Origin of the sequence: Streptomyces sp. NPDC005202 (assembly GCF_040608235.1) — a bacterium.
In the GTDB taxonomy this organism is placed as follows: Bacteria; Actinomycetota; Actinomycetes; order Streptomycetales; family Streptomycetaceae; genus Streptomyces.
This window is the reverse complement of the sequence record NZ_JBEXHW010000003.1, coordinates 143,743-199,363: the sequence shown is the minus strand read 5'-3', so window position 1 is coordinate 199,363 and position 55,621 is coordinate 143,743. Positions and strand designations below refer to the sequence as shown.

Below are 55,621 nucleotides of genomic sequence, written 5' to 3'. Positions count from 1 at the left end.
GCCGTAGGCCTGCCGGGGGGCGAAAGCCTCCCTCTCCGTCATCAAATCGCCGGCCAGTCCCGCGAAGACGGCACCGACCTGGTCCGCCTCCTGCAGGTCCAGGCCGCGGATGAGGAGCACACCGTGCTCGGTGACCTGCGCACGCAACGCGTCGCGGTTCTCGGCCGCCCAATGCGGTGCATCACCGGGGGCTTCGACATGCAGGATCGGGGGTTTGCCCGGTTGCGGTTCCACCTCGGGCAGGGCTGCCAGGGATGAGGACGACATCTGGTTTCCTTTCGGTTGCCGTTCAGGAGGCTCGAGCGGAGGCCGGCGATTCGGCGGCACTCAGGACGGCTTGTGCCGCTTCGGCCGGGCGGGTGCGCAGGAAGTAGTGGCCGCCGTCGGTGAGCTCGTGCAGCTCCACGTGTTCGGCCAGGAGCTGCCAGTCGCGGTACCGGTCGGCGAACTCCGCCGTGCTCGGGTCGTCGGCGGCGACGACCACGGTGACCGGCGCGGCCAGTTTCACCGCCGGGGGGCTTTCCAGGGCGTCGGCGAAATAGCGGTGTGCGGACACGCAGTCGTTCCGGTAGGCGGCACCGATGTGCTCGGCATGCCGCCCATTCAGCTCGCCCAGCTCGGTGTAGCCGCTGTCCGTGCTCAGCATCGCGGCGATCTCCGCGTTGCTCTGCCCGGTCAGCTCGGTGATGGCCGCGCGCCGGCCGGTGGCGGTGCCGAGCAGCTGGGCGCCGAGAAACACCCGCGGGACGTCCACCCCCCGTTCCTGCAGCTTCCGCGCCGTCTCCACGGCCGGCGCGGCCCCCGAGGAGTGGCCCCAGAGCATGACCCTGTTCAGGCCACGCCCGGTGATCTCGGCGATGACCTGCTCCACCACCTGCGCCATCGGCGCGAACGGCTCCTCCTGGGCGGCCAGGTCGTGACCGGGCAGGTCGACGGCGTAGACCGAGGGCCCGCTGCCCGCCAGGGCGCCGGCCATCGGCTGGAAGTTGACCGCGTTGCCGCCTGCGTAGGGGAAGCACACCAGGGCGCACTCCGGCGTACCGTCCGATTCCGACAGTGGCTGAAGCAGCTCCGGGCGCGCCCTGGTTGTGCCGTCGAGGAGTGCGGCGAGGTCGGCGAGCACCGGGTGACGGGTGATGTCCTTGAGGGACACCGCGCGGTCCAGGGCGAGGGTGAGTTTCACGGCCGACAGTGAGGTGCCGCCGGAGTCGAAGAAGTGGTCCTGTCGGCCGACGCGGTGCTCGGGAACGCCCAGCACCTCGGCCCACGCGCCCGCGAGCTTCCGCTCGGTCGGGGTGCGCGGGGCGCTCTGGTGCTCTCCGGTGGCGTCGTCCTCTGCGGCCGGCGCGGTCTGTTCGGCCAGCGCGGTCAGGGCCTTCCTGTCGGTTTTTCCGTTGGCGGTCAGCGGCAGGCTCTGCTGCCAGTGGAAGGCGGAGGGCACCATGTAGGCGGGCAGCACGGTGCCCAGCGCCTCGCGCAGCACGTCCGCCTGCAGGCACCGGCCGGTGTAGAAGGCGATCAGGTGCTTGCTGTGGCCCGCCCGCTCGGCGATGACGACCGCGCCGTCCCGCACTCCGGGCACCCGCAGCAGGGTGTTCTCGATCTCACCGATCTCGATACGGAAGCCGCGGATCTTGACCTGGTTGTCCCGGCGGCCGAGGAACTCCAGCTTGCCGCCGGGATGCCAGCGCCCCCAGTCACCTCCCAGGTAGAGCCGCTCCCCCGGCCGGTACGGATCGTCCCGGTAGGCCTCACGGGTCCGTTCGGGATCGTTGACGTATCCCCGGCCCACGCACACCCCGGAGAACGCGATCAGTCCCGGGGCGCCCAGCGGCACCAGCGACAGGTGTTCATCGACGACGTAGACATGCACGTTGTTGACGGCACGCCCCAACAGCACCCGTTCCGGCACCCCGTCCATGACCTCGTGGTTGGTGTCGTCCGAGGTCTCGGTCAGCCCATAGGCGTTGACGAGCTTGATCCCCGGCTGGATCGTGAACCAGCGCTGGACCAGCTCCCGCTTCAACGCCTCACCGGTCACCGACACACACGCCAGGTCCGGCAGTTCGCGGGGGTGCCGCTCCAGATACGACACCACCACCTCCAGGTAGGACGGGACGACCTGCGCCACACCCACCCGGCCTCGGACAAGCGTGTCGACGAACCGCTCCACATCCACGATCACCTCCTGCCCGACCAGCAGTGTTCGCCCGCCCACCAGCAGCGCAGCCAGCAACTGCCACAGCGAGATGTCGAAGCACTGCGGGGCCGTCTGCGCCACCACCCGGCCCTGACCGATCCCCAAGTCGTCGATCTTGGCGTGGAGATGGTTGAGCATGCCCGCGTGCTCGCACATCGCCCCCTTCGGCTCGCCGGTGGAGCCGGAGGTGAAGTAGATGTAGGCCAGCTGATCAGCCGCGACCTTCACCCCGACGTCACCGTAGTCGTGCTGTTCCGCGTACGCCGCCTCGACCAGCAGCCTCTCGACTCCCGGAAGCTTGGCCAGGGCCTGGTCGAGCGTGTCGGTGCCGGCGGACTCGGTCAGCACAAGCCAGCATCCGGCACGCGACAAGGTCGCCGAGATACGTCCCGCCGGAAAATGAGGCTCAATCGGCAGATACACGCCCCCGGCCTTGAACACCGCCAACACCGCGGCCAGCCAGTCGAGATTGCGTTCGGTGACCACCCCGACCACCTCTTCCCTGCCCAGCCCCCGCGCCAGCAGGGCCCGCGCCAGCCGGTTGGCGCGCGCATTGAGCTCCCGGTACGTCCACTCGAGGTCGCCGTGCACCGCCGCCACCGCTTCCGGATGCGCGCGCACCCGCTGCTCGAACAGCTCATGCACCCGTGCCTCCGGCAGCCTGCGGCACGGCCCGGCGAGCCCCTCGAGCTGACAGCGCACCTCCTCGGCCGACAGCAGACTCTGCCGGGCATGCCCGGCAGCCACATCAGCCGCCACCAGCCCCAGCGCAGCCAGGTGGTAGCCGCCGATCCGGGCCGCGCACTCGGCATCCAGCGCCTCGGTGCGATACCGCAACCGCACCACCGGATCTGCACCCCGGTCGCACCAGCCCACCCCCAGCACCGCGTCCTCGACCAGCCCGCCTTCAGCCCCCGCAGGGTCGAACACGACCTCGTACGACGGCCCCGCCACCCCTGACTCCCGCCGCAGCTCATCCACGGGAAAGTCCCGGTGCGCCAGCAACTCGGCCTCGACGCGGTGAGCGCTCACCACCAGCTCGCGCCACGACTCAGGGGCAACGGTCAGTCGGCACGGCAACGGACCAGCCCTCGTCCCGGCCACATACCCCGTCACCACGTCCTGCTCACCCGACAGAGCGGCCAGTACCTTGGCATGCGCAGCCAACAGCACCGAACTCACCGGCACTCCCAACTCGCCCGCCAACTCGCGTACGGCACCCATCACGTCGCCCGGCACCACCGCCTCGTACTCGGCCACACCCGCGACCGGCTCCCGCACCCACCGTGGGACCGCAGTGGAACCACCAGCGGCCAGTACGCGGCCCCAGTACTCCCGGTCCGCCTCCACATGCGCTCCCATCGAATGACCTTCCTCAACCAGCCGTGGCCGCGGTGCTGTTGACCGAAGACGTTCCTGCTGCCGTCGCCGAGCCGACGCCGCCGGGCAGACCGGGGGCATCCGGCATCGCCGCGGCGGGGTTTCCTCCCCACCGCGCGTCCGCGGGGACTTCCTCGCCTTTCATGAGGAAGGAATCGGCTTCCAGCACGGCGCCGTCCCCCATCGTCACGCCGTAGTGGACGTGCGCGCCGACCCCGATGGTGCAGCCGGCACCGAGTGTTATGCGGTCGGACTTGAAGGTGCCGTCCTCCTGCGAGTGGCACTGGATCTTGCACCCGGCATTGAGCGTGCAGTCGTCCCCGATCGTGGTGAGCGTCCGCTCCGTCACATAGCAGCCGTCGTCGAAGACCCTGCTGCCGATGCGAACACCCAGCAACCGCCAGATCACGTTCTTGAAGGGGGTTCCGTTGAATACGTTGAGGTATTCGTCCGGCACCTTCCAGAGGCGCTCATGCCACCAGAAGTACGGGTCGTAGATGGAGCACAACCGGGGGCGCAGCGTGCGGAACGACGCGATGCAGCGCTCCACCAGGACGTAGTAGAGGGCGGTGAACCCGAGGGTGAGCGCCAGATACACGGCTATCACCACGTGCCCGAACACCCCGTACAGGCCGACGGAGGCGAGACCGAGCATCGTGAGCACAAAGGTGTGCAGCCATCGCACGAACAGGAACAGGGCCATTGTGCGGATGTTGTAGCGGTTCTTCGCGGCGAGATTGCGGTGCAGTTCGTCCCCGGTCCTGAGATGGTCGAAGCGGGAGTCGCGCTCCACCGACCGGGGAATCTCGAAGCACGGCGAGCCGAGCAGCCCGACCCCTTCACGGACCGCACCGTCGAGCGGAACCATCACCTTCGTCGCAAGCAGGCAGTTCTCCCCCGTCCTGCCCCCCGCGGGATAGGCGATGTTGTTGCCGAGGAAGTTGCGCGGCCCGATCGACGCTCGGGACACCCGGAAGGACGTGCTCGAGAAGTCCGCATTGATGATGGAGAGCCCGTCCGCCACCATCGTCCCGCTGCCGACAGAAGCCAGATACGGGGTCTCGTGCTGCACTTCCGTGCCGAAGTTCGACCCGGTCTGCTCGACCTGTGACAGATCATATCCGAGGCCGCGCAAATAGTGGACGATGTAGGAGCTGTCGCCAAAGAGCCAGGCGAAGAACTTGATGTTCGTCAGGCCGGCCGTCACCCGGTGGGCCGCGTAGTGGAAGCCGTAGAGCGGATAGACCTTGTCGGGCTCGAAGGCCAGACTGAGCAGGCGCGGAACGGTGAACAACACGGCCAGGCCCACGACGACGGAGCCGAGGAACAGCACGAGAGACAGGACCAGTGCGTCGATGAGGAAATCCGACGACGTGATGCGGGGCGCGTCCGGGCCCAGTCGCTTGCCGAGCGCCGGAACCTCGGTGAACAGCATGTACACCCCGCCGACGGCCAGCGGAATGTACAGGAAGAACAGCTGAAGCAGGGTGACGAGGCCGAACCAGGCCCGGCGCAGGGTGCCGCACCTCGCCGGCGCGACCCTCACGTAGTCGATCTCCGTGGGCTCTGCGGGGGACCCGTGCCGACGCTCGCCGTCCGGGATCACCTGGCCGCGGTACAGGGCGGATGCATGGCCGAGTTGAGCTCCGTCGCCCATCGACGTGTCGATGTCGAGCACGGTCTTCTCGCCGATGAACACGTCCCGGCCGAGTGTGATCCGGCCGGTCTGGATATGCCCGGCGTGCGCCCGGTAGCAGAGGAAGAACGAGTCCTTGCGGATCACCGCACCGGCGCCGATCGTGAGCAGATCGGTGCAGACCGGGACGGAGTGGGACAGGATCGTGACTCCCTTGCCGATGCGCGCGCCGAGCGCCCGCAGGTACAGCACGTACAGCGGACTGCCGACGAAGAAGATCATCGGGTTGGCGTGGAGCAGTACCTTGACGAGCCAGAAGCGCAGATAGGTCGGACTCCAGACGGGGAACTCGCGAGGTTTCCAGCGGCCGATGAGAATCCATTTGGCCATGACCGGGAACATGCACAGGACGACGAAGCCGATGCCGCCGATCAGGAGCGACCGCAGATAGACGACGACCAGACCTGAGCCGGCGTCGATCCACTCGTAACCTCGGGCGGCGACAAGTCCGGCGACTAAGGAGTACCCCAGGAAAATCAGCAACTGGAGTGTTCCGCAGAGAACATAGTTCAGTGTGCTCGCCGGCGTCACCGGAGCCGGCGACGTCACCTGGTGCGCTGACGTCGACGTCGGGAGCGATGAATCGGCAGGAGCGGGAGTTGCATCCGCGAGAGCTGCCGCCAGGCTTCGGAGGGTGGGGTTCCGATATATGTCCTTCATGGACGCGGACGGCAGATCGGATCGTTTCCTGATCCGTGCGCAGAATTGAGCCATGACCAAGGAGTTGGCTCCGAGGTCCTCGAAGAAGTGGCTGTCGACCGAAACGCGTTCGACGCACACGACATCAGCCAGTACTTCCGCAAGTTTGCTCTCGGTCTCCGTCGTCGTCGGGCCTGCGCTGCTACGCCTGGCGACGGCGGCTTCGCCCGGCCCGTGTATCTGAATCTCGGAGGACTGCTCCACCGTTCGACCTCCTGAAGGACATTGCGACAACCAACGGCCAAAGGTGGCCGGTCCGGTGTCCTCGCGCCCCGAAGAATGGCCCTACCGAGCCATCCGGAACCGCGAGGTCGTGCGTTCCTTCCTGATCACAAGTCCGTGCACTTCAGTTTCGGTCGGCCACCCTCAGATTGCCACTCCGAATCGATCACGATGACAACGACAGTAGCGCTCAAAGGGCCGGTGTTCCTCGATCCCTACGCCGCTGGGGTGAACCAGAGATCACCCATATGGCGGTTCACTCCGACGAGGCAAGACGAGGAAAGGCAAGGCGCTGGGGTCGTCGTCCGGTGTCGCAGTACTCCCGCGACGGTGACAGGCGTCGTGGCCGCGAGTCCGCGGACAGCAAGGCCGCCTTGCGCCGTGGATCTCCGTGTCGGCGGCAGGCATGCTGGGGCCGGTGTGCTCCGGCAGAGTGCTGCGGGGGGTGTGCCGGAGTGTCGCGCGCCTACCTCGGCTGAGGCGTCAGTGCTGTGGTGCTGCGCGGCTTACCGGCGGAGCTGACGAGTGCCATGTATCTGTCCCAGTTCCAGTTCGGCCCCGGGTCTTCGTGCACGGAGTCCGGGATCTCGATGTGACCGAGGATGTGCTCGCGGTCGACGGGGATCTCGTGCTTGGCGCAGATGGCGGCAGTGAGCCTGGCCGAGGCCCTGTACATCACATCGGAATAGGAGGACTGCTCCATCCAGCCCTCGTGCTCGATGCCGATGCTTCTGGTGTTGTACTCCCAGTTGCCCGCATGCCAGGCGATGTCTGCTTCGCGCACACACTGCACTACGAGTCCGTCGGCGGCGCGGACCAGGTAGTGGGCGGACACCGATCCCTCCGGGTCCTGGAAGGTGGAGACCATGTCGGAAAAGGTGTCGGTGGTGAGGTGGATGACCACGTACTCGACCGGATCGGTTTCGGGGCGAGCGGCGAACGTGTAGTTGGACGCGTCAGCCGGCAGCCACCTCGCGGACGGATAGTCGACGAGGGGACGGCCCGCGGCTCCTGCCCCGGCCCGGCCTCTGGCCACGTCGTGCGGGGGCTGTCCGCTTCTGGTCTCGACGCGGGTTGCGGCGGACAGCATCTTGGGCAACGCGAGAGCGGCGGCGGCTCCGCCCGCCGCACAGACCGCGCCCCGCAGCAGCCATCTGCGGGTGACGAGGCTGTGTTCCATGACCACTCCTTCAGGGACGGACAGGACGGCGGCCATGCGCTGCGCGCTGTGACGGCACGTCGGAAGCAGGCGCATGGTGAGCCCGGGATTGTGATCCTTCACTGAGGTCCTGACCGCAGCAAGCCGATCACGGCCGGGGGCCGGGCGGTCACCGCTGAAGTGACCGGGTGTCTCCCATGCCGATCACCGGGTGCTGGGCGGGATCGAGCATCCGCAGCAGTTCCGGGCTGCACGCACACTGGTGCACATGGCCTCCGCAGCATCCGCTCCCCCGACGTCCGCGAAGCTCCCTCGGATCGTCGCCGCGAGCCTCATCGGCACCACCATCGAGTGGTACGACAACTCATCCGAGCGGGGCTATGACCTGCGGGGTCCCTCCGCATCTGTCAGCTGAGCCAGCGCCGAACCAGCACCGGAGCACCCAACGACGCCAGGAAGCGGGGCCTCAGCCCCGTTCGGCCGAACGATGGCATGGCATGCAGGACAGTGACTCGCCGTAGTCCTGACTGTGTGGGTCCGGTCTCTCAGTTGGAGAGCCCGGTGCGTCCGATCGCCTCGGCGCCGGCAACACCTACTGCAATACGGCTATGAGAACTGAAGGCCATGCCGGCACAGGTCTCCCCGATGCTCACAGAGCGTCGCAACTCCGTGATCACGAGGGCTCATGTCTGTTCTGCCATCAGAGGCGCTCCGTGTCGGCGTCGAGCCGTTCCCAGGCGTCGTGGGTTGATCGATCCACGAGCAGCCTGCCAGCGACTTGGCCTGCTGTGTCTTCGGGACCGCGACGACGTAGCCGAGCCCGGCTTCCTCGATCATGCGGCGGAAGTGCCAGTCCTGGCCGTAGAGAGCGTCCGCGGTCACCCAGGAGATGGGCAGCGGCGAGGCCAGTGCCCGAGTGACCAGGGCCCGGGCCGGCTCGGTCTTGGTGGCAAACGCCCGGTCGTCGGGCACTTCCGCCGCCCGGCACCGCTCCCGGTCAGTCGTCCAGGACTCCGGCAGGTACAGCTCCCGGTCCACCAAGGTCCGCCCCCGCGGGGACGAGCCGGCCGCGAACACCGCGACCTGGCAAGTTCTCGGTACGTCCCGCGGAGCCGGAGTACTGCCGCTGCACGCCGGGATGGTGCCCTTCTTGAAGAACCCTGTCCCCTCGATGATCAAGACACCGTCGGGCTCGCCGAGCCGCTCGGCGACACATCAGGCCGCACATCATCTTGCACGATCAGATCAACAGCGATCACACGCCGACGGTCGCGAGTGCTGTGGGAGCCCCCGGGCCCGGGGGCTCCCACAGCACTCGCCCGGGCTCGGGCTCCTCAGAGCTTCCCGCCGATCTCACACGCCCGGCACGGTGGCCGACCGCAGGTGCACTGCATGATGGCGTTGAGGACATCGCGGTCGTGATAGAGGCACTCATCCCTGCAAGTGTGGCGCGGGATGAATCCGGCCGGGATCTCACCGGGCCACGGCTCGTGACCATCCCGGCAGCGGACGAACCGCTCAGGGTCGGTGGAGTGCAGTTCGTGCATGCTCGACCGCGCCTCGTCTTCCAGCTCCCGCACTCGCTCCACCAGGCTCTTGAGCTCGGCGGCGATGCTGGAGTACCGGTCGGCGCCGGTCCTTACGTGTGCGGCCCGCAGTGCCATCGCTGCGTTGCCCAAAAACCTGCCGGCATCCTGAAGGTCGGTCACGTGATGCATTTGAATGCCGTTCACGCCCCGTACCCACACGGCGTCCATGCTGCTCACTGATCCACCTTCCCGGCGTTCACCTTGGTTTTCTTGCGAGACGGTATGCGCGGCGCCGGTGCCTCCGCATAACGAAAAATTATCTATTTATGGACACTAAAGGTCTCAGTCGCGCCCGTCCAGCATCTTCGGAGTGAGCCGAACCACATCAGGCATGGACTCGCAGTGGGCATGACATACAGGAAGATCAATTGAAACTCACGTAGTGATCTTCTGCTGGATCTTCAATGAATCTTCTGCCGATTTCATGTCCACCGGGTGTTATTCGTTATCCGGCGACCGTGTAGGAGCGCGCTCCCGCCCCGGCGAGCCCGCCGCCGTCGACGATCAGGTACTCCGGGCGGATGGGGCGCCCGTCGAGCCAGCACTCCAGGATTTCCCGGGTACCGGCCGCGTAGCGGGCCTGCGCCGAGAGGGTCGAACCGGACACGTGCGGCGTCATCGCCTCGTACGGCATGGTGCGCCACGGATGGTCGGGCGGCGGCGGCTGCGGATACCAGACGTCACCCGCGTAACCGGCCAGTTGGCCGCTGTTGAGGGCCCGCACCACGGCGTCCCGGTCGACGATGAGGGCGCGTGCGGTGTTGACGATGTACGAACCGCGCTTCATGGCCCCGATCAGCTCGTCGTCGAAGAGGTTCTGCGTCTGCGGATGCAGCGGAGTGTGGATCGACAGCACGTCGACCGAGGAGGCCAGCGAACGCGCGTCGGGATGCCAGGTCAGCTCCAGTTCCTCCTCGACCTCCTTGGGCAGCCGGTGCACGTCGTAGTAGTGCAGGTGGACGTCGAACGGCTTGAGGCGGCGCAGTACCGCCTGGCCGATACGGCCGGAGCCGAGGACGCCGACGTCCATGCCTTCGAGGTCATAGGCGCGCGAGACGCTGTCCGCGATGTTCCAGCCCATCTTGGTGGTCACCCACTCGTGGGCGGGCAGGAAGTTGTGCACCAGGGTGAGGATCTGCATGACGGCGTGCTCGGACACGCTGATGCTGTTGCTGTAGGTCACCTCCGCCACCGTCATGCCATGGGCGATGGCGCTCGGCAGGTCGACGTGGTCCGACCCGATCCCCGCGGTGATCGCGAGTCTGAGCTGGGGAGCCGCGGCGATCCGCTCGTGGGTCAGATAAGCGGGCCAGAAGGGCTGCGAGATCACCACGTCGGCGTCGGGCAGCTCACGGTCCAGGGTGGAGTTCGGCCCTTCCTTGTCGCTGGTGACGACAAAGGTGTCGCCCCGGCCCTCCAGGAACCGGCGCAGTCCCAGTTCTCCCGAGACGCAGCCGAGAAGCTCCCCCGGGGTGAAATCTATGGCTTGCGGGGTCGGCGCGGTCTGACCGCCCGGATAGCCGGTGATGGTCGGAATCTCGTCCCGGGCGTACTCCGGAGGATAACCGCCCACGGGGTCGGGATAAAGCACCGCAAGGATCTTTGCCATGGCCATCCTCCGTCGGTGAGACCCTGCTCCGGCAACCGATCGGGCACCGATGATCTCAAATCTTAAATTTTAGTCGAGCATGCGTCGGCGCTGCAATCCCCAGGGTTAATGGGCAGGTGGGCCAGTGGATAGGGATGCGGATATTTCGACGAGGCCCGCGGCAGCAGTTCGGGCACTCGGTGTGTACGGAGGCTTCTGATGCGGGCAGACGAATCAGGGCCCGAGAGAGAATCCCAGGAGCCCGCATACATCTCCGGTGCCGAATCCCAAGCGGGAGGCGAGTCCGCACCGTCGCGCGAGCCGTTCCACTCGCGTCTGCGCCGGGGCGTCCTGGCGGCGATCGCGCTCGGTGGCCTTCTCGGCGGGTCGGCCCGTTACGCATTGGGACTCGCCTTTCCCCGGCCCGAGGCGGCGTTTCCGTTGACGACGTTCGTCATCAATGCCGGTGCGTTCCTGCCGGCGCTGCTGCTCGTGTACGTGCTCGACTCTGGCCGCCGACCCGGTAAGTGCGGCCGTTCGCCGCCGTCGGGTTTCTGTGCTCCTTCATGCTCCTTCACCACCTTCTCGACCTGGATGGTCGACACCGATCGCCTTGTGCGTCACGGCCACTACGCAGCTGCGGCGTCCAACGTCTTCGGCAGTCTGTTCGCCGGCCTGGCCGCCACCGGTTTGGGCCTGGTCATCGGCAGGATGGCGCTGGCCCGGCGGGTACGGCTCGCCGATCGGCGTGGCCGCCGCCGGTACGGTTGGTGGGTCCGGTGATCATCCTGCTCGCCCTCGGTGCGGCGGTCGCGGTCGGGGCGGTTGCGCGCTACGTACTCGACCGGCACGTGCAGTACCGAAGCCCAGGCGTGTTCCCGCGCGGCACCTGGCTGATCAACATCACCGACTCGTTCGTGCTGGGGCTTCTGGTGGCCTCGGCGCACGCAACGGGCTGCCGGAGCGGGTCGTGACAATTGTCGGCGTCGGTTTCTGCAGCGCCTATACGACGTTCTCCACATTCAGTTACGAGTTGGTCCACCTGCGCGAGAAAGGACAGGGCGAAAAATCCGTGCTGCACGGCGCGTCGAGCCTCACGGTGGGTCTGTTGGCAGCAGCGGCGGGGCTCGCCATTGGGTCGTTCTGAGAAAGGCCGGGCCCAGCCGTCCTCGACTTGACACCTGGATTTACGAGACGTCTCCTTGAAGTAGGAAAGGCGTTGTGGCGGGTGCTCATCGGAGCGTGCGGCACGCGTTCGGGTTGGCTAGCGTCCACCGGCATCCGGAGGCAGCTGATGGCAACCTACGAATATGTATGCAGCAGCTGTGGGCCCTTCGATGTGAAGTTGGCAATCGGAACTGCGCCCGAATCCTACAGTTGCCCTGTTTGCGCAGGCGCTGCGAGACGTGTCTACTCCTCGCCCGGCCTCTCGCGGACCTCGAACGCGGTCGCCGCCCTCCATAACCAGGAGGAGCGGGCCCGTGAGGCCCCGGCAGTGGTGTCCGGCGTGCCGCCACACAGCAGGGTGCGACGGCAGCCGCACCCCGCGCTCTCGCGGCTGCCGCGTCCCTGAGGGTGGTGGTCGACAAGTCAGAACGTGTCATGCGGGTTTCGACGTCGGAAGACGGACGTCGTTCCCGTAGCGGCGCACGGAATGCGGAACGACGTGACGCTGGCCGGGAGCCGGGCCCGTATCCTCGGCAGCTCATCGGCGGCCCGGGCACGACGCGATTCCGCCCCACCCACGCGGACTTAGGAGGTGCGTCCCCGTGGGCAACGTGGGACTGCTCTTTGTCGGTGCAGTGCTCTTCATGAACGGCTTGCTGCTCCTCGAGAAGGTCGATGCCCGGGCAGCAGCGGTGCTCAACCTTTTCGTGGGCGCACTGCAGGTACTGACACCGACTTACCTCATCTTCACCGCAGACAACGACCCCAAGAAGATCCTGGCGGCGTCCGGCATCTACCTGTTCGGCTTCACCTACCTCTACGTAGGTATCAACCTGCTCGCCGGTCTCGACAGCACCGGCGTCGGCTATTACTCGCTGTTTGTGGCAATCGCCGCCCTGGGGTACTCGTTCGTCAACTTCCGGCTCTTCAAGGACTACCCCTTCGGGGTCATCTGGCTCTACTGGGGGTTCCTGTGGTTCCTGTTCTTCCTGCTGCTCGGTCTCAAGATGGACGGCCTCAGGATCTATACGGGCTGGGTCACGGCGATCGAAGGCTGGGTCACCGGCGTGATTCCCGCTGGGCTGCTGCTCTCCGGCTACTGGAAGCACCCCACCGAGATCGCCATCGCACTGGCGGTCTTCGGCGTGGTGGTGTTCGTGGCGCTGTGGCCACTCACCCGGAAATCGTCGCGGGCGGCCGCGGCCCGAGCCGCCCCGGCAGCCGGAAGCGTGGGGGCACCAACGTGACCGGACCGGAAATATCGGAAATTCGGAAATAAGGAGCTGTCATGCCCGAAGTTCTCTTCAGTGTGGACCACAGCAAGTCGATGCGTGACCAGGCTGTTCCCGGACACAACCGGTGGCACCCGGACGTCCCTACCGTCGCCATGGTGAGGCCAGGAGCCGAGTTTCGCATGGAGTGCCGTGACTGGACCGACTGCCAGGTCGGCAACAACGACTCCGCCAACGACGTACGCGACATCGACCTGACCATTCCTCACATGCTCAGCGGCCCGATCGGCGTGGAGGGCGCCGAACCCGGTGACCTGCTCGTCGTCGACATTCTCGATCTCGGCCCCGTGCCGCAGCAGACCGGGGACGCAGCGGGCCAAGGCTGGGGCTACACCGGTATCTTCGCCAAGGCCAACGGCGGCGGCTTCCTGACCGACTACTTCCCGGACGCCTACAAGGCGATCTGGGACTTCCACGGACAGCAGGCCGTCTCCCGCCACCTTCCCGGGATCCGCTTCACCGGAATCACCCACCCCGGGCTGTTCGGAACCGCTCCGTCCGCCGAGATGCTCGCCCGCTGGAACGCCCGCGAGAAGGCGCTGATCGACACCGACCCGAACCGGGTCCCCCCACTCGCCGTACCGCCCGACGGCACCAACGCGCTCGCCGGCACGGCCACCGGAGACCTCGCACGACGCATCGGTGAAGAAGGCGCACGCACGGTGCCGGCCCGCGAGAACGGAGGCAACCAGGACATCAAGAACTTCACCCGGGGATCGAGGGTCTTCTGCCCCGTACACGTGAAGGACGCCAAGCTCTCCGGAGGAGACCTGCACTTCAGCCAGGGTGACGGAGAGATCACCTTCTGCGGGGCCATCGAGATGGGCGGCTTCATCGACTTCCGCGTCGACCTGATCAAGGGCGGCATGGAGATGTACGGCATCTCCACCAACCCCGTGTTCCTTCCGGGCAACGTCGAGCCGAGGTACTCGGAGTTCGTCACCTTCATCGGGATCTCCGTCGACCACGACACGGACACGAACTACTACCTGGACGCGACGCTGGCCTACCGCCGGGCCTGCCTCAACGCCGTCGAGTACTTCAAGAAGTTCGGCTACAGCGGAGAGCAGGCCTACCTGCTGCTCGGCTCCGCACCCATCGAGGGACGTATCAGCGGCATCGTAGACATCCCGAACGCATGCTGCTCCCTGTACGTACCCACCGCCATATTCGATTTCGACGTCCGGCCCACCGCCGCCGGCCCGATGAAGGCCGAACGCGGCCAGTGCGCGTTGAGCACCTGACCGGACAACGACGGCCCCGCAGTGCGTGCTGCGGGGCCGTACGATGCAGCGCTTGCCATCCTGGCGTCGGCCTCCTTGCCGAGAAACAGACCTCCCACCGAGCGTCTCCCTTGATGGTGATCACCCGTCCGCTGCGGCAAGACCACCGGCTTCGGCCGCTTCCCCCTCCCGCCACTTCGCGCTCAACGCGGCCTGGCTGGAGCCGGCCCTGACCGCCATCGATCTGCTCACCTGGACCCAGGCCCTGCTGCTGGAGGGCGAGTTGGCCTCCGCCGAGCGCTACCGGCTGCTGCACGCAGCCGCCCGCTCACCGACGCCGAGTGGGACCAAACCAGCGACGACTGGCTGCAACAAGCCCTGGACTACGTCACGAAGCCCTGCGACGGCCCGCCGATCGCGACCTGTGGAGTTCTCATGTCCCGCACGCGCTGCATCCCCGGCATCCTCACCCTCGTCAAGACCGGCACCCCCCGCAACCAGCGCAACTGCCGCACCTCTGCCACCACAACCTGCTCCACTGCCGAGCCACGCACTCGGGCGGCTGCGGCCGGCGCAGCGGCGTGCGGGCGTCGTTGTAGGAGGGAGGGCAGCACTGCAGTCAACGTTCTCCTCGACCGCGCACGGCGCGCCCTACTCCCCCGCAACCTCGTGCTCTACCACCTCAACGGCGTGGGGCCCGCGGCCGCACCGGCGGTCGCCCGGGCAACCATGATCATCAGAGCCAACGCGCTGGCGAAGGGCGTCTCGGCGGTCCGCCCGCAGGTGGTGTCGACCCTGCTGGAATGTCTGAGGCGGGACATCCTGCCGTTGATCCCCGAACGCGGTTCGGCGGCGCCAGCGGTGATCTCGTACCGCTGTGCTATCTGGCCGCGGCGCTGATCGGCGAAGGCCAGGTCCTGCACCGGGGCACCGTGCGTCCGGCGGTCGACGCCCTGCGCGAGGAGGGCATCGAGCCCCTACGGCTCGCGCCCAAGGAGGGCATCGCACTAATCAACGGAACCTCCTTCGCCGCCGCGTACGCGGTGCTCGCCGCCTGGGACGCGCGGGAGCTGACGTTCGTCGCCGAACTCGCCACGGCCATGACGATCGAGGCGCTGCCGCGGCAGCGCGTCCGCGTTGCACCCCTTCGTGCACGCCAACAAGCCGCACCAGGGCCAGGTGCGGTCCGCGGAGGTCGTCCGGGCCCTGCTGGCCGGCTCACGACTCGCCACGTCCTTCGAGGACATCCTGGTGCGCCGGGAGAGGCTGGCGGGGCGGAGTTACCTCCAGCTCACCGAGAGGATCCAGGACAGGTACTCGGTGCGCTGCGCCCCGCAGATCATCGGCATCGTCCGGGACACGCTCGCGTGGGCGGACGGCTGGCTCGCCACCGAGATCAACTCCGCCACCGACAATCCCCTGTTCGACGCCGACGGCTCCGGGCTCCACCTCGGCGGCAACTTCTACGCGGGCCACGTCGGACAGGCCATGGACAGCCTGAAGACCGCGGTGGCCGGCCTGGCCAACCTGCTCGACCGGCAGCTCGCGCTCATCGTGGACGAGAAGTTCAACGAGGGGCTGCCGCCCAATTTGATCGCCGCGAGGCCTGCGGACGATCCCGAGGCCGGGCTGCACCACGGGTTCAAGGGGATGCAGATCGCGGCCTCGGCGGTCACCGCCGAAGCCCTCAAACAGACCCGGCCGGTCTCCGTGTTCTCACGGTCCACGGAGGCGCACAACCAGGACATCGTCAGCATGGGCACCATCTCGGCCCGTGAGGCGCGCACCGTCAACGGCCTGGTCCGCGAAGTCGCACTGCTCCGCTTGTGCCGTACTCCTCGAGTTCGGTGTGCACGAGCCTGGTGAGGCACTGAGCCACGTCAAGGTCGGTCGCCCTCGGGCGGCCGGTTTCGAAGCCCTACGACTAACCCGATATCAAAGCGTTCCATCCAAAAGCACCACGGGTCACCGTTCATTGGCCACGCTGGGTCCTGCTCCTTCGTGAAGAAGTCGCTCGGCTTCATGACGGCAGGCGCTCGACGGCCACTGACACGCCGACCCCCATCACGACACTCGCCAGGGCAGGGCAGCCGCGTCTACAACACCCGCGCACGTACACCGCGGGCCGGGAACTACGCGCCCCGCAGGCCCCCCAGCACTGCGACGCCCGATCTGCGGCTCATGTCGGAGTTTACGCTGCGTAGTCAGCACCAAGTCAGCACGGGAGGGGTGAGAACGGGTGATGACGTGGGCTTTTAGTCAGCACCAAACCAGCACGGGAGTCAGCACGGCGCCTGCAAATCATGCCCGAACAACGCAACTCGGACAGCGCCCTTCGCGGCCTCATTGTGGCCGTCGCCGAGGCCCCGGCGGCGGCTCCATGGTGGGCGCACGCACTCCCACGCCCAGAACTATGGTGTCCCAACATATACGCCTCTGACCTGCACGTTCCTACGGTGTGGCGACACGCAAACGTTCCCGTCGAAATGCCAGGAAGTGGTGCCGATGTCGTCGCCCGCAAGCGCTCCACCAGCCCCGTCCAGCCTCCCCCGCATCGTCGCCGCCAGTCTCATCGGCACCACCATCGAGTGGTACGACTTCTTCCTCTACGGCTCGGCCGCCGCGCTCGTTTTCAACAAGCTGTTCTTTCCGGACTCCGATCCGCTGGTGGGGACGCTGCTGTCGTTCCTGACGTACGCGGTCGGTTTCGCGGCCCGGCCGCTGGGCGCTCTGGTGTTCGGGCATTACGGCGACCGGCTGGGGCGCAAGAAGCTGCTGGTGCTGAGCCTGTTGATGATGGGTGGGGCGACGTTCGCGATCGGGCTGCTGCCCACGCATGCGACCGTCGGCGCCGCCGCTCCCGTTCTGCTCACCACGCTGCGCCTCGTCCAGGGCTTCGCACTCGGCGGCGAGTGGGGCGGGGCCGTGCTGCTGGTGTCCGAGCACGGGGACGCGCGGCGGCGCGGGTTCTGGGCCTCCTGGCCGCAGACCGGCGCGCCCGCGGGGCAGTTGCTCGCCACCGGCGTGCTGTCCCTGCTGACCGCCGTGCTCTCCGACGATGCCTTCGGCAACTGGGGGTGGCGGATTCCGTTCCTGCTCTCCGGTGTGCTGGTGATCGTCGGTTTGTGGATTCGTCTGTCTGTCGATGAATCGCCGGTGTTCCAGCAGGCGTTGGCGCAGGCCGAGGCCCGAAAGGCGGCACGGGCGGCCGAAGCCGGGGCCGAGAAGCTGCCGCTCGTCTCGGTGCTGCGATATCACTGGCGCGACGTGCTCGTGGCGATGGGGGCCCGTATGGCCGAGAACATCAGCTACTACGTCATCACCGCTTTCATCCTCGTCTACGCCACCACCTCCGCCGGCGTCTCCAAGCAGACCGCGCTCAACGCCGTGCTGATCGGCTCCGCCGTGCACTTCGCGGTGATCCCGGCGTGGGGTGCCCTGTCGGACCGGATCGGGCGCCGTCCCGTCTATCTGCTGGGCGCGGCCGGCGTCGGCCTGTGGATGTTCCCGTTCTTCTCGCTCATCGACACCGGCGGCTTCGGGAACCTCGTCCTCGCGGTGACCGTGGGTCTGATCCTGCACGGCGCCATGTACGCCCCGCAGGCCGCCTTCTTCTCCGAGATGTTCGCGACCCGGATGCGCTACTCCGGCGCCTCCATCGGCGCGCAGTTCGCCTCGGTCGCCGCGGGCGCGCCCGCCCCGCTGATCGCCACCGCCCTGCTGTCCGACTACAACAGCTCCACCCCGATCGCCCTGTACGTGATCGCGGCGGCCGTCCTGACGCTGATCGCCGTGGGCGCGGCCAAGGAGACACGCCACCGCGACCTCGCAGCGGTCGAGGCCTCCGGTGACCCCGAGCCGGCGGCGGCCCCGGCCGCGGACGCCCGCACCGCCTGACTCCCGTCCTCGAGCCCGACCCCCGTGCGCCCGTGCGTACGGGGGTCAGCGCTGCGTCGGCGACGACAAGCGGTGCAGGCGCAGCGCGAGTTGGATCTCCAGGGCGCGGGCCGGGGTCTGCCAGTCGTCGCCGAGCAGGCGGCCTACGCGCTCCAGCCGCTGGGCGACGGTGTTCACGTGGACGTGCAGCTCGTCCTTCGTACGGGCCGGACTCATACCGCAGGCGAAGTACGCCTCCAGGGTGCGCACCAGATCCGTGCCGCGCCGCTCGTCGTAGGCGACGACCCGGCCTATGGTGCGGTCGACGAAGCCGGCGACGTCCCGGTCGCCCGCGAGGAGCAGTCCGAGGAAGCCGAAGTCCTCGGCGGCGGCGCCGTCGCCGGTGCGGCCGAGCAGCCGCAGGGCCTCGAGGCAGCGTCGCGCCTCCGCGTAGGCGGCGGCCACGGTGTCGGGATGGGCGGCGAGGTCCTCGACGGGGGCGGAGGCGCCGACGGTGACCGCCTCGTGCACGGCGGTGCCGAGGTGGCGGGCGGTGCGGCGGGCCAGCTCCGTGGCGGTGTCACCGCGGTCGAGGGGCAGCAGCAGGACCGTGCCGCCGTCGCGGGCTGCCGCGAGCCCGTGCCGGGTGGCGGCCAGGTGGGAGGCCGCGGACCACAGGCGGCGGCGGGCGGCGGCCTCCTGGTCGGCGTCGGCGGCCGGGGCGTCGAGGCGCGCGGCGAGGACGACCTGGGTGGCGTCGAGGTCGGCGCGCAGCCGCCAGGCGCGCTCGCGCAGCAGGCGCGGGTCGCGGTCGCGGGCGTCCAGCAGGTCGTCCAGCAGCTCACCGCGGACGCGCTGCTCGGCCTCGGCGGCCGACCGTCTGGCGAGCAGCAGCAGCGAGGTGACCATGGCGGCGCGTTCCAGCGTGCGCTGGTCGACGGGGTCGAGGCCGGGGTGGCCGTGCAGCACGAGAGCGCCGAGGAGTTCGCCGCCTGCGGCGACCGGGGCGATCCAGTCGTCCCCGTGCCGCACCGCGTGCCCCTCGGCCCGGGACGCCTCCAGGGCGTCGGCGGGTGCGGCACCGGCCTCCGTGAACTCGACCGTGCCGTCGAGGACCTGGGAGACCGCGGCGGCCACGTCGTGCACCCCACCGCCGCGCAGGACGAGTTCGGCGAGCCGGTCGTGGACGTCCGAGGCACGCTCGATCACGGCGCTGCGGTCGCGGATGATCTCGTTCGCCCGCTCCAGGTCGGCGAGGGCCGAGCGGGTCTCGGTCAGCAGGTTGGCGCTGTCGATGGCGGCCGCGGCGAAGGCCGCGAAGGAGCCGAGCAGTGCGATCTGCTCCCGTTCGAAGACCCGGGCCCGCCGGTCCGCCGCGAACAGCACGCCGATGACGTGGGGACCCAGCATCAGGGGCACGCCGAGGATGGCGACCAGGCCCTCGTCCCGTACGCCCGTGTCGATGGTGCCGGTGTGCTGGAAGCGGGGGTCTTTGAAGTAGTCGTCGGTGACGTAGGGGCGGGCCGTCTGGGCGACCAGACCGCCGAGTCCCTCCCCCATGCCCAGGCGCAGCTGCTGGAAGCGGGCCGCGACCGAGCCCTCGGTGACGCGCATGTACGTGTCGCCCCGGGCCGGGTCGTTCAGGGTGAGGTAGGCGACGTCCGTGCCGAGCAGCGAACGGGCACGCTGCACGATGGCCTGCAGCACCGAGTCCAGGTCCCGCAGGCCCGCCAGGTCGTGGGCGGTCTCGAACAGGGCGGACAGCTCCGCCTCGCGCCGGCGGCGGCCCTCCAGCTCCGCGCGCACGCGCAGCGCGAGGAATTTGGCGTGTTCGAGCGCGGCGATCCGGCCGGTCGGGCGGCCCTCGGCGCGGGCGAGCAGCACCGGCTGTTCGTACGCGTCGGCGGGCGCACCCCGAGCCAGCAGCTCGAGGAAAGGCGCCTCCGCACTGCCGTCCGGCACGTCGGCGTCGGCGGTCGGCGCCCCGTCCCGGGTGGTCGGCGCGTCGGCGCTGCCGGTCGGCGCCCCGGCACCGGCGGCGGGACGCCCGGCGGACTGCACGTGATCACTGGACATGCTCACAGGATTCCCCATCGCCCGGCCGTCCGGTGAGCCCTGTGGACAACTCGGAGGCGAGCGGGCACCGGGTCGGTCAGTGCGCGGTCCAGCCGCCGTCCAACACCAGCGAGGTGCCGGTGACGAAGGACGCCTGCGGGCTGCACAGATACGCCACGGCCTCCGCGACCTCCTCGGGTTCGATCAGCCGTTTGACGGCGCTGTCCTGCAGGAGCACCTCGGACAGCACGCGCTCCTCGGGGATGCCGTGCGCCCGTGCCTGGTCGGTGAGCTGTTTCTGCACCAGGGGGGTGCGCACGTAGGCAGGGTTCACGCAGTTGGAGGTGACACCGTGGGGCGCGCCTTCGAGGGCGGTCGTCTTGGACAGTCCTTCCAGGCCGTGTTTGGCCGCCACGTACGCCGACTTGTAGGCCGAGGCGCGCAGGCCGTGCACGGAGGAGATGTTGACGATCCGGCCCCATCCCTGCCCGTACATGTGGGGCAGCGCGCCACGGATCAGCCGGAAGGGCGCCTCCAGCATCACGGTCAGCACGGTGTGGAAGACGTCGGGCGGGAACTCCTCGATGGGCCGCACCAGTTGCAGTCCGGCGTTGTTGACGAGCACGTCGGTGGCGGCGGCCGCCTGCTCGGCGGCGTCCAGGTCGGTGAGGTCGAGGACGTGCGGCTCGACGGCGCCCGCGAGGCCGCCGGACTGCTCGGCGAGCGCGTCCAGGCCCGCGGCGTCCCGGTCGACGGCCCGGACCTTGGCCCCGGCGGCGGCCAGGCGCAGCGCGCAGGCGCGCCCGATGCCGCCGGCGGCGCCGGTGACGAGGGCGGTGCGGCCGCCGAGGTCGAGCGAGGGGGCGTGGGGGCCCGGGAGGGCGCTGGGCGAGGTCATGTTCCGACCCTAAGCAGCGCTCCTACCGGACCACATGTGGCCACACCCCATACTTCATTCAGAACTCGTGGTCTCGAACCATGTGGGTTCACCGGACAGGGCCTGCTTGATCCGGAACTGCTGGCCTTCGTCCATCCTGGGCAGCGCGTCCAGCTGGAACCAGCCGACCTGCAGGGATTCGTCGTCGTTGACCCGCGCTTCGCCGCCGACGGCCCGGCAGCGGAAGGTGATGTCCATGAACTGGCACATGTCACCGTTGGGGTAAGTGACCTGCTTCCCCGACCTGACCAGGACGACGCGCTCTGCGAGGCACCGCACGGCCGTCTCCTCGTACACCTCCCGCACGGCGCAGTCCGCGGGCTGCTCCCCCGGCTCGGGGATGCCCGAGATCACGGTCCACTTGTGGTTGTCCGCGCGCTGCCCCAGCAGGATCCTGCCCGCGTCGTCGAAGACGACGGCGCTGACGCCGGGAAGCCACAGCAACTGATGGCCGACGGTGGCCCGGATCTCGCGGATGAAGTCAGGAGTAGGCATGGACCGACCCTAACGGGCCGGTCCCGTTGGCCATGCGCCTTCCAGAGGCGTACGGCAGGCGTCGTACGGCTACGCCTCGCCGGCGCGCCGCCCGCGCACGCTGGCCCCGATCGCCCAGCCGAGCCCGCCCGCGGCGACCAGCACCAGGGCGATCTCCGGCACGATGCCCAGCCGGGTGGCGGGCGTCTCGGAGGAGCGCAGCGGCACCTTCTGGACCAGGAAGCCCGGCACGAACATGCCGGTCTTCTGCGTGATCTTCCCGTTGGGCATGATGATCGCGCTGACGCCGCTGGTCACCGGGACCGTGACGGTCCGGCTGTGCTCGACCGCACGGATGCGGGACATGGCGAGCTGCTGGTAGGTCATCTCGCTGCGGTCGAAGGTGGCGTTGTTGCTCGGCACGGAGATCATCTGCGCACCGTCGGTGACCGTGTCGCGCACGGCCCAGTCGAAGGCGGCCTCGTAGCAGGTGGCCAGGCCGACCTTGGCGCCGTCGACGGTGAACACGCCCGGCTTGCTGCCGCGGCTGAAGTCCTGGCGGACCATCGACGTCCAGTTCTTGTTGATCGCCCCGAGCAGCGGGCGCAGCGGCAGGTACTCGCCGAACGGCTGGACCTGCCGCTTGTCGTACATCTGTACCGGCCCCTTGACCGGGTCCCACAGGATCTGCTCGTTGAACAGCTTGCCGTGCCGCTCCACGACACCGCCGACGGACATCGGCACCCCGATCGCCTTGGCGGCACCGTCAATGACGGCGCGCGCGTCGGCATTGGCGAACGGGTCGATGTCGGAGGAGTTCTCCGGCCAGAGCACGAAGTCGGGCCTGGCGACCTTGCCCGCCTTCACCTGCTCCGCCAGTCGCTCCGTCTCGCGCGCGTGGTAGTCGAGGACGGCCCGCCGCTGGGCGTTGAACTCCAGCCCGGAGCGAGGCACGTTGCCCTGGATGACCGCGACGGTCGCGGTGCCGTCCTCGGCCTTGTCGCTCACCAGCGGCCGGGCGGCCACGGCGCCCACCACCGGGACGGCCACGCTCAGCAGGGCCGCGGCCGCGGCCGACCGCTGTACGGCGCGGGTGCGCCGCCCCTCCACGGCCAGGCGCACGACCTCGTACAGGCCGAAGCCGCACAGGACGACGGCGAAGCTGAGTACCGGGGTGCCGCCCACCGCGGCCAGCGGCAGGAACACGCCGTCCGCCTGCCCGAAGGCGATCTTTCCCCAGGGGAAGCCGCGGAACGGCACGCGCGCGCGTGCCGCCTCACTGGCGATCCACACGGCCGCCGCCCACACCGGCCAGGCCGGCAGCTTGGACACCGCGGAGATGCCCGCGCCGACCAGCGCGACGAAGACCGCCTCCACCGCGACGAGGGCCAGCCACGGGCCGGAGCCGACCTCCACGCCGGTCCACACCAGCAGCGGCAGCAGGAAGCCCAGGCCGAAGAGGTAGCCGAGGCCGAGGGCCGCCTTCCAGCCGCGGCCGCGCAGCACCCAGCCGAAGACCGCGAAGGCCGGCAGGGCCAGCCACGACAGGGTGCGCGGCGGGAAGCTGACGTAGAGGAGCACGCCGGACAGGGCCGCGGCGGCGGCGGGGACGAGCCGTACGAGCTTCGCGCCCCAGGGCGCGGGCGCGGTCTGCGGTCGCAGCCGGTCCGACTCGTCGAGGGAAGTTGCGGTGACGGTCACCCCGGGAGTGTACGGCGCATGACCTTGAGGCCGACAGCGCGTCCCGCAACGCAGGGCGGCGCGCAGCAGCCTGCTCCCCCAGGACCGCATCGTTCCTGCGCAAGACGTCCACAAACCGGTCATCAGCCGTTACGGTGTGCCGGAGCCCCAGTCGTACGGCCGGTCGCGGCCGGGCGCGCGGCCGGGCGGCCGGGGTCCGTTCACGGGTCGGGGGCGACCGGCGTTCGGGGGGCGAGGGGTGCGGTCCACGGGGATGACGGCTGCGGACGGGGCGGACGCCGAAAGACGAAACGTTTCTGACGCGGCGGGCGTCGTGGTGCTCGGTGCCTGCGCCACCTGGTCACTGATCACCGGTGCGCTGCACGACGGCCGCCCCGAGGGCGTGCTGCTCGCGGTGCTGGCCGTGGCCGCCGGGTACGCCTCGGGCCGTATCTGCGCAGCCCTGCTGCCGGTCGCCGCGCCCTGCGCCGGGGCACTGGTCGGCGTGGGTCTGACGATGGCCGTACCGGGGCTGGCCCCGGGACCGCAGTTCGCCGCGCCGCTGGGGCACGCCGGTGCCACCGCCGCCGTGCTGACCCTGTCCGCGGGTGCCGCCTGCTGCGCCGCCTGGGCCGCGTCCGCCCCCGCCCTGCGGCTCGCACTGCGCGCGCTGGCCCTCGCGATCGCGGTGACCGCGGCCGCGCTCGGGTCCACCACCGGGTTCGTCTGCTGTGCCGCGGTGCTGCTGTGCTCGCTCGCCGCCGGGCGGATGCGCCACCGCGGCCCGTGCCTCGCGGGCCTGGCCCTGGCCGCGGCCGGGGTGACCGCGGCGAGCTGGGCGGTCGCCGCGCACGCCCTGCCCGACGGGCTCGCCGTCTCCCTGGAGGGGCAGCTGACACGGCACCGCGTCCAGCTGTGGCAGGACGCCCTGCACCTCGCCCACCGGGACGCCGGCCTGGGCGTGGGGCCGGGCCGCTTCGGGGAGTTCAGCCCGACCGCCGCGCAGTCGCTGCAGCCCGACGGCAAGCCGCACTCAGCACTGTTGCAGCAGGCGGCCGAGCAGGGGCTGGTCGGCGTGGTGCTGCTGGCGGCGCCGTACTGCTGGGTGCTGTACGCGCTGTGGCGCACTCCGCGGCCCACGCCGGTGGCGCTCACCGCGGGCGCGGCGCTGACGGCGCTGGCGGCGATCGCCGCGGTCGGCGACGCGCTGAGCTTCACCGCGGTGTCGGTGGGAACGGGCCTGCTGGCGGGGATGGCGACGGCGCGCCCGCTGGCCGAGGAGGCCGGGCCGACGGCGGTGGAGGCACGGCCGCGGCGGGATCGGCTGAGGCCGTGAGGGTGCCGGGTCGTCAGCGGAGCTCGAGGCCGACGCCGTGCACGACGGGCCGCGCCGGACGGCGGGCCGCCACCCGTCCCGCATGGCTCGTACGGCTGCTTCGGCGTCCGCCGGGGATCGCCGGGGACCGCCGGGGACCGCCGGGGACCGCCGGGGACCGCCGGGGACCGCCGGGGACCGCCGGGGATCGCCGGGGATAGTCGAGGATCTCCGGGGATCGCCGGGGATAGTCGGGGATCTCCGGGGATCGCCGGGGATAGTCGGGGTGATGATCAGGCCGGGCCCGGTGTCGGCGGCCGCAGGCGGTCCCTGATCACGCGTGCCGCCGCCTCGGCGTTGTCGATGGTGATCGTGAACGTGTGGCCGTCCCACAGGCGCAGCACGATGCCTTCACCGCAACGTACGACGACCGCGGTGCCCTTCTCGGGCCGCCACCGGTAGCCCCAGCCGCCCCAGTGGCGCGGCGTGACGTGGGGTTCGAACTCGGCGCCCGCGACGTGGGAGAGAGGGATGCGGCGGCGCGGCAGGCCGATGTGGCCGCAGCGCACCTCGAGGGACTCCTTGTCGACCTTGAGCGCGACGTGCACGAAGGCAAGGGTGCCGAAGAGGACCAGCAGCCCGGCCGCGATGCAGCCCACCACGGACATCACCAACGGGGCGATGCCGGAGGTCCAGGCGGAGTCGACGGCCAGCTCGATGCCCAGCGCCAGGCAGGCGGCGCCGACGAGCGCCAGCAGCCACTGGATCCGGTTCGTGGCGCGTCCCGTCCAGACCTCGGGGTGCGGGCTGTCCTCGCTGCGGGGGTCGTCCCTCATACCCATGAGGTTACTCAGGATTCGCTGCGCGGGTAACGCGTGCCCAGGGTGACTGGGCCGGGCGGAGGCAGGGCGGACCGAGTGCGTCCGGTTCGTGACCGTGCGTCAGCGGGCGGGGGTGACCGCCTGCAGGAGGCGGCCCTCCTCGTAGGTGAGCGCGGTCTCGGGCAGCTCTGCCTCCCGTCCGCTGAGCAGCACCGTGAGCGTGGGGTCGGCGACGGCCTCCGGGGCGGGTTCCGCGCCGATCCTGCGCAGGGCCTGGGCGGCCACCGCCCCGGCGGAGCCGTGCAGGATGAGCGGCGGGAGACCGGGCTTCTGGACGGCCGCCCGGATGCGCTCGGCGACCAGTTCGTAATTGGTGCAGCCCAGGACGACGGTCGTTACATCGTCGGGGGTGAGCGCAGCGGCCGCGGCGATTGCGGCGTCGATGGCCGGCTCGTCCGCGTGGTGCACGGCGTCCGCGAGCCCGGGGCACGGCACCTCGGTGACGGTCACGCCCTGTGCGAACTGGTTGATCAGACCGCGCTGATACGGGCTCCCGGTGGTGGCGGGCGTCGCCCAGATCGCAACCGGTCCGCCTCCCGCAGCAGCGGGCTTGATCGCCGGAACGGTGCCGATGACCGGCAGGTCCGGTTCGAACCGGGCGCGCATCACGGGCAGGGAGTGCACGGATGCGGTGTTGCAGGCGACGATCAGGACATCGGGATCGTGCGCGGCAGCGGCCTCGGCCACGGCCAGGGCCCGCTCCGTGATGTCCTCCGGAGTGCGCGGCCCCCAGGGCATCCCGTCGGGGTCCCACGAAAGGACGAGATCCGCGTCGGGCCGCAGACGGCGTACCGCGGCAGCGGCAGGGAGGAGGCCGATTCCGGAGTCCATGAGCGCGATCTTCACCCGGTCACGATAGACGATGGGCCCGAACGCACCGCCGCGGTGGGGCAGACTGCGCGGGTGAGCGCCATCGTGTGGACCGCCGCCGGATCACTCGCCGCCTGGCTGTGGCTGCTGCTCGGCCAGGGCTTCTTCTGGCGTACGGACGTCAGGCTGCCACCCCGCAATGATCCGGACCCCGACGACTGGCCCTCGGTGTGCGTCGTCGTCCCCGCGCGGGACGAGGCCGCCGTCCTGCCCGAGAGTCTGCCCTCGCTGCTCGCCCAGGACTATCCCGGGCGGGCGGAGGTCTTCCTGGTCGACGACGGCAGCTCCGACGGCACCGGGGAACTGGCCCGGGAGCTGGCGAGGCGGCACGGCGGACTGCCGCTGACCGTGGACTCGCCGGGCGAGCCACCCGCGGGCTGGACGGGCAAGCTGTGGGCCGTGCGCCACGGCATCGGCCTGGCACGCGCGCGTGCCCCCGAGTACCTGCTGCTGACGGACGCGGACATCGCCCACGCCCCGGACAGCCTGCGCCACCTGGTGGCGGCGACGCGCACCGGCGGCTTCGACGTCGTCTCGCAGATGGCCCGGCTGCGGGTGGAGAGCCTGTGGGAACGCCTCGTCGTGCCGGCCTTCGTCTACTTCTTCGCGCAGCTGTATCCCTTCCGCTGGATCGGCCGCAGGGGCGCGCGGACGGCGGCCGCCGCGGGCGGCTGCGTCCTGCTGCGCACCGAGGCCGCCGAGCGGGCGCGGATCCCGGACGCCATCCGGCACGCCGTCATCGACGACGTGGCGCTCGCGCGGGCCGTCAAGGGCGGCGGAGGCCACGTCTGGCTGGGGCTGGCCGAGCGGGTGGACAGCGTCCGCGCCTACCCGCGGCTGCACGACCTGTGGCGGATGGTCTCGCGCAGCGCGTACGCGCAACTGCGCCACAACCCGCTGCTGCTGATCGGCACGGTCGCCGGACTGGCGCTCGTGTACCTGGCGCCGCCCGTGGCCCTGGTCGCGGGCCTGACGGCGGGAGGCGCGACGGCCGCGCTCACCGGTGGCCTCGCGTGGCTGGTGATGACGGCGACGTACGTCCCGATGCTCCACTACTACCGCCAGCCGCTGTGGCTCGCTCCCCTGCTGCCGTTCACCGCGTTCCTGTACCTGCTGATGACGTGCGACTCGGCGGTGCAGCACTACCGGGGCAGGGGTGCGGCCTGGAAGGGCCGCACCTACGCACGCCCGGACACCGCGGCCGACGAGGGCTGACCCCTCACTTGCGGCCGGGGGTCCAGTTCATGCCCCATCCGTAGGCGTGGTCGATCGTCCGCTGCGGACTCACCCCGCGCTCGGGCACCAGATAGCGGGCCTCCCGCTGGACGACGAGGTCGCTCCCGGTGTTGGTGATCAGGGCGAGCGCGCACACCGTCGAGGGGACCGTGCACTCGTCGAGGGAGAAGTCGATCGGGGCGCCGTGCTGCGGCTGGAGGGTGACCGTGGCGTGCAGATCGGCGAAGGAGCGGGCGCCTTCGTAGATGGTCACGAAGACGAGGATGCGCCGGAAGTCGTGCTTGTGGTCGAGGTTGATGGTGAGGTTCTCGCCGCTGGCCACCGCACCGGTGCGGTCGTCGCCGTCGAGGTGGATGTACGGGGGGTGGTGCAGCGAGCCGAAGGCGTTGCCGAGGGCCTGGACGACTCCCTTGCGCCCGTCCGACAACTCGTAGAGGGCGCACAGGTCGAGGTCGAGGTCCGCGTGCGTCGCGACGGCACGGCCGCGCTTGCTGCCCCAGCCGGAGAACTGCTTGCGCACCTGCCAGTTGAGGTTCACGCGCATGGCGCCGGAGGTGCCGCCCTGCTTGGTCAGCGACACCGACGGGGCCGCCTTGGTGAGGGTCACCTTGGTGAGACGGACCGGGGGCGCGGGTGGCGCCGCCGGCGGCGGCATAGTGGGCGGGGGCATGGTGACCGGGGGCGCGGCCGGCGGCGGAGGCGCAGGCTGTCCGACCGGCGCGGGCATCGGCACGGGCGGCCCGACCGGCGGAGGCGCCGTGACCGGGGCCGCGGTGGAGGCCGCCGTCGGTGCAGGTGGCGGTGCCGCGTGCTGCGGCTCGTCCACGGTGATGCCGAAGTCCGTGGCCAGGCCTTCCAGCCCGCTGCCGTACCCCTGGCCGACGGCACGGAACTTCCAGGCGCCCTGACGGCGGTAGAACTCGCCCAGCACGAACGCGGTCTCGACGCTCGCGCCGGTGCTGTCGAAGCGGGCGACCACCGTGCCCCGGGCGGCGTCCTGCACCTCGATGTACAGGTCCGGCACCTGGCCGAACGTTCCGCCGTCCGCCGAGGCGGCCAGCACCACGGTCTCGATCGCGGGCTCCACGCGCGCGAGATCGACGAGGAGGGTGTCGGTCACCCGGCCACCGACGTCCCGCTTGCCCTCGTGCCGGACCGCGCCGGAGGCGTGCACCGGCTGGTTGTAGAAGACGAAGTCCCCGTCGGAGCGGACCTTTCCCCGCATCAGAAGCAGCGCCGAGGCGTCCGCGTCGGGCACGCCCGGTCCGGAGCGCCAGCCCAATTCGACGCGCAGGGCCGTGGTCGGCACCGGCGCGTTCGAGCCTTTCGGCATTGACATGTCCGCCCCCATCACGTGTCGCGCCAGGCCATCTCCCGGCAGTCCGTCGGCTCTCTACCCGGCCAACCTATTCCCAGGGGCGGCGAACTCCCCCGAGGAGCACCGGAATACGTCTGGCCAACCGCCGGTAACCCGCCGGGAACTCGGCCTTTACACGATCTGAACCCCGATCGGTGCCCCTTTTTGCCAACTTCGCTCGCATTGGGGATCCCACGTCACCGCCGACACGGAAAACAACCCTCTTATCGGTCTCCCCAACCAGCACATCGTGGGCTTAACTTAGGTGCCATGACCTCCCCCCGCTCCACTTATGGCGGCGGCTACTACTCCGCCTCCTTCCCGGACACCCCGATCTACGACTCGCTCGTGGCCGAGCGGGGCACCCCCCAGATCGCCCCGATCCGGGTCCCCGCACCGTACGACACGGGAAGCCACCTGCCCGCGCTTCCGTCGGCGCTGCCCGCCCTCCCGGCGGCCCCGTCCCAGCCCTCCTACGGCTACCCGCAGACGCCGCAGCCCGCCCCGCTGCAGCAGGCCCCCACGGCGTACATCCCGCAACAGGCCTCCGCACCGCGCGGGTACCCCGGCCCGCAGCAGCCGCAGCCGCCGCGCCCGATGGCGAACGGCACCGGCTACGAGGCGATGCGCCCCGCGGCTCCCCGGCCCGGTCCGGCGCCGTATCAGGACCCGTACAACAACCAGCAGTACCGCGGCTACTGATCCGCCCCCCTGACTGTCCGTGCCGCCTGGCAGGATGACGTCATGGGGAATGCGGAGCTGCGGTCGATCCACCTCTACCCGGTCAAGGCGTTCCGGGGCATCACGCCCCGGGAGGCCGCAGTGGAACCCTGGGGGCTGGCCGGGGACCGGCGCTGGGTGCTGATCGACGACGGGGGAAAGGTCGTCACGCAACGCCAGCAGCCACGCCTCGCGTTGGCCGCCGCCGAGCCCGGGCCCGGCGGCGGCGTTCGGCTGACCGCACCCGGGCGCGACCCGATCACCGTGCCCGTCCCGCAGCCGGGCGGCACGATGACGCTGGACATCTTCGGCACCAAGGTGGAGGCCGTCCCGGCCGACGACACCGCGCACGCCTGGTGCAGCGGTCATCTCGGCGCGGACGTCCGCCTCGTGCACATGGACGACCCCGCCACGCGCCGGCCCGTCGACCCGGACTACGCCCTGCCGGGCGAGACGGTCAGCTTCGCCGACGGCTTTCCCCTGCTGCTCACCTCGGATGCCTCGCTCGACTCCCTCAACTCGCTGATCGCCGAGGGCGACCATGCCGACGAGGGCCCGTTGCCCATGAACCGTTTCCGGCCGAACGTGGTCGTGGCCGGCACCCCCGCCTGGGCCGAGGACGACTGGTCGCGCGTCGCGATCGGCGAGGTCACCTTCCGGGTCGCCAAGATGTGCGGCCGATGCGTGGTGACCACGACCGACCAGGCCACCGCCGAGCGCGGCAAGGAGCCTCTGCGCACCCTGGGCCGCCACCGCCGCTTCGGCAGCCAACTGGTCTTCGGGCAGAACCTCGTACCGGAGTCGACCGGCACGATCCGGCTCGGTGACCCCGTCACGATCCTCGAGTGATCCCCGGGGCTCGCACGGGGAACCCGGAGCCGGGGCCCGGTCGTTGGGATTTCGTGAGAAGTTCATGAGAGGCCCCGGTCAGAGGTGATTTCGCTCTCTCTTTGACCGGGTCCGCGGGTGAGCGGCTCCGCCGGGGGCTATCACGGAGCGGAAGGGGGTGCGGGACGGTGCGCGCAATCAGCGGACTCTGGCGCTGGCGGAACAATCCGCTGCGCCGCACGACCGATCTGGTCGAGTCCTGGGTGGCCCTGGTGACCCTGCTGCTCACCCTGGTCGCGGCGCCCGTGGTCGGCTCGGTCGTCGGTTCCGTCGCCCAGGACGCCCTGCAGCAGTCCGTGCGGGACCAGCGCCAGGCCCGGCATCTGGTGACGGCCACCGTGGTGAGGAAACTGGACCAGGTCGCGCTGGAGCCGGATCCGGAGACATCCTCGGGACGGGACGTTGGCAGCCGTGTCGTCGCCGACTGGACGGCCCCGGACGGCACCCGGCAGCACGGCCCGGTGACGGCGAGTCTCAAGTCCCCGCAGCCCGGCGACCACTTCCCGCTGTGGACGGACCGGCACGGCCGCCCAGTCACCCGTCCCCTGGACTCCACCACGGCCACGACCCATGCCGTGCTGGCCGGATTCGGCGCGGCCATGCTGACCGCGGGCCTCGTGGAGGGCATACGCCGGCTGATCGTCTGGCACCTGGTCCGCCGCCGGTACGCGCGCTGGGACCAGGCCTGGGACCGTGCAGGTCCGGACTGGGGCCGCACCGGCACCGGCAGCTGACGACCTTCCGGCTCTGGTCAACCGACCGTCCCCGCGCACGCTACGGTGGACCGGCCGACGCATTCGGCAACAATCCGCGTACGACGAGGTGGGGGCACAGCAACGCCATGGCACAGGGCACGGTCCAGGTGACGCACACCGGCACATCGCGGTGGCGGCGCCGCACGGGTGAGTACGCATCGCTCGCCGCCGCCCTGGAGGCCGCCGTGGACGGTGACGTCCTCACCGTCGCCCCGGGCACCTACCGCGAAAACCTCGTCGTCCAGCGTGCGGTGACCCTGCGCGGCCCCGAGGGCTCCCCCGGCTCGGTGCGCATCGCGCCCGTGGACGGGGTGCCGCTGACGGTGCGCGCGTCGGCGGTGGTCCAGGACCTGCACGTGGAGGGACAGGACGCGGCCGCGCCGGCGCTGCTGGTCGAGGAGGGCGCGCCGGAGCTGAGGGACGTGCGGATCGTGACCCGGTCCGCGGCGGGCCTCGAGGTACGCGGCGGCGCCCGGCCCACCGTGCGGCGCTGCACGGTCGACAACCCGGCCGGCATCGGCATCGCCGTACTCGACGGCGGCGGCGGGGTGTTCGAGGAGTGCGAGGTCGTCGCGGCCGGCCAGTCGGGCGTGGCCGTCCGCGGCGGCGCCCACCCCCGGCTGGAGCGCTGCCGCGTGCACCACACCTCCGGCGCCGGCCTCACCGCGACCGGAGACAACTCCGCCCTGGAGGCGGTGGGTTGCGAGGTCTACGAGGTCCGGGGCAGCGGCGTCCAGGTCACCGGACGGGCCACCGCGCACCTCACCGACTGCGACGTGCACCGCACCACCGCGGACGGAGTCACCCTCGACACGGACGCCGTGGTGACCCTCGCCGACTGCCGCATCCACGACATCCCGGAGAACGCGGTGGACCTGCGCTCGCGTTCCGTGCTGACACTGACCCGGACGACGGTGCGTCAGTTCGGGCGCAACGGCCTGTCGGTGTGGGACCCGGGCACGCGCGTGGACGCCAACCAGTGCGAGATCTTCGACAGCACCGGCGACTACCCCGCGGTGTGGGTCAGCGACGGCGCGACCGCGGTACTCGACTCCTGCCGGGTGCACGACGTGCCGGACGCGCTGTTCGTCCTGGACCGCGGCTCGCGCGCGGACGTCGTCGACAGCGACCTGTCCCAAGTGCGCAACACCGCCGTGTCGGTGAGCGACGGGGCCACCGCGCAGCTCGACGACTGCCGGATCAAGGACGCGGCGACGGGCGCCTGGTTCCGGGACCACGGCAGCGGCGGCACGCTCAACAACTGCACCCTGGACGGCACGCAGACCGGCGTCATCGTCACCAAGGGCGCCGACCCCACCATCGAGCGCTGCACGGTCGTCTCCCCCGCTGAGGCCGGCTTCTACGTGTCGGCCGGGGGCCGCGGCAATTTCCTGGGCTGCCGGGTGACGGGCAGCGGGGGCTACGGCTTCCACGTGATCGACGGCTGCCGTGCGACGCTGAGGAAGTGCCGTACGGAGCGGTGTGCGCGCGGCGGGTACGAGTTCGCGGACGGCGGGCCGGACGCCGGGGCCGGGGCGGGCCCCGTGGTCGAGGACTGCACCAGCGACGAGAGCGGGGGCGTGCGCCCGCCCACGGCGCGGGAGACGGCCGTTCAGACGGTGAGTCCCCCACCCGGTCTGCTGGGCACGATCCCCGGACAGCGCACCACCGAGCAGGAGCCCCTGGTGACCGTCCCGGAGCCGGAGAAACCCACCCGGACCGCGAAGGACGTGCTCGGCGAACTCGACGCGCTGGTGGGCCTGGAGAGCGTCAAGCGCGAGGTACGCGCCCTCACCGACATGATCGAGGTGGGCCGGCGCCGCCGGCAGGCCGGCCTGAAGGCGGCCTCCGTCAAGCGCCATCTGGTCTTCACGGGCTCGCCCGGCACCGGCAAGACGACCGTCGCCCGCCTGTACGGCGAGATCCTCGCCTCCCTCGGCGTCCTGGAGAAGGGCCACCTGGTCGAGGTGTCCCGCGTCGACCTGGTCGGCGAGCACATCGGCTCGACCGCGATCCGCACCCAGGAGGCGTTCGAGCGGGCGCGCGGCGGCGTGCTGTTCATCGACGAGGCATACGCGCTCTCGCCCCAGGACGCGGGTCGTGACTTCGGCAAGGAGGCCATCGACACGCTGGTGAAGCTGATGGAGGACCACCGGGACGCGGTGGTGGTGATCGTCGCCGGCTACACGGCCGAGATGGAGCGCTTCCTTTCCGTCAACCCGGGTGTGGCCTCCCGCTTCTCACGGACCATCACCTTCAGCGACTACGGCCCCGAGGAGCTGCTGCGGATCGTGGAGCAGCAGGCCGAGGAGCACGAGTACCGGCTGGCGCCGGGGGCGGCGGAGGCCCTGCTGAAGTACTTCACGGCGATCCCGAAGGGCCCCGCGTTCGGCAACGGCCGCACCGCGCGCCAGACCTTCGAGGCGATGGTGGAGCGCCACGCGGGCCGGGTCGCCCAGCTCGACGATCCGAGCACGGACGATCTGACGCTGCTCTACGCCGAGGACCTGCCCGAGCTGCCCTGAGGCTCGCCGTCGGGACCCATGGGTGGTGCGCCCCGGTGGCGCGGCGTGGGCACCTCCGGGCGCAGCCGGGACAGGAGCCGCTGTCGTTCCTCGGCGAAGGCCGGGTCCGCCTGGTAGTCGGAGTGGCCGAGGATCGGGGCGGGCAGCGGATGCCGCGCGGTACGGCCGTAGGCCGGCGGGTCCTTGAGCGGGGCGCGGTCCACCTCGGGTCCGCAGTCGCCGGGCAGCCGGACCGGGCCGCCGATGGGGTCGGTGAGCCGGTAGAGGTTGCGCCAGCAGTCGACGTCGTGGTGCAGGGCGCCGAGGGCGGCCGGCCCGAAGTGGGCGGGGAACCAGCGGCCGTAGAGGCGCTCGAGTGGGGAGCCGTACGTCAGCAGCGCGACCCGTTTGCGCACCGAGGGGGTGAGCTGCCAGGCCGCGGCGGCCGCGAGCACGCTGCCCTGGGAGTGCCCCGAAAGGACGAGCCGCCCACCCGTGGCACGGGTCCAGGTCGCCATCCGCCAGGTGAGGTCGGGCACCGCGCGTTCGGCATAGCAGGGCGGGGCGAAGGGGTGGGCGGCGCGCGGCCAGAAGGTGCCGACGTCCCACAGGATGCCGATCGTGCGCCGGGCGGAGGCGTCCTTGTAGGCGCGCCGGCCCCAGGTGACGAAGAGGAGGAAGCCGAGCCCTGTCAGCCAGGAGCCGAGGGCCTGCGCGGTCTCGGCCGCACCCTGGACGACGGGGTACGTCCCCTCGGCGGCCCGGACCGGGGTCTTGGCGCTGCCCAGGGCGCCCACGAGCGCCGCGGCGCCCAGCAGGAGGGTGGCGGCGGAGGTGACGCCGACGACGAGGGGACCGTCGTCGGTGAGCGTCGCCATCGCGCGCGTCCTCGCGATCCGGCGGGTGCGCTCCGGGTCCGTCGGCTCGCCCGGGTAGTCCGGCTCCACCGCGGCACGCTCGGCGCGGGCCAGCCGCCAGGTCCGCCCGGCGAGTCGCCCGCAGAGCACCAGCAGCACCACGAGCAGCGGCGGGATCGCGGACGCCTGCCAGGTGAGCAGGACCGGCGGGCCGGCGATGGACGTGCCGGTGCCGTCCAGCCAGTCGGCCACGCGCTGGGACACCCCGCCTGACATCACACCGCCGAGCGCGCAGGCCAGCATCGCGACCGCGGGTCCGCCCAGGCCGCGCAGTGCGGCGCGTGGGTCGATGGGGGTGCCCTCTGCTCGAGCGGAGTCGAGGGCTCGGGGGAGGGTGCGGTGCAGCGCGTGCGCGGCGACGCCGAGGGCGATGACCAGCAGGCCCTGCACCAGGGCGATGCCGCCGAAGGTCGCGTCGCCCGGCAGCCGCCCGGCCGCATGCCACCCGGGGCGCGACCAGCCCGCGTACAGCGCGGCGAGCAGCAGCAGAAGGAGGGCGCCGAGCGGCAGCCGTCGTACGAGGTGCCGGTCCAGTTGCTGGTCGAGTCGGTGCTCGCTGCGGCCCCGGCGGCAGACCACCCACACCACGACGACCGCTCCGGCCACGAGGGCCGCCTGGAGCAGCCACCCCAGCGTGCCGAGGGCCGCGGGCCCGCCGCGGCGGCGGTCGAAGTGCGCCGTCGGCGCGGCGACCGCCGCGGCAACCGTGAGCAGTCCAGCGGCGGTGTGGGCGGCGCGCAGCCGTGCCACCAGGCGGCGGCCGTACCAGAAACCGGACCGGCCCAGGGAGGTGCGGCCGGTCTCCTCCTCGGGCTCGGGCGTCCGGGACATCGGCTGCTGGGACTCGTAGGCGCTCCAGGTGCGGTGGGACAGGTACCAGAGCAGTCCGGTGAGGGCCGTGGGCACCAGGGCCGCGACGGCGAGTCGGCGGCCGGGTGCGCTCCACCAGCCGCCGCCGGCGGGTGACAGGAAGCCCAGCCAGGAGTGCCGTGCGGCACACGCGCGTGTGCCCGCGCACTGCCAGGCCACGAGATCGAGGGCGACCTCGCAGGCGGCCGCGACGAGCAGCACCGTCAGGGTGAGGCCCGCGAGCCGCACGAGCAGCCCGTACAGGCGGACCGTCCGGGTGCGGCCGCGTGCGGTGGGGCGCATCCAGTGGGCGAGGTTGACCACCATGAAGGGCAGCAGCAACAGCCACAGCGCCCGGGTGCCGTTGCCGGAGGTGAGGTTGCACCAGACGTACGCCTCGGGCACCGGTCTGCCGCGGTGCTCCTCGGGCCGGGCCTCCGCGTCGACGTCGTCGGCGCGCCGGAAGACGGCCGCCGTGTCGTCACCGGTGATCCGCACGGTGCGCGGATCGTCCAGCATCTTCTCGGGTGTGGTGCCGCCGACTCCGTGGACCAGGAGTTCCAGAGCGGCACCGGTCGGTTCGGGCCGCGGAGCGGGGCCGTCCGCCCCGCCTCTCGCGGCACGCTGCTGCGCACGTTCCACTGTTCGCACTTCCCCCGTGACGCGCCGTCGGCCTGTGTCCGTGCGGGCACCAGGATCTCCGCTGACGGCGCGCGGCACACCCCACGTCACGGAATCTCCCCGATCTGGGTGACAGCCGTCGCACGATTGAGGCGTGAGTGACATGTGCGCGTCGGGGCGGGCGATGGCGCGACGGATGGCGACCCGTGAAAGGATGGGACGTCCGCGCACCGGGAGACGTGACGAACCTCCTCGTCGGAGCGGGTGCGCACGGCGAGTCGGACGGCTTGAGGCGAAAGGAACCGGAGCACACGTGAGTGAGAATCAGAACCTCCTCGCGGAGCAGCGGCGCGCCCTGATCCTGGACGAGGTCCGGCGCCGCGGCGGTGTCCGGGTCAACGAGCTGACCCGGAAGCTCGGCGTGTCGGACATGACGGTCCGCCGCGACCTGGACGCGCTGGCCCGCCAGGGCGTCCTCGAAAAGGTGCACGGGGGCGCGGTCCCGGTCGTGGAGGCGAGCACGCACGAGCCGGGCTTCGAGGCCAAGTCGGGGCTGGAGCTGACCGCCAAGGAGGACATCGCCCGGGCGGCGGCCCAGCTGGTCGCGCCGGGCACCGCGATCGCGCTCTCGGGCGGTACGACGACGTACGCGCTGGCCCATCACCTGCTGGACGTGCCGGATCTGACGGTGGTCACCAACTCGGTGCGCGTGGCGGACGTCTTCCACGCGGCGCAGCGCACCTCCGGTCAGCGGCAGGGCGCGGCGACCGTGGTGCTGACCGGCGGGGTGCGCACCCCGTCCGATTCGCTGGTGGGGCCGGTGGCCGACCGGGCCATCGCCGCACTCCACTTCGACGTGCTGTTCCTCGGCGTACACGGGATATCCGTCGAGGCCGGCCTGTCGACGCCGAACCTCGCGGAGGCCGAGACCAACCGGCGGCTGGTGCAGTCGGCGCGGCGGGTCGTCGTGGTGGCCGACCACACCAAGTGGGGCGTGGTGGGCCTGAGTTCGTTCGCCGCGCTGGAGCAGGTGGACACGCTCGTGACAGACGCGGGGCTGCCGGCCGAGCCGCGGGCGGAGATCGCGGAGCACCTGCGGCTGGTGGTGGCGGGCGAGTCCGAGCACCGGGCAGACACCTGAGGGGCCGTCAGCTAAGGTGACGATGCCCGGTCAACCGCCCTGCGGGGATGCCACAAGGGGGTTTCGTCCATGGCTCGCCGTCTGCGCCCGGTGGGAATCGACTTCGTCGAGACCGCGCCCGTCCGCCTGGTCTTCGCTCGGGAGATCTCCGCTCCCCCCGATCGCGTCTTCCGCGCACTCGCCGAGGACGTGCCCGGCTGGACCGAGTGGTTCTCGGCGGTGACGTTCGCGCGGCCGACCGACAACGGACGCGAGATCCGGCTCAGGGGCGGTGCGCGATTCCAGGAGACGGTCCTGATGGCCAAGGAACCCGAGGTCTACGCCTACCGCATCGAGGTGACGAACACGCCGGGGGCCCGGGCCTGGGCCGAGGAGTGGCGGCTCTCCCCGGCAGGCGCTGGCACCCGGGTGCAGTGGACCTTCGCCGCCGACGGGGCGGCACCGTTCCGGCTGGTGCTCACCCTGGCCCGGGCGGGCCTCGGGCGCGCCTTCCGGGACGCCGTGACGTCCCTGGACCGGCGACTGGCGACCGCCTGACTCAGTCCGGCCACACGCCCGTCGCCAGGAACGACTCGATCGCCGCCGTGTACGGCGCGATGTCCAGGCCCTGTCCGGCCAGCCACGCGTCCGAGTAGTACTTGTCGAGATAGCGGTCGCCCGGGTCGCACAGCAGCGTCACCACGCTGCCCCGCCGCCCCTCCGCCACCATCCCGGCGACGATCTTCAGGGCGCTCCACAGCCCCGTGCCGGTCGAACCGCCCGCCTTCCGGCCGATGGCCTGCTCCAGGGCGCGGACGGCGGCCACGCTGGCCGCGTCCGGCACCTTCATCATCCGGTCGATGGCGTCGGGCACGAAGCTGGGTTCCATGCGCGGCCGCCCGATGCCCTCGATGCGCGAGCCGCAGTCGCAGGTGACGTCCCAATCGCCGGTGGTCCAACCTTCGAAGAAGCACGAGTTGTCCGGGTCGGCGACGCAGACGCGGGTGTCGAACTGCATGTAGTGGACGTAGCGCGCGATGGTCGCGGAGGTGCCGCCGGTGCCCGCGGTGGCGACGATCCACGCCGGCTCCGGGAAGCGCTCCAACTCCAGCTGGCGGAAGATGGATTCGGCGATGTTGTTGTTGCCACGCCAGTCCGTGGCCCGTTCCGCGTAGGTGAACTGGTCCATGTAGTGGCCGCCGGTCTCCACCGCGAGCCGTGCGGACTCCTCGTACATCGTGCGCGGGTCGTCCACGAAGTGGCACTGGCCGCCGTGGAATTCGATCAGGCGGCACTTCTCGGCGCTCGTCGTGCGCGGCATGACCGCGATGAAGGGCACGCCGATCAGCTTCGCGAAGTACGCCTCGGACACGGCCGTCGAACCGCTGGACGCCTCGATCACCGGGCGGCCCGGCCGGATCCAGCCGTTGCACAGGCCGTAGAGGAACAGCGAACGCGCCAGACGGTGCTTGAGGCTCCCGGTCGGGTGGGTCGACTCGTCCTTCAGGTACAGGTCGATGCCCCACTGCTCGGGCAGCGGGAAACGGAGCAGGTGCGTGTCGGCCGAGCGGTTGGCGTCGGCCTGGACCTTGCGGACCGCCTCTTTCAGCCAGTCGCGGTAGCCGGCCTCGCTGCGGTCGACGTCGAGGGTTTCGCCGGTCCGGCGCTGCTGGGTGGTGCTCACGGCGGGACTCCTTACGCTGGGCGCCGACGGCGCTTCGCGCGGCCGGACCCCCTCGATGATAGACACCTTCAGGACGCTTCTCACCTGCATAAACGCATCTTTGAGCGCCCCAAAGACACTCCTGGGGCGGGGACGCCGGCGCCCCGAGGCAGGGTGCGCGAACCGGTGGGGGGCGCATTCGCGCGAGTACTCCGGGCGCCGGTCGCGAGCGCGCCGTGCGTACTGGTGCTCCGCGCCGAGGGCGGGCAGACTACACCGGACGGGACTGGGCCGGACGCCACCGGGCAGGCGGGAATCCGACGACAGGACCCAGCCGACGACAGGACCCCGGGTCCCGGACGGGGGCGCACACGGGATCACGAACGACGGGCCGGCTCGTCGACCAGGCAGGACCCCAGGACCAGCGAGGCGCACGAGGGGGCGGGGAAGGATGGCGGAACCGGAGTTCACGGCCACGGGCGTGCGGATCGACAAGCGGCTGCGCTCGCTCACCCGGGCCGGCCAGGTCCGGATCAGCGACGGCAGGCTGGAGTTGCTCACCAGTTACGGCAGTGAGATCGACAGCGCGCCGGTGCAGGCGGTGCGCGCGTCGAAGCCCTGGTTCGCTCCGGACGACCGAGCACTCGCCGACCTCAACGGCAAGCGGTACCTGCTGACCCTGGGCGATCACGACCCCGCCCCCGGCGAGCCGGGGCCACCCGCGGCACGCCGGTTCATCGAGGCCGTCCGCAGGGCGGCGGGACGCGGCGGCTGAGCGGCCGCAAGACGTCCATGGCCGCGAGTTGCGGGACTTCACCCCTTGCGTCACGCTGGTCTCACGTCACTCTGGGTTTACCGGCGATAACGCTGCGAACCAGCCCGCCGGCCACGACAGCAGGCGGCAGTGTCACGCAGGCGTCCTGCTGGATCCGAAACTTCGTGTTCTTCCGGACCTCAACGTCGGGGAGTCGCAGCCGTGATCAGTCACCCAAGCAGGCACTGCACGGTGGAGCTCCAAGCCCTGCCGTCGCGGATCGGCCAGGTCCGCAGAATCGTATCGGCGCAGTTGCGCTACTGGCATCTTGCCCCTCTGATAGACCGGGCCGCGCTCGGTGTGACGGAGCTGTTGACCAACGTCCACCAGCACGCCGAGCCCGACAAGTTGTGCACCGTCGAGATCGAGCTCCTGCTCGACCGGCTCACGGTCTCGGTGCGCGACCACGATCCGCGCCTGCCCGTGGTGGAGGACGTGGAGCCGCTCGCCATCGGCGGTCGTGGGCTGGCGATGGTCGCCGCGATGAGTGAGAGCTGGGGCGTGCGACCGGACGGCGACAAGGGCAAGGTCGTCTGGTTCACCCTCCCGACCCCTGCGGCCGCGGTGGCGGCACCGGCACGGGTGCCGCGCCTGACGGCCGGGGAGAAGCCCGCGCGCCGGTTCGCGGAGGTCGAGCCTGCGCTCGACGGGGCCCGGCCCGCGCACGCTCCCGCCCGGTCCGCCGTTGCCGGCTGACCGGGCGGTGACCGGACCCGCGTGGGTCACTCAGTGGCGATGGCCCGCGGGGTCACTCGGTGGCAATGCCCGCGGGGTCACTCGGTGGCAATGGCCCGCAACACGTCCAGGCGGGCCGCGCGCCGGGCCGGGCGCAGGCCCGCGAGGGCTCCGGCCGCGATGCCCACCAGCGCCACCACCACGAGCTGCGCAGGCGGCATCGCAAAGGCGAACGCGGTGTCGCTCGCGCCGTCGGAGGCCTTCACCAGCACCCAGCCGAGGAAGGCGCCGAGGGCGAGCCCGCCGACCGTGCCGAAGGCGGCGACCAGGACCGACTCCCAGCGGACCATGGCCCGCAGCTGGGGCCGGGTCTGGCCGACGGCCCTGAGCAGGCCCAGCTCGCGGGTGCGTTCGTGGATGGCCAGCGTGAGGGTGTTGGCGATGCCGAGCAGCGCGATGAGGACGGCGAGGGCGAGCAGCGCGTAGACGAGCGTGAGCATCATGTCGATGCCGCCGGCCGAGGACTGCGCGTACTCGTGGCGGGTCTGCACCTGCGGATTGCCGTACCGGGCGGCGACCTTCTGCACCGCGGCCCTGCCCACGTCCGTGTTCACACCGTCCTTGAAGGAGACGGCGACGAGCGTGTCGGAGTCCTGGGTGCGGTGCGGGACCCAGGCGGCGCGGGTGATGACGTAGTCGCCGACGAGTTCGGACCGGCCGTAGACCGCGCGGACCGTGAACGTCTCCTTCTTGCCGTCGATGAAGGTCAGCTGCGTCCTGTCACCCGTGGTGAGGCCCTGCTTGTCGGCCTCCGCCCTGGTGACGGCGATGCCGTCGGTGCCGAGGGCGCGCAGGGAGCCCTGCACCGTTCCGAGGTCGAAGGTGCGGGCGAGCGCCTTCGGGTCGGTGACGGTCAGGGCCCGTCCCCTGCCGTCGACTTCGGCGACGCCCCGGCCGAGTCCCACGGCGGTGTCCACCTCGGGCAGCTTCTGCAGGGCTCCGGCGAGCCTTGGGCTCAGCCCGCTGCCGCCCGCGCCGAAGGACGGCGTGCTGACGGCGAGGTCGCCCGCGAAGGAACGGGACACCGTCTGGTCCATGGTGGCCTTGAGCGAGGCGCCGAAGACCGTGAACAGGGACACGACGGCGACGCCGATCATCAGCGCGCTCGCGGTCGCGGCGGTGCGCTTCGGGCTGCGCAGCGCGTTGCGCCGGGCGAGGGCGCCGGTGACGCCGCGGAGCCGGTCGAGGGGGCTGCCGAGGATCCGTACGGCCATGGAGGAGGCGACCGGGCCGAGGACCACGAAGGTGACCAGGGCCAGCACGGCGCCGAGTCCGGCCAGCCACACCGACGGGGAGACCAGGACGCCCGTGAGCGTCACCGCTACGGCCGCCGCGGCGAGGCCGGTGCCGGCGACCGCGCGCAGGCGGGAGGCGCCCGAGGAGTCGACGGCCGTCTCGCGCAGCGCGGCCAGCGGTGCGGTGCGGCCGGCCCGAACGGCGGGCATCAGGGCGGAGCCCAGGCAGACGACGACGCCGACCGCCGGCGGCAGCGCCATCGACAGGGTCGTGATGACCAGACTGCCGTCGGGGAACGGGAATCCGATGGCCGGGAACAGCGCCTGCAGCCCGGCGGCGATCCCGATGCCGCCCGCGAGCCCTGCGGCGGACGCGGTCACGGCGACGGCGCTCGCCTCGACCAGGGTCGACACGGTCACCTGGCGGCGGGAGGCGCCGAGGGCGCGCAGCAGGGCGTTCTCGCGGGTGCGCTGCGCCACGACGATCGCGAAGGTGTTGTGACGAAGCCGACCCGGTCGCGGCGCAGCAGGGTCAGTCGGCGGTCGTCTAGGCTGCTCAGCTCGGTGTCGCCGATGTAAGCGGCACCCGAGGTGAGCGTGTCGAGTCCGGCCGCGCAGTGCATCAGGGTGGACTTGCCGGAGCCCGAGGGCCCCATGATCGCGGTGAAGCGGCCGGCCGGAAAGCCGACGCTCACCCCGTCCAGGGCCCTGACGGCGGTGTCGCCGCCGCCGTAGACCTTCACGGCGTCGACGACCCGGGCGGCCGTGCGGGTGGCGGTCATCGAAGGGGCGGCGCGAAGCGCCTCGTTCGGGGTGGTGGTGGGCGACGGGCGGGAGCTCATACGGCACCGCCCTTGCCCGTGCGGCCGAACTGCTCCTCCAGCACGGACAGCCGGCGCCAGTACTCGTCCTCGTCGATCTCGCCGGAGGCGAAGCGGCGGCCGAGGACGGCGAGGGGCGAGTCGCCTGCCGGACGCCCGTCCATACCGCTCCAGGGTCCCCCGTCCCTGCCGCGCCAGGGTCCTCCGCGGCCGCGCCAGGCGGTGCGGCGCAGGACGGTGACGGCGCCGACGACCACCGCCGCCCAGATCAGCGGGAAGAAGAGGATCCACGGCCCGGGGCCGCCGTCCCAGTTCGCCAGGGTCTGCATCTTGGTTCATCTCCCTAGAGGGCTTCGGAGAGGTTCTCCGGTGGTGCCTCGAGAGTGGCGCCGGGGAGGGGTCCGGGTCGTCGTACGGCCAGCGGCAGTGCGCGTACCTCCCGGGGAGTACGAGGGCGGGGTGCGGCTGCTCCTCGGGGCCTCGACTTCTGTACCTACTAGTATGTACAGTGACGGCATGAGCACCCCGGAGCGATTGATCGAGTCCACCCGCGAACTGCTGTGGGAGCGCGGCTACGTGGGCACCAGCCCCAGGGCGATCCTGGAGCGGGCGGGCGCCGGACAGGGCAGCATGTACCACCACTTCAAGGGCAAGCCGGACCTGGCGCTGGCGGCGATCCGGCGGACCGCCGAGGAGCTGCGGGCTACCGCCGAGGGAGTACTGGGCGGCCCGGGCACACCCTACGAGCGCATCGAGGCGTATCTGCGGCGCGAGCGCGACGTGCTGCGCGGCTGCCCGGTCGGCCGGCTGACGATGGACCCGGACGTCGTCGCCAGCGACGAGCTGCGCGCGCCGGTCGACGAGACGCTCGACCGGATCCGCGAGCTGCTCGCCGGAATCGTCGAGGAGGGCAAGGAGCAGGGCCAGTTCGCACCCTCGCTGGACGGCGAGGAGATCGCGGCGACGATCCTCGCGACCGTGCAGGGCGGCTACGTCCTTGCCCGGGCCTCGGGCTCCCCCGCCGCCTTCGACGCCGGCGTCAGGGGGCTGCTGTCGCTGCTCGCCCCGCAGAACTGAAGGAGTTGGCGTACGTGCACCTCACCAGGCAGCGCCCCGGCACCCAGCAGGGCCCGGCGCGGAGAACTTCACCGGCACGGTGTGGCTGGACGAGATCGCAGCGCCTGCGTCCCCCTCCCGGCTGCGGATGGTCAACGTCCACTTCGCACCCGGCGCCCACACCGCCCGGCACCGGCACCCGCACGGCCAGGTCCTGCACGTCCTTCAGGGCGAGGGGCTGGTGCAGCGCAAGGGCGGTGAGGTGGAAGCGATCCGCGCGGGCGACACGGTGTGGACCGAACCGGACGAGTGGCACTGGCACGGCGCCGCACCGCGCACCTTCATGACGCACTCGCGGTCGTCGAGGCCGCGAAGGACGGCACGACCACCGAGTGGGACACGCACGCGGACGACGACTACCCGGCCTGAGGAAGGACCCTCACGATGCACGCCATGCAGTACGAGCTGACCCTCCCCACCGATTACGACATGGACATCATCCGCGGCCGCGTGGCCCGCGTCGGGCAGCTGCTCGACGACTGGGCCGGCCTCGGCTTCAAGACGTACCTGATGCGCGAGCGCGGCGTGCACGGTTCGCCGGTCAACCAGTACGGGCCGTTCTACCTGTGGAACACCGTGGAGGGCATGAACTCCTTCCTCTGGGGAGGCGCCTTCCAGGGACTCGTCGACGACTTCGGGCGGCCCGAGGTGCGGCAGTGGACCGGCCTGGCGTACGAGGAGGGCGTCGCCGCGGACTCCCCCGCCGCCGTACGGCGTCGGCAAACCGTCCCGGACGGGGTGGAGTTGTCCGAAGTCGCCGAGGACGCGGTGCGCGAGACCGCGCGGCTGGCCGCTCAGGACGGGGCGGTGCTCGCGGCGGCCGCCGTGGACACCCGCCGCTGGGAGCTCGTGCACTTCTCGCTCTGGGACCACGACACGCCGAAGTCCGAGGGCGAGGTGTTCCAGGTCCTGCTCATGTCCGCACCCGGGCGGAAGGCGCTGCCGCGAGGGCGGCAGTGGTGAGCACGGTCCGGACGGTCCTCGGCGACATCCGACCCGAGGAGCTGGGCGTGACCGACGCCCACGACCACCTGTTCTTCCGGAGCCGGCAACTGCCCGGCCAGGAGCTCGACGACGCGTCCGCCGCACGGGCCGAACTGGCCGCGTTCCGTGCGGCGGGCGGGACGAGCGTGGTGCAGTGGACGCCGTACGGACTGGGGCGGCGGGCCGCCGACCTGCCGCTGGTGTCCCGGGCCGCCGGGGTGCACGTGGTGTGCGCGACGGGGCTGCACCAAGCCGCCCACTACGCCCCGGAGTTGCTCGAGGAGCTGCGCGGCAGGCTCGCCGACGTCTTCGTCTCCGAACTGACGCAGGGCATCGGTACCTCGGGCGTCCGCGCCGGGCTCGTCAAGGTGGCGGGCGGCTTCCACGCCCTCGACGCGCACGCCCGCTGGACGATGACCGCCGCGGCCGAGGCCCACCGCGCGACCGGCGCGCCCGTCGCCGTCCACCTGGAGATGGGCACGGGCGCCCTCGACGTACTCGACCTGCTGTGCGGCGAGTTGGGGGTGCCGCCGTATCGGGTGATCCTCGGACACCTCAACCGCTCCCCCGACCTCGTGGTGCAGCGCCAGGCGGCGGAGGCCGGCTGCTACCTGGCGTTCGACGGTCCGTCGCGGGCCCACCACGCCACCGACTGGCGCATGCCAGACGCCGTACGGGCCCTGGCCGAGGCCGGGTTCGGCCACCGGCTGCTGCTCGGCGGCGACACCGTGGTCGCCGGGGCGCGGTCGGTCGACGGCGGGCCCGGGATGCCGTATCTGCTGCGCCGGGTGCGGCCGCGGCTGGAGGCCGAACTGGGTACGGACCTGGTGGCGCGCATCCTGACGGCCAACCCCGGACAGGCCTACGCCGTCGACTGGCGCTGAGCGCCGACCTCCGCGCGTCGCCCGATCGCAGCACATCTGTCCCAGGAGCACATCTGGCCCAACTGAGGCGGCGAACCGGTGCCGAGGCCCCGCCGCCCCGCAACCGCGTGAAAGGACACACAACGCCCATGCCCTTCGTCCGAATCGACGCGCTGGGGACCGGCAGCGACCGCCTCGACGCGCTCGGCCGTGCCGTGCACGACGCCCTGGTCGAGACGCTCGGCATCCCGCCCGACGACCGCTTCCAGGTCCTGACCGGCCACGACGGCACCCGCAGCACCCTGCGCCACGACGACTACCTCGGGGTGCACCGCGACGAGGGCATCGTGTACGTGGCGATCACCATGCGCTCCGGGCGTACGCCCGCCCAGAAGCAGGCGCTGTACCGGCGGATCGCCGAGCTCGCCCACGCGTACGCGGGGACCGAGCCGCGCAACGTGTTCGTCACCGTCACCGAGAACGAGTCGGCAGACTGGTCGCTGGGCGAAGGGCTGGCGCAGTACCTCCTCTGCCCCGACGCACCCGCATCGCACCCGGCGGTCCGCCGGGCCACGGAGACGTCCACCGACGGCCGGAATGCGGTCGCCCCAGCCAAGTCCCACTGTGGAGCCTCACTGCTCAGGCCCATGGCGTGAGCTCCGCCCCCGCCCAGCGGCGGACGACCGGCCGCAGGTAGTCCACGTGTGTCGGGCCCAGGCCCGACATCCCCTCCGGGCTGCCTACCAGGGCGATCCGGTCCAGTTCGGGCGTACGGCCCCGTGCCGTCTCCGCGGACACGAGATCCGCGTAGCGGGCGTACAGCAGGTCCGCCGGCCGGCGCGGAGCGCGGAAGAGGACACCGATGTTGCCGTTCTCCCCGCGGGTGAGAAGCCACAGGCCCAGCTCGTCCGGCGGGGTGTCGACACCGGTCTCCTCCACGAGCTCGCGCACGGCGTTCCGGCGCAGCGCCGGCAGGTCGAGCGGCCCGTGGTCGTCCGGCGGTTCGACGGATCCGCCGGGCAGCTGCCAGCGGCCGGGGGCGGCGGTCGCCGCCGACATCCGCCCCACCAACAGGCGTCCGTCGTCCGTCGGCTGCACCACCGCGACGAACAGCGACGGCAGCCATGCGGTGGCGCCGGGAACCCGGCGCAGGGCGAAGTGCCGGTAGGTCGTCCTCGCCCAGGAGACGGCGATGCACCGCGGCCCCTCCCGCTCCAGCTCCGCACAGACCACCACCGGCCCGTCGAAGAGTGCGGGGTCGGCCCGGACCGCCGCGTCCCACACCCGGTCCCTGGCCAGCCGCTCCGCAAACGGCAACGGCGGTAGGGCCGTCTCGGTCAGACGGAGCCGGTCGGCCTCCAGAAGCTCTACGGCCGGCGGCCGGGGCAGGGCTGCGGACACCGGCGGACCGGCGCTCACGTCAGCGCGGCCAGTGGGTCGTCCAGTACTGGCTGCCAGGCCAACTCGGCCGCGCCGACCAGGCTGTTGTGATCGAGTGTGCAGGGCAGGATGGGGACGCCGCCGCTCTGGCCCCACAGGCTGCGGTCGGCGACGACCGCGCGCAGTCGGTCCGGGTCGGCGTCGAGCAGGGTGCGGTGCAGTCCGCCGAGGATGATCCGGTCCGGGTTGAGGATGTTCACCAGGCCGGCCAGGCCCAGGCCCAGGCGGTCGATGAGGGCCTCGACGGCCGTGCGGACGGCCGGGTCGTCGTAGTGGTTGCGGACGAGGTCGTTGGCCTGCTGCAGCAGCGACACCTCGGGGCCCGGATCGCGGCCCGCGGCGGTGAGAAAGGCCAGCGGGTCGGCCTCGACGTCGAGGCAGCCGCGGCTGCCGCAGTGGCAGGGGCGGCCCTCGGGGTTGACCGTGAGGTGGCCGACCTCGAGCGCCAGGCCCGAACTGCCCGTGTGCAGCCGCCCGTCCAGCACCAGTGCGCCGCCCACGCCCCTGTGCCCGGTGGCCACGCACAGCAGGTCACGGGCGCCGCGGCCCGCGCCGTGCCGGTGCTCGGCGAGCGCCGCGAGGTTGACGTCGTTGGCCGCGAACGCCGGTCCGCTGATTCCGGCGGCGCGCACGCACTCCGCGAAGATCCGGCGGACGGGCGCTCCCGCGGGCCAGGCCAGGTGGAGCGGGTTCAGGGCCAGGCCCTCCGGCTCGGCGACCGCGGACGGCACGGCCAGCCCGGCGCCCACGCAGCGCCGCCCGGTCGTGCGCAGCAGGTCGGCGCCGGCCTCGACGACGGAGCCGAGCACCTTGGCCGGGTCGGCGTCGACGGTCTCGCAGCCGGGCGCGGTCGCCACGATCCGGCCGCCGAGGCCCACCAGGGCGGCGCGGAACCCGTCGGCGTGCACCTGTGCGGCGAGGGCGACGGGACCGTCCTCGGCGATCGCGAGCCGGTGCGAGGGCCGCCCCTGGGAACCGGCCGCGGCGCCCGGCCGGGCGTCCACCCGGATCAGGCCCAGCGCCTCCAGTTCGGCGGCCACCGCGCCGGCCGTCGCCCGGGTCACTCCCAGTTCGGCGGTGAGCACGGCCCGGGTGGGCGCGCGTCCGGTGTGCACGAGCTCCAACGCGGGCCCGAGCGCGCCGCGCCCCCGGTCCAGCCGCGTCCTCGAGGTCGTCCCTTCCCCCGCCGTCCGGGGGTCCGCCTTGCCGCTCATGAGGGCGAGTCTCCCATGATCCACAGGTCCGGCGACCAGCGCCGCCGACTAGAAGCCGCTCACCCGGAGGGTGATGTTCAGCCGCCCGGTCAGCCCCAACTCGGGCGGCGCGGTGCCCGGGTGGACGCGCGGCACGCCGTGGTACGCGAGCCGGGTCGGGCCGCCGAACACGAACAGGTCGCCGCTGCGCAGCTCGACGTCGGTGTAGGGCCGGTTCCGGGTCTCGGTGTTGCCGAAGCGGAACACGCACGTGTCGCCGAGGCTGAGCGACACCACGGGCCCGTCGGACTTCTCGTCGCTGTCGCGGTGCATGCCCATGCGGGCGTCGGGGTCGTAGAAGTTGATCAGCGCGATGTCGTACGCCGCCGACCCGGCAGCCTGCGGACCGAGCGCGTCCGTCACCGCGCGGCGGCCCAGCTCGCCCAGCCAGGCCGGGAACGGCTTCACCGGGGCGCCGTCGCCGTCGACGACGGTGCGGGCGTAGGCGTACGGGTACCAGTGCCGGCCAGGGCACTGCGGATTGTCCCGTACGGCTCGCCCACAGGTGGGGCAGTTCCGTACGGGAGCCCAGTGCCAGCCCAGGCACACCTGCCGGGCGGTCATCGTCCCGCCGCCAGGCGTGCGCACCGTGCGCAGGCCGGCCGGCGGGCGGGCCCACTCGCGGCAGGCCGCGAGCAGCTCACGCTGCCGCTCCGTGTCCAGCCAGTCCGGCACGTGCACGGCACCCGCAGCCACCTCCGTACGGTCCCGGGGGAACAGCTCGGCGTCCATGCCGTCCATCCTCGCGCATCGGGGACGGGCACCCCCGGCGAAGCGAGCCCGCCCATCGCCCGACCTGCCCTGAGCTGCGGCTCCGCTAGCCTTGTCGCACGATGAACGACCGTATGACGACTCCCTGGGGCGAGCTCGAGCTGGCCCGGTTCCCCGACGACCCGCGCGACCGGCTGCGGGCCTGGGACGCCTCCGACGAGTACCTCCTCCAGCATCTCGCGGAGCGGGAGGAGGAGCAGGGAGCAGGGCTGTCGGGGACGGTCGTGGTCGTCGGGGACCGCTGGGGCGCGCTGGTCACGGCGCTGGCGGCGCAGCGGCCGGTGCAGATCACCGACTCGTTCCTCGCGCAGGAGGCGACCCGCGCCAACCTCGACCGCAACAGCGTCGAGACCGGCACGGTACACCTCCTGACCACCCAGGACCCGCCGCCCGACCGCATCGACGTCCTCCTCGTCCGGGTGCCGAAGAGCCTCGCCCTGCTGGAGGACCAGCTGCTGCGCCTCGCCCCCGCGGTCCACGAGGGCACGGTCGTCGTCGGCACCGGCATGGTCAAGGAGATCCACACCTCGACGCTGCAGCTGTTCGAGCGCATCCTCGGCCCGACCCGGACCTCGCTCGCCCGGAAGAAGGCCCGGCTGATCTTCTGCACCCCGGACCCGTCTCTGGAGCGGCCCGCCAACCGGTGGCCGTACAGCTACGCGCTGCCCGACGGCATCGGCGCCGTCTCCGGCCGGACCGTCGTCAATCACGCGGGCGTCTTCTGCGCCGACCGGCTCGACATCGGCACCCGCTTCTTCCTGCGGCACCTGCCGGCCGGCCGCGGCGCTCGTCGGGTCGTGGACCTGGGCTGCGGCAACGGCGTCGTGGGTACGGCCATGGGGCTGGCGAACCCCGAGGCCGAGGTGCTGTTCGTGGACGAGTCGTTCCAGGCCGTGGCCTCGGCGGAGGCGACGTACACGGCGAACGGTGTGCCGGGGCACGCCGAGTTCCGGGTCGGCGACGGGCTGGCCGGAGTGCCGGCCGGCAGCGTGGACCTGGTGCTCAACAACCCGCCGTTCCACTCGCACCAGGCGACGACGGACGCGACGGCGTGGCGCATGTTCACCGGGGCGCGGCGTGCGCTGCGCCCGGGCGGCGAGCTGTGGGTGATCGGCAACCGGCACCTGGGCTACCACATCAAGCTGCGCCGGCTGTTCGGCAACAGCCACCTGGTCGCCGGCGACCCGAAGTTCGTGGTGCTGAGGGCGGTCAAGAGGTAGCCGCGCGAGATGGTCGCGCGAGCACCCCCATGAGCCGCTCCACCTCTCCCACCATCGCCTCCCGCCCCACGCTGAGGTACTTGCGTGAGTCGACCGCCTCGGGGTGGGTGGCGAGGAAGTCGCGGATCGCGCAGGTCATGGCGATGTTGAGGGCCGTGCCGACGTTGACCTTGGTGATGCCGCCGGAGACGGCCGCGGTCAGTTCGGCGTCGGGCACGCCGGAGGAGCCGTGCAGGACGAGCGGGACGTCCAGCGCGCCGGCGAGCCGTTTGAGGAGGTCGTGGTCGAGGGCTGCGGTGCGCGCGGTCATGGCGTGCGTGTTGCCGATGGCGACGGCGAGGGCGTCCACACCGGAGTTCGCGACGAACGCCTGCGCCTCGGCGGGGTCGGTGCGGGCGCCGGGTGCGTGGGCGTCGAGCGGAGGCGCGCCGTTCTTGCCGCCGACCTCGCCCAACTCGGCCTCGATCCAGAGCCCTTGAGCGTGCGCCCAGTCGGCGGCGGCCCTGGTCGCGGCGAGGTTCTCCGCGTACGGCAGGTGGGAGGCGTCGTACATCACGGAGCTGAAGCCGGCGCCGGGCGCCTGGCGCAGCAGGTCGTCGCTCTGCACATGGTCGAGGTGCAACGCGACGGGTACGGTGGCGCGTTCGGCCGCGGCGGCGGCCGCGTGGGCGAGCGGCAGCAGTTGTCCGTAGCGGAACTTGACCGCGTTCTCGCTGACCTGGAGGACGACGGGTGCGCCGGCCGACTCGGCGCCGGCGATGACGGCCTCGATGTGCTCCAGCGTGATGATGTTGAAGGCGGCGACGGCGGAGCGCGTGGCGGCGGCGCGGGTGACCAGCTCGCCGGTGGCTGCAAGCGGCACGGCCTGTCCTTTCCGGGCGTCAGGGGCGAATCGGGGGCGTCAGGGGGCGTCAGGGGGCGTCAGGGGGCGAGGATCACCGAGCGGGTGAGGTGGCGCGGCCGGTCGGGGTCGAGGCCGCGGGCCGCGGCGACGGCGACCGCGAGCCGCTGGGCGCGGACGAGTTCGGCGAGCGGGTCGAGCTCGCCCTCGATCCACAGCCCGCCCGTGGCGCGTACCTGTTCGGCGAGCCCCTCCGGCGCCCGGCCGAGCATCCAGGTCGCCGTGGAGCGGGTGGTGATGCTGATGGGGCCGTGCCGGTACTCCATCGCCGGGTAGGCCTCGGTCCAGGACAGCGAGGCCTCGCGCATCTTCAGCGCGGCCTCGTTGGCGAGCCCGACGGTCCAGCCGCGCCCGAGGAAGGTGAACTGCGTGCAGTCGACGAGCCCTTCGGGCAGGGGAGCGGACAGCGCGGCGCGGGCGTCGGCGACGACGGCGTCGGTGTGCAGGCCGAGGTGGGCGCGCAGCAGGGTGAGCGCGGTGGTCGCGAACCGCGTCTGCACGACGGAGCGTTCGTCCGCGAAGTCGAGTACGACGACGTCGTCGGCGGCTCCCATGACGGGTGTGTCCGGGTCCGCGGTGAGCGCGGTCGTGCGCGTCCGCCCCTTCACCTGCCCGAGCAGGTCGAGCACTTCGGTGGTGGTGCCGGAGCGGGTGAGGGCGAGGACCCGGTCGTACGAGCGGCCGTACGGGAACTCGGAGGCGGCGAAGGCGTCGGTCTCGCCCTGTCCCGCGCCCTCGCGCAGCGCGGCCGCCGCCTGTGCCATGAAGTACGAGGTGCCGCAGCCGACGATCGCGATCCTCTCCCCCGGCTCGGGCAGCGCCCGGCCGTGCCGGGCGGCCTCGGCCGCGGCGCGGGCCCAGCACTCGGGCTGGCTGGTCAGCTCGTCCTCGACATGTGTCATGCCGTGCCCTCCCTTGTGATTGTTCTTGCAAGATAGCTCCGAGTTTCAAGCACAATCAAGCATTTCGCCCCGTGCCGAGTGCGTTAGGGTCGCGGCAGATCGAGGAACGGAGGCTGCGGATGTCGCGCGACGCCCGGTGGAAGGCGCTGCTGGAACTGCTCGTCGAGCGCGGCCGACTGGAGGTCGAGGAAGCGGCGGCCGAGCTGCAGGTGTCGGCCGCGACGATCCGGCGCGACTTCGACCAGCTCGCCGAGCAGCAGATGCTGGTGCGCACCAGGGGCGGCGCGGTCGTGCACGGCGTGTCGTACGAACTGCCCCTGCGCTACAAGACGGCCCGCCGCGCCTCCGAGAAGCAGCGGATCGCCAGGGCGGTGGCGGACCTCGTCGCACCCGGCGAGGCGGTGGGCCTGACGGGCGGCACGACCACCACGGAGGTGGCCCGGGCCCTGGCCGTGCGCAGCGACCTCGCCTCCGGCTCACCGGCCCTGACCGTGGTGACGAACGCGCTCAACATCGCCAACGAGCTCGCCGTACGGCCCCAGTTCAAGATCGTGGTGACCGGCGGGGTCGCGCGCCCGCAGTCGTACGAGCTCATCGGGCCGCTCGCGGACGGGGTGCTGAGTCAGATCACGATCGACGTGGCGGTGCTCGGGGTGGTCGCCTTCGACGTCACGCACGGGGCCGCGGCCCACGACGAGGCGGAGGCCGCCATCAACCGGCTGCTGTGCGAGCGCGCAGAACGGGTCGTCGTCGCCGCCGACTCCAGCAAGCTGGGCCGCCGCGCCTTCGCCCGCATCTGCGCGGCCGAGTCGGTGGACACCCTGGTCACGGACACGGCGGCGGGGCAGGACACGGTGCGGCGGTTCGAGGAGGCGGGCATCCGGGTGGTCACCGTCTGACGGCGCCTGTTGGAGCGCGTCAGGTGCGCAGAAAGCCCACACCGCGGCCGTCGTTGCACCCGGAGGAGGGTGCCCGGCCGGTGCCGGTGCCCGGTCCGCCCTGATGAGCCTTGAGCGCGACGCTCACCAGGGTCATGAGGAGATCGATGTCCGTGTCGGCGTCGAGGCGGAGCGTCACCCACTGCGAGCCCGGCACGAGGCGGACGGCGGCGAAGCGTCTGAGGTCGCCCGCCGGGCGCCGGATGGCCCGGTCGGTGAGGTGGAGGTCGACATCCCGGCCGGAGTGGAAGTGGGCGATCTCGCCGTGGGCCGAACGGAGCGCCTGCCCAGTGCCGCAGCTCGGCACCGCCCCCGTCAGGTCGGGCCAGGTGGCCAGATGGGTGAGAGCGCGCGCGGCCAACGTCATGGTCCCATCATGGCGCGCTCACCGTACGGCAACCGAGACGTGAGCAAGCCTTAACCGATCCGTAGCCGGGCGCAGCCGTGCGCCGACCGCGCACCCCGGGCTGCGCCAGGCCGGCCCTGGCGCCGGTCTCCATCCTGGCCACCACGTTCATGTTCGCTCTGGACCTCGTCGAGCTGGACCTCGTCGAGCCGGACCTCGTCGAGCCGGAGGAGCGTCCGCTGCAGCGGGCGACGGAGCGAGGCGCGCGGGCGGTCGGGACGTCTTGCCTGAGCTTCTTCGCCCCGCCCGGGATGGCGGCGCCGGCCCGCGACGCCGGCTTCCGGGAGGCGCGCCAGGTGCCGTCGTCCGATCCGGCCCGGCGCTGCTTCGCCGGCCGGACGGACTGCGGCCGGCGAGCGCGGAGAAGCTGCCTGTCGCGACCACCCGAAAAGCACCGCACCGAGCTGCCGTAGCGCCGCTGACCTGCCGCTTTGCCTGCTCGATGCGAGGAGCCCGAAAGGTGGGAGACCTCGCTCCGGTTGACGTTTACCCTCTGGACGTCCAGCATCAAATCCATACGCTCGCCACCAAGAACGCCCATCCTCGTCACGAGTGGAAGGCGGTGCCCCATGGCGAACGAGACGACCAGACGGGGACTGATCGGCGAGCTGGCCGGCGAGTTCCTGGGCACCATGGTCCTCCTCCTCTTCGGCGCCGGCGTGGTCGCACAGGTGGTGGCCGCGGGCATCGGAAATCACGACAGCATCGCCTGGGCCTGGGGTTTCGGCGTCACCTTCGGCGTGTATGTCGCCGCCCGCCTCAGCGGCGCCCATCTCAATCCCGCGGTGACCGTGGCGCTGGCCTGCTTCAAGGGCTTCTCCTGGCGGAAGGTCCTGCCCTACGCACTGGCACAGACCCTCGGCGCGTTCGTGGCCGCCCTGCTGGTGCGCTGGAACTACACCGAGGTCCTCGCCAAGACCGACCCCGGCCACACCTTCAAGACCCAGATTGTCTTCTCCACCCTTCCCGGCAACGGCGCCCTCCCGGTCAGCGAGTGGGGCGCGCTGCGCGACCAGATCATCGGCACCGCCATCCTGGTACTGCTGATCTTCGCCATCACCGACCTGCTCAACACCCCGCCCGGCGCCAACCTCGCCCCGCTGATCATCGGCTTCGTGGTCGTGGCGATCGGCATGGCCTGGGGCGCGGACGCCGGCTACGCCATCAACCCGGCCCGCGACTTCGGCCCCCGTCTCGCGAGCTTCATCACGGGGTACGGCACCGCCTGGCGCGACCAGTACGGCAATTTCTACTTCTGGGTGCCCATCGTCGGACCGCTGATCGGCGGCGTGATCGGTGCGCTCGTGTACCGCCTGGTGATCAGCCCGTACCTGTCGGCGACGCCGACGGAGCAGGAACCCGGCCGGGTCCCGTCGCCCGACGAGGGGCCCAAGTAATACGAGGGGCCCAAGTAACAGGAAAGGCACGCGGTCCCTGGGTTCGTCCGAGGTCGGGCGGGCCCTCCGGCCGCTGCGCCACGCATCCGTCGGCAGGATCGGCAGTCCGTCCCCTGCACGGGCAGGAGCCTTTGATCGCTTCGGGGAGCACACTGGCAGTAAGGACCGTCGGTGCTCACGAGGGGGTGTCGAGGGTGACACGTCGTGCGGGAGTGTGGCTGTGGCGGTGGCGGCGCAATCCGCTGCGGCGGACCAGTGATGTCGTCGAGGCGTGGGTCCTGCTCGTCGCCTCGGTCCTCGCCGTGCTGGGCGGTCTGCTGGCGGGACTGCTGACGGCGGGCGCGATGCAGCAGAGCGCCGACCGGGTGCGTGCCCAGAGCCGGCAGGTGTCCGCCGTGCTCACCCAGGAGCCGACCCACGGGACCGCCCGGCCGACGAGCAGCGCCCTGGTGTGGGGCACGGTGCGCTGGACCGATCCGGACGGCTCGACACACACGGGCCGGGCCCGTGTCCCGGCCGCCGCGACGCCGGACAGCCGCGTCACGGTGTGGACGGACGGGCACGGGAAGCTGACATCCCAGCCCGCCTCGCGGGCGGACGCCGCGTTCCAGTCGGCCCTGGGCGGCATCTGGGCCGGAACGGCCACCGTCGGTGCCGTCCTCGGCGGCGCCAAGCTGGTACGGGCCGGGCTGGACCACCGCCGCATGGACCAGTGGGCCGAGGAGTGGGCACGGGTGGACACGCGGTGGGGGCGCAAGACGGGCTGACGACGACCGCGGACCGCGCAAGTCACGCAGCATCTGGGCCGGAACGGCCACCGTCGGTGCCGTCCTCGGCGGCGCCAAGCTGGTACGGGCCGGGCTGGACCACCGCCGCATGGACCAGTGGGCCG

The 55,621-nt window shown here is 71.4% G+C and carries 51 protein-coding genes and 6 pseudogenes (1 of these 57 cut by a window edge); 32 read left to right on the top strand and 25 right to left on the bottom strand.

Features of this window, described 5'->3' with window-relative positions; genetic code table 11:
* From ABZV31_RS07585 to ABZV31_RS07570, 4 genes are all read right to left on the bottom strand, one after another.
* Positions 1–267, bottom strand: partial view of a TauD/TfdA family dioxygenase gene (locus ABZV31_RS07585; protein WP_355889505.1) — the 5' end (the start) only. 738 nt of this gene lie to the left of the window's left edge; 267 of the gene's 1,005 nt are visible here — the first part of the coding sequence; the start codon lies at positions 265–267; the stop codon falls past the left edge of the window.
* Between the two features lie 22 nt (positions 268–289).
* Complete coding sequence (locus tag ABZV31_RS07580; RefSeq protein WP_355889502.1) at positions 290–3,562, bottom strand: amino acid adenylation domain-containing protein; 3,273 nt, start codon at positions 3,560–3,562, stop codon at positions 290–292.
* A 13-nt stretch (positions 3,563–3,575) separates the two neighbouring features.
* Positions 3,576–6,179: a Pls/PosA family non-ribosomal peptide synthetase gene (locus tag ABZV31_RS07575; RefSeq protein ID WP_355889499.1), complete on the bottom strand. Its 2,604-nt coding sequence runs from the start codon at positions 6,177–6,179 to the stop codon at positions 3,576–3,578.
* Between the two features lie 484 nt (positions 6,180–6,663).
* Entirely contained in the window at positions 6,664–7,377 is a 714-nt protein-coding gene (locus tag ABZV31_RS07570; protein WP_355889496.1) for a peptidoglycan recognition family protein, read from the bottom strand.
* A gap of 247 nt (positions 7,378–7,624) precedes the next feature.
* Between ABZV31_RS07570 and ABZV31_RS07565 the strand changes: the two genes are divergently transcribed.
* Positions 7,625–7,771 carry a hypothetical protein gene (locus ABZV31_RS07565; RefSeq protein ID WP_355889493.1) on the top strand — a complete coding sequence of 49 codons (147 nt, stop codon included), beginning with the start codon at positions 7,625–7,627 and terminating at the stop codon, positions 7,769–7,771.
* Positions 7,772–7,962: 191 nt separating this feature from the next.
* Here the strand turns inward: ABZV31_RS07565 and ABZV31_RS07560 are convergent, their stop codons facing one another.
* The 3 genes from ABZV31_RS07560 to ABZV31_RS07550 form a co-directional block, all read right to left on the bottom strand.
* Positions 7,963–8,535 (bottom strand): transposase, encoded by a 573-nt coding sequence (locus ABZV31_RS07560; protein ID WP_355889491.1) that lies wholly within the window; start codon positions 8,533–8,535, stop codon positions 7,963–7,965.
* Between the two features lie 155 nt (positions 8,536–8,690).
* Positions 8,691–9,113 carry a hypothetical protein gene (locus tag ABZV31_RS07555; RefSeq protein ID WP_355890068.1) on the bottom strand — a complete coding sequence of 141 codons (423 nt, stop codon included), beginning with the start codon at positions 9,111–9,113 and terminating at the stop codon, positions 8,691–8,693.
* 277 nt (positions 9,114–9,390) lie between these two features.
* The gene (locus tag ABZV31_RS07550; protein ID WP_355889489.1) at positions 9,391–10,554 is read right to left on the bottom strand and encodes an NAD-dependent formate dehydrogenase; all 1,164 of its coding nucleotides are present in this window, start codon (positions 10,552–10,554) and stop codon (positions 9,391–9,393) included.
* A 198-nt stretch (positions 10,555–10,752) separates the two neighbouring features.
* Here ABZV31_RS07550 and ABZV31_RS07545 point away from each other — a divergent pair, with 198 nt between their 5' ends.
* The 11 genes and pseudogenes from ABZV31_RS07545 to ABZV31_RS07495 all read left to right on the top strand — a co-directional run bounded on the left by ABZV31_RS07545 (position 10,753) and on the right by ABZV31_RS07495 (position 18,112).
* A complete protein-coding gene (locus ABZV31_RS07545) occupies positions 10,753–11,316 on the top strand; it encodes a CrcB family protein (RefSeq protein WP_355889487.1) in 564 nt (187 codons plus the stop codon).
* Complete coding sequence (locus tag ABZV31_RS07540) at positions 11,313–11,507, top strand: hypothetical protein (RefSeq protein ID WP_355889484.1); 195 nt, start codon at positions 11,313–11,315, stop codon at positions 11,505–11,507. The genes ABZV31_RS07545 and ABZV31_RS07540 overlap by 4 nt, the downstream gene beginning before the upstream one ends.
* A complete protein-coding gene (locus tag ABZV31_RS07535; RefSeq protein ID WP_355889482.1) occupies positions 11,504–11,680 on the top strand; it encodes a CrcB family protein in 177 nt (58 codons plus the stop codon). Before ABZV31_RS07540 ends, ABZV31_RS07535 begins: the two co-directional genes overlap by 4 nt.
* A 147-nt stretch (positions 11,681–11,827) precedes the next feature.
* The gene (locus tag ABZV31_RS07530; RefSeq protein ID WP_355889479.1) at positions 11,828–12,106 is read left to right on the top strand and encodes an FmdB family zinc ribbon protein; all 279 of its coding nucleotides are present in this window, start codon (positions 11,828–11,830) and stop codon (positions 12,104–12,106) included.
* 196 nt (positions 12,107–12,302) lie between these two features.
* Positions 12,303–12,947, top strand: a complete 645-nt coding sequence (locus ABZV31_RS07525; RefSeq protein WP_355889476.1) for an AmiS/UreI family transporter — start codon at positions 12,303–12,305, stop codon at positions 12,945–12,947.
* A 41-nt stretch (positions 12,948–12,988) separates the two neighbouring features.
* The gene (fmdA, locus tag ABZV31_RS07520) at positions 12,989–14,236 is read left to right on the top strand and encodes a formamidase (RefSeq protein ID WP_355889473.1); all 1,248 of its coding nucleotides are present in this window, start codon (positions 12,989–12,991) and stop codon (positions 14,234–14,236) included.
* A gap of 126 nt (positions 14,237–14,362) precedes the next feature.
* Positions 14,363–14,543, top strand: a pseudogene (locus ABZV31_RS07515) (IS1380 family transposase); the annotation flags it as partial.
* Between the two features lie 107 nt (positions 14,544–14,650).
* On the top strand, positions 14,651–15,115 hold the full coding sequence (locus tag ABZV31_RS07510; RefSeq protein ID WP_355889470.1) for an aromatic amino acid lyase: 465 nt from the start codon (positions 14,651–14,653) through the stop codon (positions 15,113–15,115).
* Positions 15,019–15,276 (top strand): annotated as a pseudogene (locus tag ABZV31_RS07505) (aromatic amino acid lyase); the annotation flags it as partial. The gene ABZV31_RS07510 and the pseudogene ABZV31_RS07505, both read left to right, overlap by 97 nt.
* A gap of 88 nt (positions 15,277–15,364) precedes the next feature.
* Positions 15,365–16,081, top strand: coding sequence for an aromatic amino acid ammonia-lyase (locus ABZV31_RS07500; RefSeq protein WP_355889467.1), 717 nt, complete (start codon positions 15,365–15,367; stop codon positions 16,079–16,081).
* A 639-nt stretch (positions 16,082–16,720) separates the two neighbouring features.
* A complete protein-coding gene (locus ABZV31_RS07495) occupies positions 16,721–18,112 on the top strand; it encodes an MFS transporter (RefSeq protein WP_355889464.1) in 1,392 nt (463 codons plus the stop codon).
* A gap of 45 nt (positions 18,113–18,157) precedes the next feature.
* Here ABZV31_RS07495 and ABZV31_RS07490 read toward each other — a convergent pair whose 3' ends face one another.
* The 4 genes from ABZV31_RS07490 to lnt form a co-directional block, all read right to left on the bottom strand.
* On the bottom strand, positions 18,158–20,167 hold the full coding sequence (locus ABZV31_RS07490; RefSeq protein WP_355889461.1) for a GAF domain-containing protein: 2,010 nt from the start codon (positions 20,165–20,167) through the stop codon (positions 18,158–18,160).
* Between the two features lie 76 nt (positions 20,168–20,243).
* Entirely contained in the window at positions 20,244–21,044 is an 801-nt protein-coding gene (locus ABZV31_RS07485) for a 3-hydroxybutyrate dehydrogenase (protein WP_355889458.1), read from the bottom strand.
* A gap of 54 nt (positions 21,045–21,098) precedes the next feature.
* Positions 21,099–21,578, bottom strand: a complete 480-nt coding sequence (locus ABZV31_RS07480) for an NUDIX domain-containing protein (RefSeq protein WP_355889455.1) — start codon at positions 21,576–21,578, stop codon at positions 21,099–21,101.
* 69 nt (positions 21,579–21,647) lie between these two features.
* Complete coding sequence (gene lnt / locus ABZV31_RS07475) at positions 21,648–23,258, bottom strand: apolipoprotein N-acyltransferase (protein ID WP_355889452.1); 1,611 nt, start codon at positions 23,256–23,258, stop codon at positions 21,648–21,650.
* 253 nt (positions 23,259–23,511) lie between these two features.
* Between lnt and ABZV31_RS07470 the strand changes: the two genes are divergently transcribed.
* The gene (locus tag ABZV31_RS07470) at positions 23,512–24,573 is read left to right on the top strand and encodes an O-antigen ligase family protein (protein WP_355889449.1); all 1,062 of its coding nucleotides are present in this window, start codon (positions 23,512–23,514) and stop codon (positions 24,571–24,573) included.
* A gap of 272 nt (positions 24,574–24,845) precedes the next feature.
* Here ABZV31_RS07470 and ABZV31_RS07465 read toward each other — a convergent pair whose 3' ends face one another.
* Both ABZV31_RS07465 and ABZV31_RS07460 read right to left on the bottom strand, forming a co-directional pair.
* The gene (locus ABZV31_RS07465) at positions 24,846–25,388 is read right to left on the bottom strand and encodes a hypothetical protein (protein WP_355889447.1); all 543 of its coding nucleotides are present in this window, start codon (positions 25,386–25,388) and stop codon (positions 24,846–24,848) included.
* A gap of 105 nt (positions 25,389–25,493) precedes the next feature.
* Positions 25,494–26,279, bottom strand: a complete 786-nt coding sequence (locus tag ABZV31_RS07460) for an aspartate/glutamate racemase family protein (RefSeq protein ID WP_355889444.1) — start codon at positions 26,277–26,279, stop codon at positions 25,494–25,496.
* A 57-nt stretch (positions 26,280–26,336) separates the two neighbouring features.
* On the opposite strand from ABZV31_RS07460, the gene ABZV31_RS07455 reads away from it, so the two are divergent.
* Complete coding sequence (locus ABZV31_RS07455; RefSeq protein WP_355889441.1) at positions 26,337–27,518, top strand: glycosyltransferase; 1,182 nt, start codon at positions 26,337–26,339, stop codon at positions 27,516–27,518.
* 4 nt (positions 27,519–27,522) lie between these two features.
* On the opposite strand, the gene ABZV31_RS07450 is transcribed toward ABZV31_RS07455, so the two are convergent.
* Positions 27,523–28,872 carry a TerD family protein gene (locus tag ABZV31_RS07450; RefSeq protein ID WP_355890065.1) on the bottom strand — a complete coding sequence of 450 codons (1,350 nt, stop codon included), beginning with the start codon at positions 28,870–28,872 and terminating at the stop codon, positions 27,523–27,525.
* Between the two features lie 294 nt (positions 28,873–29,166).
* On the opposite strand from ABZV31_RS07450, the gene ABZV31_RS07445 reads away from it, so the two are divergent.
* From ABZV31_RS07445 to ABZV31_RS07430, 4 genes are all read left to right on the top strand, one after another.
* On the top strand, positions 29,167–29,598 hold the full coding sequence (locus ABZV31_RS07445; RefSeq protein ID WP_355889438.1) for a DUF6643 family protein: 432 nt from the start codon (positions 29,167–29,169) through the stop codon (positions 29,596–29,598).
* A 42-nt stretch (positions 29,599–29,640) separates the two neighbouring features.
* On the top strand, positions 29,641–30,465 hold the full coding sequence (locus tag ABZV31_RS07440; RefSeq protein WP_355889435.1) for an MOSC N-terminal beta barrel domain-containing protein: 825 nt from the start codon (positions 29,641–29,643) through the stop codon (positions 30,463–30,465).
* Between the two features lie 167 nt (positions 30,466–30,632).
* Complete coding sequence (locus tag ABZV31_RS07435) at positions 30,633–31,238, top strand: hypothetical protein (protein ID WP_355889432.1); 606 nt, start codon at positions 30,633–30,635, stop codon at positions 31,236–31,238.
* Between the two features lie 107 nt (positions 31,239–31,345).
* Complete coding sequence (locus tag ABZV31_RS07430; protein ID WP_355889429.1) at positions 31,346–33,784, top strand: right-handed parallel beta-helix repeat-containing protein; 2,439 nt, start codon at positions 31,346–31,348, stop codon at positions 33,782–33,784.
* Here ABZV31_RS07430 and ABZV31_RS07425 read toward each other — a convergent pair.
* Positions 33,754–36,171: a hypothetical protein gene (locus ABZV31_RS07425; RefSeq protein ID WP_355889426.1), complete on the bottom strand. Its 2,418-nt coding sequence runs from the start codon at positions 36,169–36,171 to the stop codon at positions 33,754–33,756. The two genes, ABZV31_RS07430 and ABZV31_RS07425, sit on opposite strands and share 31 nt — an antisense overlap.
* 292 nt (positions 36,172–36,463) lie before the next feature.
* Here ABZV31_RS07425 and ABZV31_RS07420 point away from each other — a divergent pair, with 292 nt between their 5' ends.
* Together ABZV31_RS07420 and ABZV31_RS07415 are read left to right on the top strand one after the other, a co-directional pair.
* Positions 36,464–37,291 carry a DeoR/GlpR family DNA-binding transcription regulator gene (locus ABZV31_RS07420; RefSeq protein ID WP_355889423.1) on the top strand — a complete coding sequence of 276 codons (828 nt, stop codon included), beginning with the start codon at positions 36,464–36,466 and terminating at the stop codon, positions 37,289–37,291.
* 69 nt (positions 37,292–37,360) lie between these two features.
* A complete protein-coding gene (locus ABZV31_RS07415; RefSeq protein ID WP_355889420.1) occupies positions 37,361–37,828 on the top strand; it encodes an SRPBCC family protein in 468 nt (155 codons plus the stop codon).
* 1 nt (position 37,829) lies between these two features.
* Here the strand turns inward: ABZV31_RS07415 and ABZV31_RS07410 are convergent, their stop codons facing one another.
* Positions 37,830–38,954, bottom strand: coding sequence for a PLP-dependent cysteine synthase family protein (locus tag ABZV31_RS07410; protein WP_355889417.1), 1,125 nt, complete (start codon positions 38,952–38,954; stop codon positions 37,830–37,832).
* Positions 38,955–39,384: 430 nt separating this feature from the next.
* Between ABZV31_RS07410 and ABZV31_RS07405 the strand changes: the two genes are divergently transcribed.
* Together ABZV31_RS07405 and ABZV31_RS07400 are read left to right on the top strand one after the other, a co-directional pair.
* The gene (locus ABZV31_RS07405) at positions 39,385–39,708 is read left to right on the top strand and encodes a hypothetical protein (RefSeq protein WP_355889415.1); all 324 of its coding nucleotides are present in this window, start codon (positions 39,385–39,387) and stop codon (positions 39,706–39,708) included.
* A 201-nt stretch (positions 39,709–39,909) separates the two neighbouring features.
* A complete protein-coding gene (locus tag ABZV31_RS07400; RefSeq protein ID WP_355889412.1) occupies positions 39,910–40,443 on the top strand; it encodes an ATP-binding protein in 534 nt (177 codons plus the stop codon).
* A gap of 77 nt (positions 40,444–40,520) precedes the next feature.
* On the opposite strand, the pseudogene ABZV31_RS07395 reads toward ABZV31_RS07400, so the two are convergent.
* The 3 genes and pseudogenes from ABZV31_RS07395 to ABZV31_RS07385 form a co-directional block, all read right to left on the bottom strand.
* Positions 40,521–42,218: pseudogene (locus tag ABZV31_RS07395) on the bottom strand (ABC transporter permease); the annotation flags it as partial.
* Positions 42,218–42,499 (bottom strand): annotated as a pseudogene (locus ABZV31_RS07390) (ATP-binding cassette domain-containing protein); the annotation flags it as partial. The pseudogenes ABZV31_RS07390 and ABZV31_RS07395, both read right to left, overlap by 1 nt.
* A gap of 56 nt (positions 42,500–42,555) precedes the next feature.
* Positions 42,556–42,867, bottom strand: a complete 312-nt coding sequence (locus tag ABZV31_RS07385; protein WP_355889409.1) for an SHOCT domain-containing protein — start codon at positions 42,865–42,867, stop codon at positions 42,556–42,558.
* A 187-nt stretch (positions 42,868–43,054) separates the two neighbouring features.
* On the opposite strand from ABZV31_RS07385, the gene ABZV31_RS07380 reads away from it, so the two are divergent.
* From ABZV31_RS07380 to ABZV31_RS07360, 5 genes and pseudogenes are all read left to right on the top strand, one after another.
* On the top strand, positions 43,055–43,615 hold the full coding sequence (locus tag ABZV31_RS07380; protein WP_355889406.1) for a TetR/AcrR family transcriptional regulator: 561 nt from the start codon (positions 43,055–43,057) through the stop codon (positions 43,613–43,615).
* 14 nt (positions 43,616–43,629) lie between these two features.
* A pseudogene (locus tag ABZV31_RS07375) lies at positions 43,630–44,023 on the top strand (cupin domain-containing protein).
* Positions 44,024–44,038: 15 nt separating this feature from the next.
* Entirely contained in the window at positions 44,039–44,617 is a 579-nt protein-coding gene (locus tag ABZV31_RS07370) for a DUF4865 family protein (protein WP_355889403.1), read from the top strand.
* The gene (locus ABZV31_RS07365) at positions 44,611–45,522 is read left to right on the top strand and encodes a phosphotriesterase (RefSeq protein ID WP_355889401.1); all 912 of its coding nucleotides are present in this window, start codon (positions 44,611–44,613) and stop codon (positions 45,520–45,522) included. The genes ABZV31_RS07370 and ABZV31_RS07365 overlap by 7 nt, the downstream gene beginning before the upstream one ends.
* Before the next feature lie 128 nt (positions 45,523–45,650).
* Positions 45,651–46,025: pseudogene (locus ABZV31_RS07360) on the top strand (tautomerase family protein); the annotation flags it as partial.
* 115 nt (positions 46,026–46,140) lie between these two features.
* Here the strand turns inward: ABZV31_RS07360 and ABZV31_RS07355 are convergent.
* From ABZV31_RS07355 to ABZV31_RS07345, 3 genes are read right to left on the bottom strand one after another with little or no spacing between them, the layout of a single operon-like run.
* Positions 46,141–46,902 carry an NUDIX domain-containing protein gene (locus tag ABZV31_RS07355; RefSeq protein ID WP_355889398.1) on the bottom strand — a complete coding sequence of 254 codons (762 nt, stop codon included), beginning with the start codon at positions 46,900–46,902 and terminating at the stop codon, positions 46,141–46,143.
* A gap of 14 nt (positions 46,903–46,916) precedes the next feature.
* Positions 46,917–48,155, bottom strand: a complete 1,239-nt coding sequence (locus ABZV31_RS07350) for an ROK family protein (RefSeq protein ID WP_355889396.1) — start codon at positions 48,153–48,155, stop codon at positions 46,917–46,919.
* A 48-nt stretch (positions 48,156–48,203) separates the two neighbouring features.
* Entirely contained in the window at positions 48,204–48,926 is a 723-nt protein-coding gene (locus ABZV31_RS07345; RefSeq protein WP_355889393.1) for an alpha-ketoglutarate-dependent dioxygenase AlkB, read from the bottom strand.
* Between the two features lie 113 nt (positions 48,927–49,039).
* Here ABZV31_RS07345 and ABZV31_RS07340 point away from each other — a divergent pair, with 113 nt between their 5' ends.
* Positions 49,040–50,185: a methyltransferase gene (locus tag ABZV31_RS07340; protein WP_355890062.1), complete on the top strand. Its 1,146-nt coding sequence runs from the start codon at positions 49,040–49,042 to the stop codon at positions 50,183–50,185.
* On the opposite strand, the gene ABZV31_RS07335 is transcribed toward ABZV31_RS07340, so the two are convergent.
* Together ABZV31_RS07335 and ABZV31_RS07330 are read right to left on the bottom strand one after the other, a co-directional pair.
* Positions 50,175–51,047 carry a class II fructose-bisphosphate aldolase gene (locus ABZV31_RS07335; RefSeq protein ID WP_355889390.1) on the bottom strand — a complete coding sequence of 291 codons (873 nt, stop codon included), beginning with the start codon at positions 51,045–51,047 and terminating at the stop codon, positions 50,175–50,177. The two genes, ABZV31_RS07340 and ABZV31_RS07335, sit on opposite strands and share 11 nt — an antisense overlap.
* Positions 51,048–51,106: 59 nt before the next feature.
* On the bottom strand, positions 51,107–51,988 hold the full coding sequence (locus ABZV31_RS07330) for an SIS domain-containing protein (protein ID WP_355889387.1): 882 nt from the start codon (positions 51,986–51,988) through the stop codon (positions 51,107–51,109).
* Between the two features lie 119 nt (positions 51,989–52,107).
* On the opposite strand from ABZV31_RS07330, the gene ABZV31_RS07325 reads away from it, so the two are divergent.
* Entirely contained in the window at positions 52,108–52,887 is a 780-nt protein-coding gene (locus ABZV31_RS07325) for a DeoR/GlpR family DNA-binding transcription regulator (protein ID WP_355889384.1), read from the top strand.
* A gap of 19 nt (positions 52,888–52,906) precedes the next feature.
* Here the strand turns inward: ABZV31_RS07325 and ABZV31_RS07320 are convergent, their stop codons facing one another.
* Positions 52,907–53,293, bottom strand: a complete 387-nt coding sequence (locus tag ABZV31_RS07320) for a luciferase family protein (RefSeq protein WP_355889382.1) — start codon at positions 53,291–53,293, stop codon at positions 52,907–52,909.
* Between the two features lie 77 nt (positions 53,294–53,370).
* Here ABZV31_RS07320 and ABZV31_RS07315 point away from each other — a divergent pair, with 77 nt between their 5' ends.
* From ABZV31_RS07315 to ABZV31_RS07305, 3 genes are all read left to right on the top strand, one after another.
* Positions 53,371–53,745 carry a hypothetical protein gene (locus ABZV31_RS07315; RefSeq protein ID WP_355889379.1) on the top strand — a complete coding sequence of 125 codons (375 nt, stop codon included), beginning with the start codon at positions 53,371–53,373 and terminating at the stop codon, positions 53,743–53,745.
* Between the two features lie 156 nt (positions 53,746–53,901).
* Positions 53,902–54,729, top strand: a complete 828-nt coding sequence (locus tag ABZV31_RS07310; protein WP_355889376.1) for an MIP/aquaporin family protein — start codon at positions 53,902–53,904, stop codon at positions 54,727–54,729.
* A 194-nt stretch (positions 54,730–54,923) separates the two neighbouring features.
* Positions 54,924–55,496, top strand: coding sequence for a hypothetical protein (locus ABZV31_RS07305; protein WP_355889373.1), 573 nt, complete (start codon positions 54,924–54,926; stop codon positions 55,494–55,496).
* Positions 55,497–55,621 lie beyond the last annotated feature (125 nt).

What these genes read in the sequence shown, in the direction of transcription:
- ABZV31_RS07530 (WP_355889479.1), top strand. Translation starts at nt 11,828, where the DNA reads ATGGCAACCTACGAATATGTATGCAGCAGCTGTGGGCCCTTCGATGTG.
- ABZV31_RS07440 (WP_355889435.1), top strand. Translation starts at nt 29,641, where the DNA reads ATGGGGAATGCGGAGCTGCGGTCGATCCACCTCTACCCGGTCAAGGCG.
- ABZV31_RS07450 (WP_355890065.1), bottom strand. Translation starts at nt 28,872, where the DNA reads ATGCCGAAAGGCTCGAACGCGCCGGTGCCGACCACGGCCCTGCGCGTC.
- ABZV31_RS07310 (WP_355889376.1), top strand. Translation starts at nt 53,902, where the DNA reads ATGGCGAACGAGACGACCAGACGGGGACTGATCGGCGAGCTGGCCGGC.
- ABZV31_RS07385 (WP_355889409.1), bottom strand. Translation starts at nt 42,867, where the DNA reads ATGCAGACCCTGGCGAACTGGGACGGCGGCCCCGGGCCGTGGATCCTC.
- ABZV31_RS07510 (WP_355889470.1), top strand. Translation starts at nt 14,651, where the DNA reads ATGTCCCGCACGCGCTGCATCCCCGGCATCCTCACCCTCGTCAAGACC.
- ABZV31_RS07345 (WP_355889393.1), bottom strand. Translation starts at nt 48,926, where the DNA reads ATGGACGCCGAGCTGTTCCCCCGGGACCGTACGGAGGTGGCTGCGGGT.
- ABZV31_RS07430 (WP_355889429.1), top strand. Translation starts at nt 31,346, where the DNA reads ATGGCACAGGGCACGGTCCAGGTGACGCACACCGGCACATCGCGGTGG.
- ABZV31_RS07380 (WP_355889406.1), top strand. Translation starts at nt 43,055, where the DNA reads ATGAGCACCCCGGAGCGATTGATCGAGTCCACCCGCGAACTGCTGTGG.
- ABZV31_RS07405 (WP_355889415.1), top strand. Translation starts at nt 39,385, where the DNA reads ATGGCGGAACCGGAGTTCACGGCCACGGGCGTGCGGATCGACAAGCGG.
- ABZV31_RS07470 (WP_355889449.1), top strand. Translation starts at nt 23,512, where the DNA reads ATGACGGCTGCGGACGGGGCGGACGCCGAAAGACGAAACGTTTCTGAC.
- ABZV31_RS07415 (WP_355889420.1), top strand. Translation starts at nt 37,361, where the DNA reads ATGGCTCGCCGTCTGCGCCCGGTGGGAATCGACTTCGTCGAGACCGCG.
- ABZV31_RS07445 (WP_355889438.1), top strand. Translation starts at nt 29,167, where the DNA reads ATGACCTCCCCCCGCTCCACTTATGGCGGCGGCTACTACTCCGCCTCC.
- ABZV31_RS07480 (WP_355889455.1), bottom strand. Translation starts at nt 21,578, where the DNA reads ATGCCTACTCCTGACTTCATCCGCGAGATCCGGGCCACCGTCGGCCAT.
- fmdA (WP_355889473.1), top strand. Translation starts at nt 12,989, where the DNA reads ATGCCCGAAGTTCTCTTCAGTGTGGACCACAGCAAGTCGATGCGTGAC.
- ABZV31_RS07495 (WP_355889464.1), top strand. Translation starts at nt 16,721, where the DNA reads ATGTCGTCGCCCGCAAGCGCTCCACCAGCCCCGTCCAGCCTCCCCCGC.
- ABZV31_RS07350 (WP_355889396.1), bottom strand. Translation starts at nt 48,155, where the DNA reads ATGAGCGGCAAGGCGGACCCCCGGACGGCGGGGGAAGGGACGACCTCG.
- ABZV31_RS07580 (WP_355889502.1), bottom strand. Translation starts at nt 3,562, where the DNA reads ATGGGAGCGCATGTGGAGGCGGACCGGGAGTACTGGGGCCGCGTACTG.
- ABZV31_RS07465 (WP_355889447.1), bottom strand. Translation starts at nt 25,388, where the DNA reads ATGAGGGACGACCCCCGCAGCGAGGACAGCCCGCACCCCGAGGTCTGG.
- ABZV31_RS07370 (WP_355889403.1), top strand. Translation starts at nt 44,039, where the DNA reads ATGCACGCCATGCAGTACGAGCTGACCCTCCCCACCGATTACGACATG.
- ABZV31_RS07565 (WP_355889493.1), top strand. Translation starts at nt 7,625, where the DNA reads ATGGCCTCCGCAGCATCCGCTCCCCCGACGTCCGCGAAGCTCCCTCGG.
- ABZV31_RS07330 (WP_355889387.1), bottom strand. Translation starts at nt 51,988, where the DNA reads ATGACACATGTCGAGGACGAGCTGACCAGCCAGCCCGAGTGCTGGGCC.
- ABZV31_RS07340 (WP_355890062.1), top strand. Translation starts at nt 49,040, where the DNA reads ATGACGACTCCCTGGGGCGAGCTCGAGCTGGCCCGGTTCCCCGACGAC.
- ABZV31_RS07550 (WP_355889489.1), bottom strand. Translation starts at nt 10,554, where the DNA reads ATGGCAAAGATCCTTGCGGTGCTTTATCCCGACCCCGTGGGCGGTTAT.
- ABZV31_RS07485 (WP_355889458.1), bottom strand. Translation starts at nt 21,044, where the DNA reads ATGACCTCGCCCAGCGCCCTCCCGGGCCCCCACGCCCCCTCGCTCGAC.
- ABZV31_RS07320 (WP_355889382.1), bottom strand. Translation starts at nt 53,293, where the DNA reads ATGACGTTGGCCGCGCGCGCTCTCACCCATCTGGCCACCTGGCCCGAC.
- ABZV31_RS07490 (WP_355889461.1), bottom strand. Translation starts at nt 20,167, where the DNA reads ATGTCCAGTGATCACGTGCAGTCCGCCGGGCGTCCCGCCGCCGGTGCC.
- ABZV31_RS07555 (WP_355890068.1), bottom strand. Translation starts at nt 9,113, where the DNA reads ATGGACGCCGTGTGGGTACGGGGCGTGAACGGCATTCAAATGCATCAC.
- ABZV31_RS07570 (WP_355889496.1), bottom strand. Translation starts at nt 7,377, where the DNA reads ATGGAACACAGCCTCGTCACCCGCAGATGGCTGCTGCGGGGCGCGGTC.
- ABZV31_RS07325 (WP_355889384.1), top strand. Translation starts at nt 52,108, where the DNA reads ATGTCGCGCGACGCCCGGTGGAAGGCGCTGCTGGAACTGCTCGTCGAG.
- ABZV31_RS07545 (WP_355889487.1), top strand. Translation starts at nt 10,753, where the DNA reads ATGCGGGCAGACGAATCAGGGCCCGAGAGAGAATCCCAGGAGCCCGCA.